Origin of the sequence: Streptomyces sp. NPDC047000 (genome assembly GCF_040644295.1) — a bacterium.
GTDB lineage: Bacteria > Actinomycetota > Actinomycetes > Streptomycetales > Streptomycetaceae > Streptomyces.
Window position 1 is genome coordinate 1 of the sequence record NZ_JBEYWE010000013.1, and the last position, 56101, is coordinate 56101.

A 56101-nucleotide genomic window follows, 5' to 3' on the forward strand; every position below is an offset into this window, starting at 1 on the left:
ACCGACGAGGAGGCGACCGCGCGGGCCGTCCGCGACGCCGCGGCGGACCTCGGCGGCCTGCACACCCTCGTCTACGCGGCCGGACCGCACGTCCCGATGAGACACCTCAGCCAGGTGACACCCGGTCAGTACCGGGCCCAACTGGAAGCCGACGCGGTGGCGTTCTTCAACCTCGTCCACCCCGCCCTGCCCCTGCTGCGGGAGAACCGGGGCAATGTGATCGCCGTGACGACCGTCGCCACCCGGCGCTTCCCGGTCCGCGACGGACTCTCCTCCGGCACCAAGGGAGCGGTCGAGGCGGTGGCACGAGCACTGGCCGCCGAGGAGGGACGGTACGGCGTCCGCGTGAACTGCGTCGCCCCCGGCATGCTCACGGACGGCATCGCGGGCCGCCTCATCAGCACCGGCGAACTGGACGAGGACGCCCTCGCCGTCACCCGGCGCAACATCCCGCTGCGCCGCTTCGGAAGCGCCCAGGACATCGCGGAGGCGGTCGCGTTCCTCGCCTCCGACCGCGCCGGGTTCATCACCGGACAGGCACTCGGGGTGGACGGCGGCTACAGCGTCTGAGCACAGGGCCGTCCTGAACGGGAGATCGTCGCCGGGAACCGGCGTCCAACCGACAATTAACGGAAAGCACACGGAACCGTGACCCGAAAGAGATGTTCGTTCGGGCGCGAACGGAGCATCCGATGAACTGACACAGTCCTTACACGACGAAGCGGAGACCACCATGGGCATCATCGCTTGGATCATCATCGGCCTGCTCGCCGGCGCCATCGCCAAGGCCCTGATGCCGGGCAAGGACCCCGGCGGCATCATCGTCACCATGCTCATCGGCATCGTCGGCGGTCTGCTCGGCGGCTGGCTCGGCAAGGTCATCTTCGGCGTCGACTCGATCGACGGCTTCTTCGACCTCTCCACCTGGATCGCCGCCATCGTCGGCTCGCTCATCCTGCTCGCCCTCTACCGGGTCTTCACGGGAAACCGGCACTCGCACCGTCACGCGTGACCCCCTGACGGCGTCCCACCGATCCCACCAGAGCGGCTCCGGCCCCCTCCGCGGGGCGGGAGCCGCTGGTGTGTGACGGCGAGCGGGCTCCCTGCCCCAGGGCGACCCGCCGCCCGGTGTCATCCCCCGCGCGGGCTACCCGTGCGGTCCGCACCGCGGCTGACGACGTCGGGTACCGGCCGCGGATAGCGTCGCGGCGGCGCCGGGGACCCGGCGGCGACACCTCGTCCCGGGGAGACCGGATGACCAGCAACACCCGTATACCGTCCGGCCGTTACGCCGCCTCTCCACCGTCCGGGCCGACCCCGGCGGAGCGGCGCGGGCCGGGGCGCCGGGCACGGCGGATCGGCGTCGTCGTCCTCACCGCCCTGCTGGGCATGTTCATCGCCCTGAACATCCATGAACTGGGCCACACCGCTGTCGCGTGGCTCGCCGGCGACCACGACGCCTCGTACCGACTGCACTGCGAACCGGCCGGGTTCGGCTGCAACCACTTCGATGCCACAGGAATGGGCAAGCCCGCGAAGGCCGCTGTCACGCTGGGCGGCGTCCTGGTCACGCAGATCGTCACCTGGTCACTGGTGCTGCTTCGCCGACGGGCCGGCCGGCGGTGGCGCCCGGTGCTGACTCCGCTGGTCGCCGTCTTCGCCGCCGACCCCCTGCTGCAGTTCGTGCAGGCCGCGTTCACCCCGCTGCCGGAGTACGACCTGACCAAGGTGGACTTCACCGCCTGCGCCACGCTCCTGGGCTGGTCACAGTCCCTCTCGCTCACCGTGTTCATCTGCGGCGCCCTCGCCTGTGCGGCCGTGTGGGTGCGCCTGAGCTACCGTGTCCGATCATGACTACCGGGCCGCAGTGGACAAGGCCGCTGCCGACCGGCCGGCAGCGGCGCCGGGACCTCGCGGCCGGCATCCTGCTGACGGCCGGCGTGGCCGTGAGCACCGTGCTGTCGCGCAGCGCCGGCGTCGACCCCGGCTCCCTGCGCCCCGGCCGGGGCGAGGAGTTGCTGTGGGCGCTCGCGGTGGGCTTACCGCTCTGCTTCCGGCGCCGCTTCCCGCTGACGGTGCTCACGATCTGCACGGCGGCGTTCATCGGCCTGCAACTGCGGTACGTCGGCGACTTCGCGGCGAGTTCGGTCTGCCTGTGCGTCGCCCTTTTCACCGCCGGCGCCTGGAGCCGTGACCGGCGCCGCGCGACCGCCGTACGGATCGTGGTCGTCGTCCTGCTGTCCGCCTGCCTCGCGTTCGCACTGAACGCGGACACCTGGCTGACGCTGAACGGTCTGGCACATGCGCGCGGCTCCGGCCCGCTGTCGGTGCCCACCGCCTTCACCCTCTACGCGGTCGGCACGAACCTCCTCTTCGTCGCGGGTGCCTGGCTCATCGGGAACACCGCCTGGCTGCAGACCCGCCGGCGGGCGGAGCTCGCCGAGCGGAACCGTGAACTGCAGACCGAGCGCGACGAGAACGCACACCACGCCGTCATCGCCGAGCGGCTGCGCATCGCCCGCGAACTCCATGACGTCGTCGCACACCATGTGAGTGTCATGGGTGTACAGGCGGGTGCCGCCCGGCTCGTGCTGACCCGCGACCCCGCGGCCGCCGAAGGCGCTCTGCTGTCCATCGAGTCCGCCGGCCGGGACGCGGTCGAGGAGATGCACCGTCTTCTCGGGGTCCTGCGTGACGGACGGCAGCCGGTGGAGGCGGTGACGGCCGCGGGCGTCGAGCAACTCCCCGCGCTGGTGGCGGGAGTCCGCGGCGCCCTCCGCACCACCTACACGGTGGACGGCGAACCGCGCGGACTTCCCCGGTCGCTGTCCATCTCGCTGTACCGGATCACGCAGGAGGCCCTGACCAACACGGTGCGGCACGCGGGCGCGTCGAGGGTGGACGTCACGCTGGCCTACCGCGCCGCGACGGTGGAGCTGACCGTGGCCGACGACGGACGTGCTGCCGTCGGCCGCGAGGCGGCGGTACTCTCCGCGCAGGGTGGGCAGGAGCCGCGGCGCACGGGAGACGGACGGACCCGCGGCGGTCTGGGGCACATCGGGATGCGCGAGCGGGTGGCGCTGCACGACGGCACGCTCCAGGTCGGTCCGGACGATCGCGGCTATGCCGTCCGGGCCCGGTTCCGCTCGTCATGACCAGGATCCTGCTGGCGGACGACCAGAAGCTCATCCGCGGGGGCATCCGGATGATCCTGCAGAGCGAGGACGACTTCGAGGTCGTCGGCGAGGCCTCGGACGGGGACCGGGCCGTCGATCTGGCCCGCTCGCTGCGACCCGACCTGGTGCTGATGGACGTCCAGATGCCAGGACTCGACGGCCTCGAGGCCACCCGGCAGATCGTGGCCGCGGGTGACTGCGCGGTGCTCGTCCTGACGACGTTCAACCGGGAGGACTACCTGTTCCGGGCCCTGCAGGCCGGCGCCGGCGGCTTCCTGCTCAAGAACGCCTCGCCGGAGGATCTGATCAGCGCGGTCCGGGTGGTCGCACGCGGCGACGCGCTGCTGGCACCGGAGCTGACCCGACGGCTGTTCGACCAGTTCGTGGCCCGGCCGGCCGCCGCGCAGCGGCCGGATCTGCTCGGCCGGCTGACCGAGCGGGAGGAGCAGATCCTGCGCCTGGTGGCCGGCGGAGCCAGCAACGCCGAGATCGCCGGCAAGCTGTTCGTCGGCGAGGCGACGGTGAAGACCCATGTGTCACGGGTGCTGAACAAGCTCGGGCTGCGGGACCGGGTGCAGGCTGTCGTGTACGCGTACGAGACAGGCGTCGTCGTACCCGGGGACAACCCTCCCTGAGCCTCGCCGTCCCGAGGCGGTGCGGCCGCCGGGGCCCGCCCCTCCCGCGGGACCGGCGTCCTGGCCTCCCGGTGGTCTGCGGGAGGTTCAGGGCACGAGGATGATCTTTCCGAGGGCCGGCCGGCCGGAGGATTCCGCCAGTTCCATGGCCTCGGCGACCTCGGTCAGCGGGAAGCGGGCGGCGATCATCGCGGTGAGCCGGCCGGTGCGCAGCAGGTCGAAGACCTCGGCGAGGTCGGTGCGCATCCGGGCCCGGAACGCCTCCCGCCTGGCCGAGCCGGGCTTGCCCGCTCCCGCCCAGACGTCGTAGAAACTCGCGTGCCTGCGCGTGGGCAGGTGGTTCCAGAACGTCAGCCTGGCCAGCAGCGGCAGGAAGTCGAGCAGCACGGGCCTGGTGTCGTCGAGTGCTGCCGCGATGCTGTAGGAGACCAGCGTGCCGGTGCGGTTGAGCAGTCGGTAGGAGAGGGTGACGCTCGCACCCCCGAGGTGGTCGAACACGGCGTCCACACCGGTGGGGGCCAACTCCCGCACGCGGGCGGCCAGGTCGGGGTCACGGTAGTCGACCGGCTCCACCTGCTGCGCGCGCAGCGCCTCGTGATGGCGCGGGTGGGCGGTGCCGATCACGCGGGCGCCTGCGTGCCGGGCGAGCTGGGCGAGGACGGTGCCCACTCCGCCGCTGACGCCCAGTACGAGGACGGTCTGCCCTGCCTGTACCTTCGCGCTGCGGTGGAGCATCTGGTACGCGGTCAGCCCGTTCACCACGAGTGTCTCCGCCTCGTCGGCACTGATCCCGTCGGGGACCTCCACCAGGTCGGCGGCGGGCAGCAGGGCGGCGGTGGTCCAGCCGCCGGTCCTGGTCAGCGCGGCGACCCGCCGGCCGAGCAGCGCGCGGTCCGCTCCGGGGCCGACGGCCTCGACGACGCCGACGAGGTCGTAGCCGGGCACGAACGGGAAGGCGGGCTGGCCGTAGTAGCGGCCCCGGCGCATCGCGCTCTCGGCGAAGGACAGGGCGGTCGACTCCACCCGCACCAGGGCCTGGCCGGCGGCGGGCGGCGGCAGTGCGCGCCGGACCAGCCGCAGGCCGGACGGTGCGACCTTGCCCGGCAGCAGCACTTCGGTGGCGGTCACGGTGGCCTCGCCGGTGGAGTTCGTCTCAGTCATGGCCAGGTGCCCCTCAGATCGGTGCGACTTGTCGTCACTCTGTTAATGGTCGTAACAATGCATGCACCTGTCGTTCAGTGTCAATGCTTAACTCGCACCGCAGGGAGGCACGTTGCATGGGAGCCGGACCGCGGAACGGATCAGGGCTGCGGCCTCGACCAGGTACAAGCAGGCGGCGCAGGGGCGGGCGAAGGGGTGCGTTACTGCCCGTAGCACGCGATCGGGACCGTCAGCATCCACATGGTTCGTTACAGTGTGACGGTGACCGACGAGACGCGAACCGTGAGCAGACGTGAGCGCCTGCGGGCCCAGACCCTCCGGGAGATCGAGGACGAGTCGTTCGCGATCATCGACGCGGAGGGCGCACAGGCGCTGTCGATCGCGGCGCTGGCCCGGCGGATGGCGATGTCCGCGCCGGCGGTCTACCGCTACTTCCCCTCACGGGACGCGCTGGTGGCGCACCTGGTGACACTGTCCTACCGGCAACTCGCGGCGGCGATGAGCCAGGCCACCCAGGGCAGCAGGAAGGCACCGCGCACCCGGGTGCGGCTGGTGGTCACCGCGTACCGCGACTGGGCGCTGCGGCACCGGCGGCGCTACGGGATGCTGTTCGGCGAGCGGGCCGGCGACCTGCCCGGCGAGGTCACCGCGCGGACTCCGCTGGACGAGGCGATGGCGCTGCTCGTGGACCTGCTGGTCGCCGTCGAGGGTACCGCGCCCGCCGACAGCACCAGCGGTGACCGCACGCTGGACGGGCAGTTGCGGCAGTGGGCCCGCTCGCAGGAGCGGCCGGACACCGGACCAGGAGTGGCCCGCGCCGCCGTGCTGATCTGGACGCGGGTCCACGGGATCGTGAGCCTCGAACTGACCGGCGTGTTCGACCATCAGACGGTCGAGGCCCAGCGGTTGATCGATCTGGAGATCGACAGCGCCCTGCGGTCCCTGAGGCCGCCCGGCAACTGAACGGGCCGGTGGGCCCCGGGCCGTCCGCCCCGGGCGGAGCCCCTCGTTGGTCTAGTCCAAAAATAGTGCGTGGTCTAGGCCAATCTATTGACGCGGTCCCGTCAGAGCGATCAAGCTGGATCCCTCCCCCCACTTCTCTGGAGGCACCAGTGAGACCTCTACGCGCATGCCTGGGTGCGGCGGTCGCCGTCACCCTCGCGGCCGCCGGAACAGCCGCGCTCGTCGCGGGTGACGCCTCGGGCGCCACCACCGCGCTGAGCAACCGGTGGTACGCGGCCGCCCCCTACCTGATGCCGCTCGACAACGACCCGCCGGACCCGGCCGCCATCATGGACGCCACCGGTCTCAAGGCCTTCCAGCTGGCGTTCGTCCTCGCCCCCAGCGGCGGCGGCTGTTCCCCCACCTGGGGCGGCACGGCGCCCGTCTCCTCCGACACCGCCGTCCAGTCGGTGATCAGCACGATCCGCGCCAAGGGCGGCGACGTCTCCGTCTCGATCGGCGGCTACGGCGGCACCAAGCTGGGCCAGACCTGCGCCGACGCCGCATCCACCGCGGCCGCGTACCAGCAGGTCATCACCAAGTACGGGCTGCACGCGATCGACTTCGACCTGGAGGAGCCGGAGTACGAGAACACCGCGGCGATCAAGAACGAGATCGGTGCCGCGAAGATCCTCCAGCAGAACAACCCGGGCCTCTACGTCTCGGTCACCACGGCCGGCACTGCGGACGGGACCGGCTGGTTCGGCAAGCAGATGCTGCTGGAGGCGAAGTCGCAGGGGTTCACGCCGAACAACTTCTCCATCATGCCGTTCGACGGCGGCTTCAACGGGGCCGCGTCACAGACCGGCGCGCTCACCAACTTCAACGCGATCCTGCAGTCCACGTTCGGCTGGGACCAGGCGACCGCCTACGCCCACGAGGGCTTCTCCGGGATGAACGGCCGCAGCGACACCGGCGAGTACTTCACCCAGGCCGACTTCCAGACCGTGCTCGACTATGCCACGGGCCACAACATGGACCGGTTCACCTTCTGGTCCCTGAACCGTGACCGCCAGTGCACTCCGGCCGACAACGGCGGGCGGACGTCCGGGACCTGCTCCAGCGTGACGCAGAACTCCTGGGACTACGCGAAGTACTCGGTGAAGTTCGCCGGAGCCACCCCGCCCTCCTCGACACCGACTCCCACCCCCACTCCGACCCCCACCCCCAGCGGTCCGGCCACCGGCTGCAAGACGGCGTGGAAGTCGGCCTCCGTCTATGTCGCGGGCGACGAGGTCTCCTACAACAGCCACAACTGGAAGGCCAAGTGGTGGACCCAGAACGAGGCGCCCGCCGCCACGGACTGGGGCCCCTGGCAGGACGAAGGCGCCTGCTGACGAACTGACGCGGCCGGTCCGGCGGGGGCAGCCCCGCCGGACCGGCCACCGCACCGACTGATCGCATTCATGTTCTAACAGGACGCGCCGAGGTGAAATCCCCGTTCAGCCGCAGGTCGAGGGGGCGGTATCCCCGATGATGGGACCACCCGGGGGAACAGATCAGGCGATCAGTGGGAGGCACCTACATGGTGGTGGAGATCGGCGCGCAGCACGGCGAGCGTGTCACGGGGCGGGTGTGGGTGGTGCGTCTGGATCCCTGCGGCCCGCCCTCCGCCGGAGCGGTGAGGCTCTCGTGTTCCCGCCCGGCGTGCGCCGATCAGCGCATTCCCGAGGGCACGGCCGCGGGGCGCAGGGCCGCGGTGGGGCACGTCAACTCGCATCTGGCGCACGTCGGTGCGGGCGGCGGACCGCACGGCGAGGCGTGGTGCGCCTGCCGTGCCGCCGACTGCGCATGGCACACCGCCGACCCCGGCGTCGGCCGGCGCGGCGGGGTCCACGCGGCGGCAGGAGCCGTGCGGTGCGGGGGCCCGGTGGTTCTGACGCTGTACGCGGACCGCGCGGGAAGACTGTGGCGGATCGCGGAGACGTGCGCGCGCTGCGCGGCGGCCACACCCGGCTGCCGCGTCCTGGCCACCGCGCCGCTCCCGGCTCGCGGCGGCCCGGCCGGGGCGGACCCGGCGAGGGAGCACCGGGCCGCGGAGCCCGCGGGCGGCCCGGTGGGGAACGGTATGGCGGCGGTGTTCTCCGATCATGCTCCCTCCGCTGCTGCCGCTGCCCCGGCGCCCCTGCCTCCCGAGTCCTCCCCCGAGCCGTCCCCCGGGCCGGCGGCACTGCCGCGCGCCCGGGCCGCCTCGCCGGGCAGGGCACCCCGGCGGGCGAGGCGGTGGGGAAAGATCGCCCAGCGGATCGTGCCGTACGACCTCGAACCCGACGTCCTGCGCCTGGAGCTCATCGAGCTCGGAGACGCCTTCCGCGCCTACCAGAAGCGCCCCGAACCCGACCTCACCCTCCTCGCCGGGCTCCACGAGCGCAAGGCGCGCGCGTTCGCGACGTGGGCCGACGTGAGCGGCGACGCCTCCCTGCGCGACGAGGCGCAGCGTGCCGAGCAGGCCGCGCAGACCACCCTCGAGATGCACGCCAACCGGGTCGGTCTGGGGGCCGGCGACGGAGTGGAGCGGCTGCTGACCCGTGGTCAGGCCGAGCACGCCCGCGCCGTGCTGGACCACGTCGCCGTCCACTCACCGCACCCCGAGGCGGAGGTGCGCCTCGCCGTCCTCATGCTCACCCTGCGGGCCGCACGCGCCGGCACCGGGAACGTCACCGGCCAGGACCTGACCGGCTGGCTCCAGGACGACGCCGAACCGGTGCTCCAGCGGCTGGCGGAGGCCGACTGGCTGCGGCTGCCCGGCACCACGTCCGACGCACTGGCCTCCCGGCCCGAGGATCCCACCGCCGTCACCGTCCCCACGCTGCTGCCCGACCGACCCCGCCCGTTCGGATTCGGCAAGACCACGCGCGCCAGGATCTCGGGCTGGGCCCAGAAGGTCGTGGGCGACCGGAAGCTCCGCAAGAAGAAGCTCGGTGCCGCGCCCCGGCTCCTGGCCCTGTACACCGCCGCCCACGCGCGCCTCGAGGGACACCTCGGACACCCCGGTGACGACGGGCTGTCCCTCGACCGGGCCGCCGCGTTCTGCGGTGTGACGCCCGGCCAGGTCGCCGAGCACGCCGAACTGCTGGTCGGCGCCGGGTGGCTGGCCGAAGCCGAGGCCGACGTCGCCGGGGGAAGACTGCGCGGGCAGCTCGCCGAGCGCGTCCTGCCACTGGGCGGGCTGCTGTGACGGGCGGGGCCGGGCCCGCCTCGCGGGTGCCGCTCCCGCGCGCCACCCGCGGCCCTCGTCCGTCCCGGCCGCACGCCTGCCGTACCGGGACGCTGCCGCTCCCGGTGATCCGGCGCATGCTCTCCGCTCGTCCCTCTGCGCTCTTCGCGCTTCCGCACGCCCCCCTGACAGGCTGGCGGGACCCGGCCGCGCGGCGGCAAGCTGGGACGGCAGCCGCACGGGCCCGGCGTGCCGTGGAGGTGTCTGCGGTGAACTGCAGGAACCAGGGGGAGACACCATATGCCGTGGGAAGAGCTCAGAGATGATCTGACCCGTCTGAAAGCGGGCGTCGCGGTCGAGGAGCCGTTGTGGCGGGTGACGGGCCCGAACGCCGTCGCTTTCCAGGCCCATCCGGCGTTCCTCGACTCGCTCCGCACCGCCGGCGACCTGGACAGCCTGCTGACGGACGACGCGGGCGCGATCAGGACGGCCAAGAGGCTGCGCATCACGCTCGACAGCGAGCTGGCCGGGGTGACGGACATCCGCACCGCGCTGCGACTCGACGCCCGGCGCTACACCGACACACCGGCGCAGATCGCACTGCTCGCCTACCACGGCACGGCCAGGAACCAGGGCATCGTGCTGGGAAGTCCCGGCATCCTCGCCGACGCCACGGGCTTCGCCGACCGGCACCAGCCCGCGAGCGTCCAGGAGTTCGTCCAGCTGCACGGGGTCTACATCGCCGCCGCACAGGCGCTGGGGCAGCCCTACGACCCCCAGCAGCATCCTCAGCGCATCGACGGTCTGCGCGGTCTGGCCGGCGCCACGCCCTCCGCGGCCTCGGCGCGTCCCCTCGCACTGGGCACGCGCTCCGACTGGCAGACACACCGGCCGGAGTTCGCCAAGACCGTGCAAAGTCGCGCACAGGACCTGAACTTCGTCGCGTCCCACGCCCTGATCAGCCACGTGTTCAAACACCTCGTTCTGGGATCCGCATCGCCCCCGAACGACGCGCAGGGTATGAACCTCCTGGTCGACGCCTACCTCGCGGAAGCCCGCGCCGTCCTCACCGCCGTCCCCGCCGACACGGTGACCAGCATGCTCGGCCAGACCGGCGCCACCCGCACCTACTACTTCCGCAAGCCGGACGGGGCGACATCCATGATCGCCGTCGATCCCTCGGGCAGCGCCTGGATCAGCACCTACTTCGCCCCGACCCGGGTCTGAACCCTGTACCGGACACCCCTCCGTCGACCACGACACGTCACCTGCGCTCGTCATCCGGACGAGAACCCGCTCCAGGGCTCCTTCGTCCTCGACCAGCTCACCGATCTCGTCGAGGAGGCCGTCCTCACCGGGTTCGGCCGGATCAACGAGACCGGTGGTGTGCTCGGCGCCACGGAAACCGGCTGTCGGCGCGGGCGCATCCAGGACGAGTCGATGCTGTACGAGCAGCGCAAGCACGAGGGCACGCTGCCCATCATCGGCGTGAACGCGTTCCGCCGCCCCGAGTCCGGCGCCCGGCCCACCGAACCCGGCCCCGCCCGCGTCACCTCCGCGGAGAAGCAGTCGCGGCTGCGGCGCGTCCGTGACTTCCGGGCCGCCCATCACGCGGAGAGCGAGAAGGCGCTCGCCCGGTTCAAGGAGGCGGCGGTCAGCGGCGACAACGTCTTCGAGGTCCTCATGGCCGCCGCCCGCGTGTGCTCACTTCAGCAGATCACCGAGTCGTTCCTCGAGGTCGGCGGCCGGTACCGGGGAAACGTGTGACCGGCGGCCGGGAACACGGGCGGCTCGGGTGCCCCCGGTGGCACGCGGCCGGGCCGACCCGACTTTTGGATTTCTGGTCCAAGGATGGACATTCCACCTAGGTTCCGGCTAGGTTCGGGAACGGGCGGCCCCACCGGACCGCGAACGCCCGGCCGTTCCCCGGCGCACCCCGCCGGACCCTCCGCGGGAGAGGACACATGGACCACCCGGCGCACACCCCGGACCAGGAACCGTTCACCGGCGGCTCACCGCCCGCGGCCGCGGATCCGGACGAGCACCTCGTCCGCGAGGCGGAGAAGATCGCCGTCGCCGTGGGCCGGATGTTCCCCGGACTGTGCGAGGTGGTCCTGCACGATCTGCGGGACCCGGAACACGCGGTCCGGGCCATCGAGAACAACCTCTCCGGACGCCGGACCGGGGACCCCGCGACCGAACTGGGGCTGGCCCGGATCGCCGACCCGCGGTATCCGGACGTCGTCCAGAACTATCCCAACCGGTTTCCCGACGGCCGGCCGGCCAAGAGCACCTCCATCGGCATCAGGAACGCGGCCGGTGACTACGTCGCCGCCCTGTGCCTGAACCTCGACGTCTCCATGCTCTCCCCGGTCGCCCTCGCCCTGGCCAACCTGGTCGCCACCGGCACCGAGCACCGCGACCGGCCTCTGGAGACACTGCGCGACCGGACCGCCCGCGAGCTGCGCCACGTCGTCGAGGCCCTGGCGGCCGAGCGCGCCGGCACCCCGCGGTCGCTGAACCGGAAGGACAAGAAGGAACTCGTGCGGCAACTGCACCACGACGGCTACTTCGACTCCCGGGACGCCGCGCAGACCATCGCCGACCTGCTCGGCGTGTCCAGGGCGACGGTCTACAACTACACCAAGTGAGGGCCCCCACACCCCCCGCCCCGCGCACCCTGCCGGCCGGTGACCGGCGGACCGGCACCACCGCAAGCTCCCGGCCGGATCTCCCACCGCCCCGAAGGGTTCCCCATGACCGCCGCACTGCCCGTGTCCTTCGACGAGGTCCGCGAGGCCGCCGCACGTCTGACCGGCGTCGCCCACCGCACCCCCGTCCTCACCTCACGCACCCTGAACGCCCTGACGGGCGCCGAGGTCTTCGTCAAGTGCGAGAACTTCCAGCGCGTCGGCGCCTTCAAGTTCCGCGGCGCCTACAACGCCGTGGCACGGCTGTCCGCCGGGCAGCGGGCCAGGGGCGTCGTGGCCTACTCCTCCGGCAACCACGCCCAGGCCACCGCCCTGGCCGCCCGTGAACTCGGCACCACCGCGGTCATCGTCATGCCCGCGGACGCGCCCCGCTCCAAGGCGGAGGCCACCGCCGGATACGGCGCGGAGATCGTCACCTACGACCGCTACACCCAGGACCGCGCCGCCCTCGCCGAGTCCCTCGCCGCCGAACGCGGCCTGGCCCTCGTCGCGCCCTACGACCATCCCGACGTCATCGCCGGACAGGGCACCGCCGCCCTCGAACTCCTCGAGGAGACGGGCGCGCTCGACGCGCTCGTCGTCCCCGTCGGCGGCGGCGGTCTCATCGCAGGCAGCGCCATCGCCGCCACCGCGCTCCACCCCGGCATACGGGTCGTCGGCGTCGAGCCCGAGGCGGGCGACGACACCAGGCGCTCGCTGGAGAGCGGCCGGCGGATCACCGTCCCCGTACCCCGTACGATCGCCGACGGCCAGGCCGTGGCCACCCCCGGCGCCCTCACCTTCCCCGTCAACCAGCGCCTGGTCGACGCCGTCACTCTCGTCAGCGACGACGAGATCGTCGAAGCCATGCGGTTCGCCTTCGAACGGCTGAAGATCGTCCTCGAACCGAGCGGCGCCACCGGCCTGGCCGCCCTGCTGAACGGGCGCCTCGGCGCCCCCGCACGACGGATCGGCGTCATCGCGTCCGGCGGGAACATCGACGCGCGGCGCTTCGCGGAACTCGTCGGCGCCTGAACGGCGGTGACCGACGGCGCACGGGCACCCGCCGCGATGCGTCCCGGTCCGTCCGCCCCCGGGCGGCGGACCGTCTACCGTACGGACATGCACCGCCACCCGTCGTGGTCATGTGAGGAGAAGTCCTGTGCCGTCGCCCTGTGACCCCCGGTACGCTCCCGTCGGCGACGTGGGCGCGGCCCTCATGATGGTCGACTCCCGGCTCAAGTCCGTCTACGACAGCAGCACCGGCACCGATCCCGACCCCGCGCGGCAGCAGATGGTCGACCAGTTCGCCGCGTCCCTCGGCCCCACGGGACTCGACGATCTACTGGACGGCACGTGCACGCTCATCTACACGCTCATGACGTGGCTGCGGGCGGCCTGCGAGGACCACGGCAAGGACGTCATCGAGTACTCGGTGCCGGCCCTCGTGGGCAGCATGCGCGTGATGCGCAAGACCTTCCGCCCCGAGGTCATCCCCACCATGGCCGGTCTGCTGGTCGCGGCGGGCACGGGCCTGAGCCCCAATCTGTGGCGGGCGCAGCACGGAGACTGGACCGAGGCCGAGATGAACCCTCTGGAGGCGACGGCCGTGCTGCTGGCGGAACACGTCAACCGGATCGCCGACGACCGCCTCTTCGCGACCCGTCTGATCACCGAGGCTCTGGCCGCGGCGGACCAGGACTGACCGGCGGCGTCCGGCCGGCCGTTCCGGCCACCCACTCCTCCACCCGTACGACGTCCGCCTGCTGCGGGAAGACCTTCTCCGTCAGGACGCGGTGGACCTCGGGATCGGAGTCCGTGCACGCGTCCGACAGGACCGTCAGGCGGTAGTCGAGGTCCGCCGCCTGGCGCACGGTGGACAGCACCACACCGCCGGTGGCGATGCCCGCGAGGACGAGGTGGCCGATGCCCCTCGCACGGAGCAGCATGTCCAGGTCGCTGCCGGAGAAGCCGCTGACACGGCGTTTGACGACGACGGGTTCCGCGGGCAGGGGCGCGACAGCGGCGTGGATCGCGTTGGCCTGTTCCTCTCCGGGCACGGCGGGCCGGTGGGCGAGGGCGCCGAACATCTTGTTCCGTGGGTGGATCTCGGCGCGTCCCGGCCGGAAGCCCACCACGACATGGATCACCGGCAGGTCCGCCGCTCTGGCCGCCCCGACGGCCGTCCTCAGCCGGTCCAGATACGCCGTGTCGGCGTACCGCTCGACGATGACGTTCTGGACGTCCATGACCAGCAGGGCACTGTCGCTCACTTCTCACCTTCCGCGTGGACCGTCTGCGTGGAACGTCAGCCGACAGCCATGTCAACAAGCGATTACCGCGGACCCTAGGATGCCGTCCGCCGCAAGTCAACAACCGATTACAAGCCCGGTGGGGCGTTAGGTTGGGACGATGGACGCGAAGACGGTGCGGGACGCGGGCGCGGGACCGCGCAGGGACGCCTCCGCCACCCGCGAGGCCCTGCTGACCGCCGCGCACAGCCGCTTCATCCGGCTGGGCTACGAGCGGACCACCCTGCGCGACGTGGCGAACGAGGCCGGGGTCAATGTCGCCCTCGTCAAGCGCTACTTCGGCTCGAAGGAAGGGCTGTTCAAGGCCGCGCTCACCGCCAACGACCGTTTTCTGGACGCGGACGGCGGCTTCCCGGCGGGTGCCGACCGGCTGGCCGAGGTCCTGGCCCGGCAGTTCTCGGCCGACGCCTGGCCGGAGTTCGGCGAGCACCCGGTGCTGATGCTGCTGCGGGATCCCCACGACACCGTGCTGGCCGGGATGCGACGGTCGGCCCTCGAAGCCTTCGCCCGCCGCATCGCCGAGTCCGCGGGCCCTCCCGCGACGGACACGTCGGACACGGCGGATGCGCCGGACACCGCAGATGCCGCAGATGCCGCGGACGCGGCGGAGCGGCAGCTGCGGTCCCAGCTGGTCGTCGCGCTGGGCGTCGGCATGGCGGTGCTGCGTTCCGCCGTCGCCGTCCAGCCGCTGAGTGACGCGGGCCCCCGGGAACTGGCACCGCTGCTCCGGTCGGCCCTGCGCGCTCTCCTGGAGGAGCCGGGCGACGGCGACCGGACGTGACAGGCACCGGGCAACCCCGCGCCGCTCTCCCGGCGAGCCGGTGCGCCCCGTCCTCCGGCCCGGCCCCACGGGCCGGGCCGGAGGACGGGGCCGGTGATCAGGCCTGCGCCGGTTCCTCCGGCGCCAGCAGGACGGCCGTACGGCTGGTGTGCGCCACGGCGTCGCTGACCCGCGGGTTGAACAGCGCCTCCAGCGTGCCGCGGTGATGGGGGCTCAGGACGATGAGGTCGGCGCCGAACTCGGCGGCCGTCTCGGAGATCGTGGCGGCTATCTGGGTCGTCAGGGCGCTGACCAGAGTCCCCTCGGTCTTGATCCCCTTGTCCCGCAGGGCGGTCACCGCCTCGTCGAGGACGGCCTGCGCCTGGGTCTCGTTCTCGAGCTGGACCACCGCGGCGATGTTCACCGCGGACGCGGCGACATGCAGGACGCGTACGTCCGCGCCCCCCACCTGGGCCATCTCACCGGCCAGCCGGACGGCGGAGTGCCGGGCGGGACTGGGATCGACGGCGACCAGAATGCGCTGGAACATGGATGCTTCTTCCCCTAGGAGACGGCCCGCAGGCCGTCATGCCGATCGGTGACGCCGGCAGGCGGCGTCGCGGAGATCAACAACGGGAACCGCCGATGCCTTCCCGGATCCGATGGGCGTTTTACGGACAGGTACCGGCGCCCCGCGCCGCCACGGCGGCCGGTGCGTGCCGACCGGCCCGGGCAACCCGGACCCCGAGGCCCGCGGGTCAGGGTCCGAGGGGCCCTCAGACTCAGGACCATCTCATGCGTAGGGCCGCGGAGGCCGCGCATAGCCTCGACAGCGTGCCAATGACAATTCCCGCCGCCATCAGCGAATCCGCAGATCTGGCCGTCAAGAAGTCCCGGCTGGTCCGTTCCCCGGCCCGTTACCTGGTCTCCGCGATGCTCGCCGGTGTCTACATCGGTCTCGGTGAGGTCCTGATGCTCAGCGTCGGGGGCCCGCTCGACGCGGCACATTCGGGTGCCGTCAAGCTCATCGAGGGCGCGGTGTTCCCCGTCGCCCTGCTCATGGTGCTCTTCGCCGGCGCCGATCTGTTCACCAGTCAGTGCATGACCATGACGTTCGGCGTGCTCAGCCGCCGGACCAACTGGATGGACCTGGCGCGGATCTGGGTGATGTCGCTGGTCGGCAACCTGATGGGCGCCGTGTTCTTCGCACTGGTCGTGGGCGCGGCCGGAACCCTCAAGACGGGTCCCGCGTCCACCCTGCTGGGCAGCCTGGTGGCCGCGAAGAACGCCGAGTCGGGCGGACAGCTCTTCTCGCGGGCCGTGCTCTGCAACATGCTGGTGTGCCTGGCCGTGTGGATGTACACCCGGGCGACCGGCGACGGGGCCAAGGCCGCCATGGTGTGGTGGCCGGTGTTCGCGTTCGTCTCCAGCGGCTTCGAGCACAGCGTCGCCAACATGGCGGTGTTCTCGCTCGGCATCGTCAACGGCCAGGCGTCGGTCGCCGACCTCGCCCGCAGCCTCGCCTTCACGGTCCCGGGCAACATCGTGGGCGGTGCGGTGCTGGTGGCCGCGGCGTACTGGTTCGCGAACGACGGCGCCCGTACGGTGCTGGGCAAGGCTCCCGCCGCGCCTTCCGTCCCCGACGGGGACACCACCGCCCCCCACACCCCGGCCAAGGTCTGACACCCCCGGTCCACGAACGGCGCCGGCGACACTCCTGTCGCCGGCGCCTCGGCGTTCCCGGTCCGCCGGGCCCGGCCGTGACGGTCGCGGCCGTGGCGGCCCCGCGCGTCGTGCCCGGGTGTGCGGGGAGGCCGTACCGTGCGACGCTGGCCGGCGGGGCGGGACGCGCGAGCCGGACGTACGGGAGGCGATGTGGGCCCCGGCAGGCAGACGACACCGCGGCACGGAGCGGAGCACCGGACGGGACAGGCACCGGGGCCGTCCCGCAGAACCGTCCTGGAGGCGTGCGCGGGCGCCGGGCTCGTCTCGGCGGCGGCCGGTGCCTGCGGCCCCCCGGATCCCGCCGCCCGTGACCGGCGCGCGGGCGTCGCAGCGTCCCGGCCCGAGGCGGAACGGGACCGCCCGGGGACACCCGGATGGCGCATCCGGTCGCAAGGTCCCCCGACGGCCGTCATGGGGTACACCGACCGGGTGAGCGTGGCGCCCGGCGAGGAGTGCGGTCTGTACGTCTCGACGACCGCCTCGTCGTTCCGGGTCTCGGCCTTCCGGGTCGGCTGGTACGGAGGGGCCGAGGCCCGGCTCGTGTGGTCGTCCGGGCGCACACCGGGCCGGGTCCAGCCGGAGCCGTACGTCCTGGCCACCACGCGCACGGTCCGCGCGGACTGGCGGCGCACCCTGCCGCTGGACACGGCGGGCTGGCCGGAGGGCGCTTACCTGCTGCGGCTCGACACGGAGGACGGCCACCAGCGCCATGCCCCGCTGATCGTGCGCTCCGCGCGGGGCACGGGGCGCACGGTGCTGATGCACGCGCCCGCCACCTGGCAGGCCTACAACCGGTGGGGCGGCCACAGCCTCTACGAGGGCCCCACGGGGGCGTACGCCGACAGGTCGCTCGCCGTGAGCTTCGACCGGCCCTACGACGCCGGCGGCGCGGAGAAGTTCCTGGTGTACGAGCGGGCGGCCGTCGTCCTCGCGGAACGGCTCGGCATCCCCCTCGCCTACACCACCGGGACGGACGTGCACCGCGACCCGTCGGTGCTGCGCGGGGCGGCCGCCATCGTCTGCCTCGGCCACGACGAGTACTGGACCCCCGAGCAGCGTGCGCATGTCACCCGGGCCCGGGACACCGGTACCAACGTGGCCTTCCTCGGCGCCAACACCTGCTTCCGCCGGATCCGCCTGGAAGGAGGGGGACAGGACGGGTCGGGTCCCGGGCGGACCGTGGTCTGCTACAAGTCCTCGTTCCGGGCCGACCCCTGCTACGCCACCCGGCCCTCCCTGGTGACGGCGGACTTCCGCAGCCCGCCCGCGGCCGACCCGGAGTCGTCGCTGACGGGTGTGCTCTACGAAGGTTTCCCCACGGACGCGCCCTACGTCGTCCACACCGCGGACCACTGGCTCCACGAGGGAACCGGCGTACGCCCCGGCGACGGATTCGGTCATCTGGTCGGTGTGGAGTACGACCGCGTCACCCCGGGCGCCCCGGTCCCCGGTCTTCTGGAGATAACGGCCCACTCCCCCGTGGTGTGCAACGGGCGCCGCAGCAGCAGCGATTCGGCGTACTACACCGTGGGGAGCGGCGCGGGGGTCTTCGCGACCGGCACCATGCGGTGGGTGGAGGCCCTGACGGCCGGGTCCCCCGGTGGTGGCCGTGACCACGGGATGGACGCCCGGACCCGGATGTTCGTCACCCGCACGACGGAGAACCTGCTGCGCGCCTTCGCGGCGGGTCCCGCCGCCCGTCACCGGCCCGCGCCCCGCCCCAATCTGACGGAGGTGTACAAGGGCACGGCGTGAAGGAGTCCAGCGCGTCACGGACGGCGGGCCGGGCGCGCCGCCCGCCGGGGTTCACGGGCCGCTGAGGGTCTTCCGAGGGTGGTTCCCCTGTGCCCCCGGGCCCGGGGGCGCCCTCTGGCGGACGCGCGTAGAACTCTGGCATCATCGCACGGCACCACCTGCACAGCCGCCCCGCCCGATGCACGGCCCTACGCAGGAGGCCCCCATGAAGGTCCGTTCCGCGCTGACCGCTCTCGCCCTGGTCGTGGCGCCCGGTGTCGCGGTCGTCGGCACCGCCACCGACGCCTTCGCCGTCACCAAGCTCAGTCAGGCCGCCGCCGCCCAGATGTTCGGCGACGCGGGCATCACCTGGTCCTCGTCCGGCAACTGCACCGACCGCAACAACGCGACCTGTACGTCCTTCGAGCAGCTCAACCTCGCCACCGCGCAGGGCGCCCAGACCCTCAAGCAGGCCAGCGGCTGCGCCCTGAACATCACCGGCGGCACCGAGACCGGGCACGCCTCCGGCACGTACTCCCACTGGAACGGCTACAAGCTCGACCTCAGCAAGTACACCTGCGTGGGGAACTACATCAAGAACACCTTCAGCTACTCCGGTCTGCGGGGCGACGGTTACCCGATGTGGACGTCGGGTGCCGGCAACGTCTACACCGACGAGGGAAGCCACTGGGACGTCCTGTACTACAACTGCGGCGGCTGCTGAGCCGCGGGCAGCCGCCGCCGGGGACGGAACTCAGTACCCCTTGTAGACGGGCTTCCGTTTCTGCGCGGCCGCGGTGTTCGTCTCCTGGAAGTCGGCGCTCAGCGCGCCCAGGGCGAGGTAGTCGCCCTCGACCTGGAAGTAGGTGTCCATCGAGTAGTCGTGCAGGCGGTTGGATATCTGCTTGATGTGGTTGACGCCCACCGGCGACTTCGCGGCGATCTTCGCGGCCAGGGCCAGGGCCTGTTCGTGGGCGGAGCCGTCCGGGACCACCTGGTAGACCATGCCGAGGCCGGCCGCCTCCTTCGCCGGGACCGGCTCGCCCTGCATGCAGATGGCCTTGGCGCGCATCGGGCCGACCAGCCGTTGCAGGGCCCACAGGCCGCCGGTGTCCGGGGTGAGGGCGTAGTCCACGAACAGTTCGTGGAAATAGGCCGATTCCGAGGCGATGACGATGTCGCTGGACAGCAGCAGGTTGCAGCCGCCGCCCAGGCACGCTCCCTCGGCCAGGCCGATGACCGGCACCGGGATCGTGTACATCTTCTTGATCAGGCCCGCGATCTCGAACATGACCTCGCGGGCGGCGGTCAGGTTCTTCGCCAGTTTGGTCCTGATGATGTCGAGGTCACCGGGGCCGAAGGACACCGGGCCGTTGCCCCGCAGGACGACGACGCGGATCTCGTCGTCCCAGTGGGCGTCGTCCAGCGCGGCACCGAACTCGTCGATCACCTGCTCGCACAGGCGGTTCATGTTCTGCGGGCAGTCGAAGGTGATCGTCGCGATGTGGCCGTCCTTCTCGGTGGTCACGACGTGGTCGTACTTCTTCTCGTACGGGTACACAGCAGCCGTCTTCCGTTGTGGTGGCCGGTGGAGCGGGTCAGCGTGCCACGCGGGCCGGCCGGGAGCCCGCGACGAGGGCGGCGGTCCGGCCGGTGACCGCGGGGTTGTACATCGGGTGGGTGAAGATGCAGAAGGTGCCCTTCTCCAGTTCGTCGACGACGACGGTCACCGCTTCGTCCACCGGCATGCCGACCGGTATCGACCGGGTGACGACGGCGAACCGGGAGCGGTGGTCGTCGGTCTTGTAGTACGGGTCGTCCGGGTCGTACCTACCGGGGTCACGGTGGCGCAGGCAGTTGTCCAGGTCGGTCCGCACCACGCCGGGGCACACCACGTGCGCCGTGACCTTGGAGCCGGCGGCCTGGAGCTGGAGGTCGAGCACCTCGGTCAGCGACAGGGCCGCGAACTTGCTGGCGACGTACGCCGGGGAGTTCTCCACCGCGAGGAGTCCGGCGATCGAGGCGGTGTCGACGATCCGGCACGGGGTGTTCTGCGCGATCATCCTGGGCACGAACGCCTTGATGCCGTGCACCAGCCCCTTGACGTTCACGTCGAGCAGCCAGTCCCAGTCCGCCAGGGGCTGCTCCCAGACCGTGCCCACCGAGATGACGCCGGCGTTGTTGAAGAACAGGTCGACCGCGCCGTAGACGTCGTAGGTCCGGCGGGCGAAGTCCTCCATGGCCTCGGCGTCGCGCACGTCGAACACCGCGGTGAGGACGTCCGTGCCGCCCGCGGTCAGTTCGGTGCGCAGGGCCTCGAGGTGGTCGGCGTCGATGTCGGCGAGGGCCAGCCCGGCTCCCGCGGCGGCGAACCGCCGGGCGAGTTCCCGGCCGATGCCGTTGGCCGCGCCGGTGACGGCGACGACTTTGCTGCCGTAGTCCTGCATGACGTTCTCCTTTGAACGTTGAGGGGCGACGCTTGAACGCTGGGGGCGGCGCCGGCCGGCCGTCAGGTGTGCTGACGCTTGACGAGGGCCGCGATGACGTCCATGAGGGCCTCCACCGAGGCGCCTCCGATCGCCATGACCTTGGCGTCGCGCCAGTACCGCTCGACGCCGGTGTCGACGACGGTGCCGAGGCCGCCGTACAGCTGGATGGCCTCGCGTGCGACGTACTCCGCGACCTCCGCGCCCTTGACCTTGAGCAGGCGTCCCTCGGCGAGGCACAGGCCGCCGCGGTCGCGCTCGGCGTAGGTGGAGTAGACGAGGGCGCGCAGCGACTCGATCTCGCCGTACATCCGGACCAGCTTGTGCCGGGTCACCTGGAACCGGTCGAAGAGCGACTGTCCCTGCTGTTCGCGCTGCAGGCTGTGGGCGAGCGCCATGGCGTACGCGCCCTCCGCGATGCCGAGGCTGACGGGGCCGCAGCTGAGGAACTCCGCGGTCGCGCTGACGAACATCGCCTGCAGACAGCCGCCGAGCGGACCGAGCAGGTTCTCCTTCGGGACACGGCAGCCGGTGAAGGAGAGGGATCCGGTCGCCGAGCCGTGCCAGCCCAGTTTGCGCTCGGGCCTGCCGACGCCGAGTCCCGGTGTGCCGGCCGGGACGAGGAAGGCGCTCAGGCCGGCCTTGGTGACCGGGTCGACGTGGTCGGCGGTGACCGCGACGACGACGTACACGTCGGCGACCCCGATGTTGGAGATGAGGACCTTGCCCCCGTTCAGGACCCACGCGTCGCCGTCGGGCACGGCGCGGGTGCTGAACTCGGCCTGGTTGTCCCCGCCGACGGCCTCGGTGGACCCGCAGGCCAGGATGATCTCCCCCGAGGCGGCGGGCAGGAGGTACTCCTTCTTCTGGGCGGGGGTGCCGAGCATGTCGATCAGGCCGCCGGCGAGCAGGCTGTGCGCTCCCATCGCCACGGTCAGCACGGGCAGGCTCCTGGCGATCTCCTCCAGTACCAGTGCCTGGGTCGTCTGGTCGGCGCCGAGACCGCCGTACTCCTCGGGCACGGTGATCCCCAGGAGGCCGAGTTCACCGGCACGCCGGAACAGGGTGAGCGGGAACTCACCGCTGCGGTCGGTCTCCAGGGCCGCCGGAGCCACCTCCTTCTCGGTGAACTCCCTGACGCTGGAGAGGATCGCCGCACGGTCCTCGGTGAGATACCACATCGTCATGCTCCTTGACTCGAGGGCTCGTCGGTTCGAGACCTCGTCGGCTCTTCGGGTGTGCCGGTCGGGGGGTGTGCGGGTCGAGGGGGTGCGGGCGTGGGGCCGGGGCCGCTACCCGTACCGGTAGGTGATGCCGTACGTGCCGCGCGGGTAGGTCCAGCGCACGATGCCGCCGGTCACGCAGACCACCCGGCAGGTGCCGCATTCGAGGCAGCCGGCGTGGTCGAACGTCATCTCGCCGCCGGGGCCGAGCGCGTAGAGCTGTGCGGGACACACGGACAGGCACGGCTTGCCGGTGCACGTCGCGCAGATCGCCGGGTCGACGACGATGTGCGCCTCCTCCTCGTCCACGTCGAAGGTGTCGCGGCCCAGCAGGGCGGCGGCGGTGAGGCGGTCTTCCGGGTTCACAGCGCCCTCACCCCCCTGACGCCGTCGCGCAGCACCGCGCGCAGCGGTACGTTCCGGCCGCGCATCGCGTCCCTGACCCGGTGACGCAGCCGGCGGGGCCGGCCGGCCGTCACGGTGAACAGCGACTCGGCGGCGTCGAGGGCGAGCGCGGGGTAGGCGTCGTAGAGGCGCTGGACGTCCAGCAGGCCGGTGCGGCCGTCGGCGGCCTTCATGGCGGACGTCAGACCCGAGCGGTCGAGGGCCGCGCGGTAGGCGGGCTCGAGTTCCCCGCCCGCCACGATCGCCTCGGCCGCAGCCGCACCGGAGACGAGCGCGAGGTCCATGCCCCGTACCGTGTGTCCGAGGTTCATCACGAACCCGGCGGCCTCGCCCGTCACCAGGAAGCCGTCCCTGGTCAGCCTGCCGGGGACCCCGCGCAGGCCGTCCTCACGCACCAGGTGCGCGGAGTACTCCACCGTGCTGCCGCCGTCGACGAGCGGCCGGATCGCCGGGTGTGCCTTGAGCTCCTGGAGCATCGTGTGGACCGTGCGGCCCGACGCGGCCACCTGCTCGGGCGAGACGACGATCCCCAGCGAGACGCTGTCGCGGTTGGTGTACAGGAACCCTCCCCCGTGCACGCCGTGGGTGCATCCGAGCATCAGGGTGGCGGCGCCGTCGCCGGGGGCCACCGCGAAGCGGTCCTCGATGACCGCGGCGTCGAGCGCGACGGTCTCCTTCACTCCCACGGCGACCGTGCGGGCGGACGGCGCGCCGACCGGACCGGCCTGCCTCCCGAGCAGGGAGTTGACTCCGTCGGCCGCGACGACGACCCCGGCGCGCATCTCCTCGCCGCCGGCGACGATGCCGGTGACCCGCCCGTCCTCCTCCAGCAGGGAGTCGACCCGGATGCCCGTGGCGAGGAGCACCCCGGCCTCCTCGGCCTTCCGGGCGAACCAGGCGTCGAATCCGGCCCGCAGGACGGTGACCGAGGCGGGCAGGGCGCCGTCGGGGGCGGGTGTGCCGGCGAGCGAGAGGGTCATCGACCGCCCGGCGTCCATCAGCACCATCTGCTCGCGCACGACACGCCGTTCCCACGGTGCCTCGCGGGTGAGACCGGCCTCGACCAGTTCGAGCGCGTAGGTGTAGAGACGGCCGCCGCTGACGTTCTTCGACCCCGGGGCAAAGCCGCGCTCGACGAGGACCACGCTCCGGCCGGCCCGTGCCAGCCGGTAGGCGCAGGCGGTTCCCGCCGGGCCCGCGCCGACGACGATGACGTCGACGGCGTCGTCGGCGCTCATGACCGCGGCCCGGTGCGGGAGCCGCGGGCGGCGCGGATCTCGGCGGTGAGCAGCGGCACGATCTCACGGAGGTCGCCGACCACCGCGTAGTCGCTCGCCCCGGACAGCGGCGCGTCGGGGTCGGTGTTGATCCCCACCACGACCTTGGCGTCGCGGATGCCGGCCGTGTGCTGGACCTGCCCGGAGACGCCGAGGCCGATATAGAGGTCGGGCCGTACCCGGGCCCCGGAGATGCCGATGTACCGTTCGGCGGCGAGCCACTCGCGGTCCTCCGCGACGGGGCGCGTGCACGCCAGCTCCGCGCCGAGGGCGTCGGCGAGGTCGGTGGCGAGGCCGAGGTCGGCGAGCGTGCCGGCGCCCATGCCGACGCAGACGATCCGGGCGGCGTCCGCCAGGTCGACGGCCTCCCGCTCACGGACGGCGCGGGAGACGACACGGACCCGGGTGTCGGTCTGCGCGGGGACGGTCTCGACGGGTACGGCGTCCGCGTCCCGGTCCGGTGCGGGGGCGGGGTCCACGTGGTGGCCCGGGGCCATCGTCACGACGGCCGGTCCTTGCCAGGTCTCGGTCTGGACGGCCGCCCCGGCCCAGGTGACGCGCTCGCCGGACCAGCCGCCGTCCGGCAGGGTGCGGAGGGCCGTGGCCTCGCTGACCAGGGCGAGCCCGAGGGCGGCCGCCACCCGGGCGGCGATCTCCCGGCCGCTCACCGTCGCACCGATCAGTACGACGTCCGGGTTCCGTTCGCCGGCCAGCCGGGCGAGGGCGGGGGCGTACGCCTCGGGCCGGACACCGCTTCCGGGCGGTGTGCCGGGCGGGCCGTCGAGCACCACGACGGAGGTCGCCCCGGCGGGCGGGGTCCCGGGCGGTGTGCCGGGGCAGACCAGGTGCACCCGGTCGGCGACGGCCGTCGCGGCCGTGACCAGCCCGGCCGCCAGGGACGCGTCCTCGGAGAAGACGTAGGCGCAGGTCATCGGAGCACTCCTTCCTCGGCGAGGGCGGTCAGCAGGGCGGCGACCTTCCGGTGCGCGTCGCCGTCGGCGACGAGGACGTGCCGGCGCCGGTCGGTCCGGCCCAGCAGCGAGGTCACAGAGGTGCGTGCGGTGGTCGCCGCGGGCGGCAGGCCGAGATCCGCGAGGGGCAGCTGTTCGGTGGGTTTGCGGCCCGCGGCGATCACCGACCTGAGGCCGGGGACGGGCGCCGGACCGATCTCCGGTACGACGGTCACGACGGCGGGCAGGTCGCACTCGACCGTCTCGGTCTCCCGTTCGAGGACCCGGGTGGCGCGCAGCCGCCGGCCGTCCACGGTAAGGCCGCCGACGTTCGTCACGACCGGCCAGCCGAGCAGCTCGGCGATCCGCGGGCCGGTCTCGTGGGCGTACGTGTCGGAGGCTCCCTCGGTGCACAGCACCAGCCCGACGTCGTCGAACCGGCGGATCCCGGCGGCCAGGGCGTGGGCGGTGACGTGGCCGTCGGCGCGGGCGGTGCCGTCGGCCAGCACGTGCAGGGCCCGGTCCGCGCCGCGGGAGAGGACGTCCTTGAGCGCGCCCGCGGAGTCCGGGCCGCCGAAGGTCAGACCGATGAGTTCCCCGCCCTGCTCCGCGGCCGCGACGCGGGCCGCCTCGACGGTGTTGCGGTCGTAGTCACAGATCTTCCGGCGTGCGTGACCGGCGTCGACGGCGAGCGTGACCGGATCGGTCCTCAGTTCGCCTTCGTCGGCGACCCACTTGACGCACACGACTGTTCTGCTCAACGCACTGTCCTCACCGCGGTCCTGGTCCGTCCGCCGCGGGCTGCGGCGGCGCCGGCCGACACCTCGAAGCCTGCTCGGCAGGAGGGTGCGGGAGGCGGCGGACCATGGTGGGATCCGGACCGGTCGTGGTCGGTTACGGACACGGCCCGGCGGCGCGCGCCTCGCGCCGCCGGTTCACCAGCGGTGCGAGGCGCGGAACGTGCCGGGCGACATGCCGGTCGCCCGGGCGAAGAAGCGGCAGAAGTTCGCGGCGTCCTCGAAGCCGAGGCGGTGGCCGACCGCGCAGACCGGCAGGTCGGTGTAGGCGAGCAGGCGGCGGCTCTCCAGTATCAGCCGGGCGTCGATGACCTGTTTGGGCGTCAGCCCGGTGGCCTCGGCACTCGCCCGCGCGACGGTCCTCGGGGAGTAGCCGAGGACAGCCGCGTACTCCTCGGCCGTGTGGATCGAGCGGAAGCACCGTTCGACCATCTCGACGAAGGCCCGTGCCACCGGGTGGGGCGGTAGGGGACGGGTCTCGTCGAGCGGCGGTACCTGCTCGACGCGTATCAGCAGCGCCAGCAGCAGATGCCGGAGCATCTGCTCGCCGGTGGTCAGACGGCTGCTCGTCGGTCCGGACACGTACCGCCGGTACTCGCCCTGGAGCACCGTGAGATGGGACCGTACGTCGCCCAGGTCTGCCGGGCCGAAGTGCCACGACGACGGTCCGGCCGGCGGCGGCGTCTCGCCGCTCAGGAAGTCGTCGGTGAAGCAGACGGCCGTCCCCTCGATCACGGGCGGGCGTTCGTGGACCTGGCCGGGGCGGATCCACAGCAGCGACCCGGGCCGGTGGTGATGGGGCGCCAGGTCCACCCGCTGGTCACCCGATCCGCCGGAGCACAGCAGCACGACGTGGAAGTCCGCGCGGAGCAGGGGACTTCCGCGCTCGCGGTCCATGCAGCCGCCCGTCGGCCGCAGTGCCGCGACGCACAGACCGAGACCGGCGCGCTCGGGATGGACGGCGTCGAGCCGGCCGATCGTCTGCCGCGTGTCGGACATGACCCGATCGTAGGCAGCCGGACGGCCCCGGGGGCAGGGACCGTTGGGCCCCGGCGGGGCGCACCGAAGGTCTCCCGGCAAGCCGGCTCCGGCGAGCAGCCGGTGGCCGGTCCGCCGCACCGGGGTACCCGTGTCCGCGACCCGGGTGAGGTGACCGGCACCGGGTGCCCGGGTCCGCCCGCTTTCCGGCTGACGGCCCAGGCCGCCTCTCCCGGAGGACGACAACCGGCGCCTGCCGGGAAAGGCTTCTTCCCCGGCAGGCGCCGACCACAGCTCTAGCTGTGGATCACGGTGCCGCTGCGGCCGGTCATGGCCAGCGGTGCCTTGTCCAGCGAGCAGATGACCGCACGGCGACCGGCGCCGCTGTCGGCGAACTCCACGGCGGCCTGCACCTTCGGCAGCATGGAACCGGCACCGAAGTGACCTTCGGCGATGTACCGCCGGGCCGTGTCCGCGTCCAGGTCGTCGAGGTCCTTCTGATCGGGCCGGCCCCAGTTGACCGCCACCTTGTCGACGGCCGTCAGGATGAACAGGCAGTCCGCCCCGACGGCCTCGGCGAGCCGTGCCGAGGCGAAGTCCTTGTCGACCACCGCCGGTACGCCCCGGTAGCCGCCGGCCCCGTCCCGGACCACCGGAATCCCGCCCCCGCCGCAGGCGATCACGATGAACTCGTGGTCGAGCAGGTTGAGGACGGAGTCCCGCTCGGGGATGCCGAGCGGCCGGGGAGAGGCCACCATGCGGCGCCAGCCGCGCCCGGCGTCCTCCGCCATGACGAGCGCGGGGTCCTTGGCCATGAGGTCCCGGGCCGTCTCCTCGTCGTAGAAGCCTCCGATCGGCTTGGTCGGGGTGGCGAACGCGGGGTCGTCCGCGGCGACCTCGACCTGTGTGACGACGGTGGCCACGTGCCAGGGCATGTGCTGCGCACGGAGTTCCCTGTCGATGCCCTGTTGGAGGTGATAGCCGATGTAGCCCTGGCTCATGGCCGTGCATTCCGGCAGGTCCATCGGCGTGACCCGTTCGGTGTGCCGGGACGCGGTGTCGAAGGCCAGGCTGATGGCCCCGACCTGGGGGCCGTTCCCGTGGGAGAGGATGATCTCGTGCCCCAGGGAGATCAGCCCGACGAGTGAGGGAGCCGACGCGGCGATCCGTTCCCGCTGTTCCTGCGGGTTGCTGCCGAGCGCGTTGCCGCCCAGCGCGATGACGATGCGTGACATACGGTGCTCTCAGAGGATCGTCGCGAGGTGTGCCTCGAGGCCGGCCTTCGCGGCGGCGGCCTTGATGGGGTTCGGGGTACGGGGGCGCAGGAAGTAGACGAGCAGGGCCCGCTGTGCGGTCAGCCGGTTGCCGGCCTCGTCGAAGGCGACGGAGTGCTCGGAGTCCAGTACCTCGTCGGTCACTTCCTCGCCACGGGTGGCAGGCAGGCAGTGCATGAACCTGGCGTGCGGCGCGGCCTTCGCCATCAGGTCCGCGTTCACCTGGTAGGTGGGCATGAAGACCGCGAGGCGCTCCTCCTCGGACAGTTCGGCCTCGTACAGGCCGTACCAGACATCGGTGTAGACGAAGTCGGCCCCGGCCATGGCCTTGTCGGCGTCGTCGGTGACCAGCAGACTTCCTCCGGACTCGGCGCAGTTGCGGTCGCCGATGGCCTGGAAGTGCTCGCTGAGCTGGAATCCTTCCGGCCCGAAGTGCACGAAGTCCATGCCCATCTTCGTGGTGATCATCATCAGGGAGGCGCACACCTGGGTGGCGTCCCCGACGAAGACCACCTTGCAGTCCTCCAGCCGCTTGCCGGCGGGCAGGTGCTCCACCATGGTGATCAGGTCGCCGATCTCCTGGGTGGGGTGGTTGTAGTCGGACATCCCGTTGAGCACCGGGACGGAGGCGCAGCGTGCGAGGTCCACGACGGTCTTGTGGCGCTCGACACGCGCCATGAGTACGTCCACGAGCTCGGACAGCACCCGGCCGGTGTCCTCGATGGTCTCGTGGCCGCCGAGCTGGATCTGGCCGGGGGCCAGGTACTGCGCGTGGCCGCCGAGCTGGGTCATCGCCGTCTCGAAGGAGACCCTGGTACGGGTGGAGGACTGCTCGAAGATCATGCCGAGCGTACGGTCCTTCAGCAGCGGCGGGTAGTAGCCGGCGTCGATGCAGCGCTTGAGCTCGATGCCCAGGTGGACGATGTCCAGGAGCTCGGCCTTGGTGAAGTCCTGGGTGTCGATGAAGTCCGTTGCGGTCATCGCGTGCTTCTTCTCTCTGTGCGTGGCTGGGCTCGCGGGGAGGCGGACAGGGTGGTTCGGTGACGCCCCTCGCGGATGCGGGCAGTGCGGAGCGGTCGAGCGCGCCAGGACGGGCCGGGGCCCGGGCGGTCGACGGACCGGTGGGAAGGAGAGGGAGGGCCGGAGCCCGGGCCGCGGGCGGGACGGAGGGCGCCCGCGGCCGGGTCGGCCAGGTGTGGCCGCGGGCTCTAACGGCCGGACGGCTGCTGCTGGGTGATGCAGTGGACGTTGCCGCCGCCGAGCAGGATCTCGCGGCCGGGCACGGTGACGACGCGGCGGGGGGCGAACAGCTCGGTGTAGGCGGCCACCGCGTCCTGGTCGTGCGGGTCGTCGAAGACCGGCAGGATCACGACGTCGTTGCCGATGTAGGAGTTCACGTACGAGCCGGCCAGCCGGTCGCCGGTCTGGCGGGGCAGGGTCCCTTCGATGGTGTCGACGCCGTTCGACTCCTCCTCGGTGATCAGGATGGGGCCGGGCTGGTGGATCCTGACGACCTCGAGCCTCCTGCCTCGCGCGTCGGTCTCCGCCAGCAGCACCTCCAGGGCGGCCTGCGACCGCTTGTACTGCGGGTCGTTCACGTCATCGGTCCAGGTCAGCATCACCTTGCCGGGTGCGGCGAAGCGGCAGAAGTTGTCCACGTGCCCGTTGGTCTCGTCCAGGTACACGCCGAAGGGCAGCCAGATCACCTTCTCGGCCCCCAGGTAGTCGCGCAGCCGCTGGCCGATCTCGTCCTTCGTCAGGCCGGGGTTCCTGCCCTCGGACAGCAGACATTCCTCGGTGACCAGGACCGTCCCCTCGCCGTCGACGTCGATCGACCCGCCCTCGAGGACGAAGTGCGCCTTGTAGCGGGGCAGTTCCTCGATCTCCAGGACTTTGCGGGCCACGGCGTCGTCGTTCGCCCAGGGAAAGTACAGTCCGTCGACCAGGCCGCCCCAGGCGTTGAAGTCCCAGTCCACACCGCGGACATCACCGGTGCCGTCGGTCACGAAGGTGGGGCCGGTGTCCCGCATCCAGGAGTCGTCGCTGGACATCTCCACCACCCGTACCCCGGCGGGAAGCCGACTGCGGGCGTTGTCGTACTGGGCGGCCGAGACCAGCACGGTCACCTTCTCGGTCTGCGCGACGGCGGTCGCGACCTCGGCGAACACCCGCTGTGCGGGCTTGCCGCCCAGCCGCCAGTTGTCGGGGCGTTCGGGCCACACCAGCCAGCAGCCGCTGTGGTGGGCCCACTCGGCGGGCATCCGGTAGCCGTCTGCGGCCGGGGTGGAGTCAAGCGTCGGTCCCATGGCGGATCAGCCTTTCTGAGCGGGAACGGTGTCGGAGAACTGGGCGGCGGTGCCGGGATCCTCACCGCGCTCGACGGCCCGCTGCCGGGTCCACTCGGGTGACTTCTTGCAGAAGATCTCCTGGATCACGAAGGTGACGGCCAGGCCGGCGACGATGGAGCCGGTGACTTCGGCGGAGAAGTCGAAGGGGTTGCACACGAAGAACAGGGCGGCGGCGATCAGCAGGAGGGCGGGAACCCATGTCACGAGCAGTTCCACGAGGGGCCCGCCGGGGACCCGGTAGGGGCGCGGGCGGTCGGGGTCGGTGCGGCGCAGCTTGCGGAACGCGAGCATCATGACGATGTACGGCAGCAGGAAGATCACCGAGGAGAAGGCGAACAGGTTCCAGAAGAGGTCGTCGACGGCGCCGTCGGTCAGCGAGAACAGCACGGCGTAGCCGAGGGTCACCACGGTGCCGACGACGGAGCAGAGCATGGCCGCGCCGACCGGCGTGCCGCGCTCGGGGTGGGTCCTGGCGAACACCTTGGGCAGGTCGCCCTGCTGAGCGGACTCGGACGCCGCGATGTTGGCGCCGATCGTCCAGGGGATGAGGCACGCGAAGAAGCAGTACAGCGAGCCGATGCCCAGGACGGTCACCAGGACACCACCGCCCGGTACGCCGTCCAGCCCGCGGGTGAGGGTGTCGATCAGGCCGGTCGTCTCGGAGATCTCGTCGGCGGGGAGCAGCAGTTGCATGCCCAGGGTGGCGATCAGGTAGAAGCCGCCGATCAGTGCGCCGGCGATGGCGATCGTCTTGGGCACGTCCCGCTTGGGGTTCGGCATCTGGGTCGACGCGGACGACATCAGCTCGAAGCCCAGGAAGTTGTAGATGATGACGGGCAGAGCGAGCGCGATGGCTGGAAATCCCTCATGGGGAAGGACGGTGCTCAGCGTCCAGTGGGTCGCCGACCCGTGCGCGGAGGCGTATGTCCCTCCCGCCACGGCCACGCAGACGATCACCAGGACGGTGATTCCCGCGCCGATGTTCGACACCCATGTGCCGATTTCCAGGCTGCGCGCATTGACCAGGTAGTTGAGCCAGATCAATGCCACGGTGATCGCGACCTGCACCCAGAACTCGAGTTTCCCGTCGAAGAATATCGAGGACAGTACGCCGGAGAACATCAGGTAGACGCTGGGGACCCACAGAGCGACGTTGGCCCAGTACCACCACGAGACGCGGCTCCCCCAGCGATTGCCGAACGCCCGCACCACCCAGGCGTAGATGCCGCCCGCGTCCGGGTAGGTGGAGCCCAGCTCGCTCGTGACCAGTCCGTACGGGAGGAAGAAGACCACGATCATGACGACGGTCCAGAAGATGGCGGAGGGCCCCACGGCCGCCGTGACCGTCAACTGGGAGAGCAGGAGCATGGCGCACACGGAGAAGAGCACCATGTCGAACATCCGGAAACCCGGATGCTGCGCGCCACCCTCTGCGGTGGGCGGCTTTTCGGATTGCGCGGTCATGGTTGCTCCTTTGCTCCGCATACCGCTGAATCGGCCTGCGTCTCTTCCCTCCGACGGACCGCCGGAAGGCCGGCCCGGGGAAAATCGCAGGCGGGTGGATCCGATTGGCCGAGACAGTGCCGTACGCGCAGCCAATTTTTCCCGCCGCGCACCGGAAGGAGATTCCGGTGTGCGGCCCGAGATTCACTATGTACAAATGTACGAGGTTCGGAATCGGCCACAAGGACCCTGGGGCTCACAAGCGCGGGACGTCAGGCCCCTTGCCGTCCGGGAGCCGGCTGCGGCGGCGACGGAAGTGCGGTGACGGACCATCGGCCGGGGAGAGGAGGCAGCGCTCGGATCGCACCGGTCCCGGTGGCGAGCAGCCTGATCACGGGCGGACGCGAACCGACCGGCAGTCGGCACCGCCGTCCTCGAGCACCTCGAGCCGCGCGTCCCGGCAGGGCGACCGCAGCGCCCGGGGCAGCCGTTGTCCGCTGTCAGCTGTCCGCGCACAGGCGAACGTCCGCCGGGCACGATGTCCCATCCGGCAGGCGGACCGGCGGGCGTGACGGAACAGCAGGAAGGGCCTCACAGCCGCCTGCCGGAGCGGGCCGGCCCCGTCCTCACTCCGACGGGGCGGAAGTCAGGACGCGCTCAGGCGGGTGATGACGATCCGGAGCCGGTCGGACAGCTTCTCCAGGCCGAGCGTCTGGTTGGAAGCCTCCTCCAGCATCAGTCCGTCGATCAGCGTGGCCACGATCTGTACGGCCGTCTCGCGGGGAATTGCCGGATCGGTGGGCGGCAGCACGCGGTCGGTCAGCACCGCGATCATGCGGGACCACGACTGGGTCAGGCCGCGGAACGCGGGGTTCCTGGTCGCTTCCAGGAACATCTCGAACAGCGCGAGATCGTACAGAGGGTCCGCGACGGTCTTGTCGAAGAACATCTCGGTCAGCACGTCGACAGACGTGTCGATCGTGAGGTCGCCGTCGAAGTCCTCCACGATGGCCGCCAGTCGCTCGGCCTCGATCTCGACGGCGTGCTCCATGGTCCGGCGCATCAGGTCGTCGCGGTCCTTGAAGTAGTACGTCGTCGACCCCAGCGGGACGCCCGCTATGTCGGCCACAGCCCGGTGGGTCAGCGCGCCCAGTCCACCGTTGCCGACCACCTGCACGGCCCCGTCGAGAATCTGCCGCATCCTGCGTTCGCCACTGGCCCGACGCCCACGCTCACTGCCGTGAGGTCGGGAGGAGCGCACACCCGCCGTCGACACCTTGACGTCGCCCCCTGCAATCACCGGTTCGGCACACCGCCGTACTCGTCGGTCAAGGAGTCTACTCGTGCAACCACGACGGCGACGCTCCGGTGCCCCCGGCAGCACAGGGGCATCGGATGTCCCTGTGGGGCTCGGCATACGGCCCCCGGCGTGCACGTCGGCCGAGAGCCGCGCCGACCGGCAACCGGGCATCGGGCTCCGCGGGCCCCCGGCGAACCGCCGGACGGGATCCGTACAGGTCGTCGAGTTCCCCGACGGCCGGCCGACCGGCCATGCCGGTCTACCTCTCCAGCACGTCGTCCGCCGGGCAGCGGCCCCGGCGGACGTAGCGGTCGGCGTATGCCTCGACGGCCTCCGTGACGTCCGTGCCCGCCCCGAGCCGGGGCAGGGCGTCCAGTGCCGCGGCGAAGCAGGTCACGGCGGCGCGCCGCAGCTCCGGGTCGGACAGCCCGCGGCGCGCGGCGTCGGTCCACAGCGGATTGTGCGGCGCCGGCCGCCCGGCGGCACGCGCGGCCAGGGGCGCCACGGCCCGGTGGGCGGCCGTGGCGGCCCGCGGGTCGTCGAACAGGGCCGTGGCGACCGCGAGCGGTACGACCCACCCGTCGTCCCCGGGCTGCGCGTCGATCATGCGGAGTTCCAGATGTCCCCGGGGCCGGACGGGCGGGAACAGTGTGGAGACGTGGTAGTCGAGGTCCGCGCGGGTCGGGGGACGCATGGTGTCCGAGCGGATCCAGTCGCGGAAGCTGAGTCTGTCCGGGACCTCCCAGGGGCCGTCGTCCTGCCGTACGCACATCACCGGGGCGTCGAGGACCCGCCGGGTCCAGGCGTGGCGCGGCTCGCCGGCCAGGGACGGTCCGCCGGAGCGCCCCGGGTCGAGTTCCGTCCACAGCAGCTGCCGCGTCGACCGCCAGCCGGTCACCCGGTCGCCGACCACGGGCGAGTTCGCGAACGCCGCGACCAGGACCGCGCCCAGCCGGTGGGCGAGCCGCCAGCGGTGCGCGAACCCCATGACGCCCGGCCCGTCGACTCCGGCGTCCAGGCAGACCTGGACGGAGGCGGACGAGCACATCAGGGTCCGCCCGGCCGGACCCGTGCGGCCGAGGCAGAGTTCCATGGCGTCGTACCGCGGCTCGCGGAGGAACCGGCGGGGCGGACGCACGGGGTCGACGCCCATGCCGACGAGTGCCAGGCCGTGCCCGTGCAGCACGGACCGCACCGCGGCGAGATCGGCGGAGACCTCCGCGACGCAGCGGGCCAGCGACGGGGCCGGCCGGGAGCTCAGCTCCAGCTGGCCGCCGGGTTCGACGCTCAGCACGGAGGTCAGCGGCAGGCCGCGCAGGACGGCGTAGACCTTTTCCAGCCGTTCCGGGGCGACGGGGTCGTGGGGGGCCCGCTCGTCGTGGACGAGCCATTCCACCTCCACCCCGACGGTCCGGGGCGGGCCGGTCCGGAAACAGCTGCCGTCGATCAGCGTCTCGGCGCCGGGCTCGGTGACGCGAGGTGAACCGTCGATGCCGCACTCCGGTGAAACCGACATCCGGGAGCCTCCTGGGTCGCCGCAGTGCCGACGGGATCCGCGATCCGGTACACGTACGGCAATGCCTGCCCCAAGGGTCGGCTGTCATGCGCTGTCGTGACAAGGGCGCCTTCCGCCCGGTCCGCGGCCCGGACCGGTCCGCCGCCCGGCCCGGACCGCCGGGTTCCGGCGCCAGGCAGGGTGCCCTGCGGCCCGGGCGGCCTTCCGCGCGCGGCGGGGGCCGCTCACCGTGCGGCGGGGGCTACTTCCCGTGCGGATCGGAGGGGTTGAGCGCCGCGACGACCTGGTCGTAGTCGCCGCGGGCCTCGCCGTAGCGCAGGAACTTCACCTGCTCGACCTGGATCTCCGTGGCGTCGGGCCGGGTCTCGAGCAGCTGGATCACCTCGGCGACGAACTCGTCGAGCGGCATGGCGTGCTCGTTGTCCTCGTGCCCGGGCAGGAGCGCGGTGCGCACGGCCGGCGGCTCCAGTTCGACGATCTTCACCGAGGTGCCGGCCAGTTGCAGCCGGACGGACTCGCTGAGCATGTGGACGGCCGCCTTCGTCGCGTTGTAGCTCGGGGTGATCGCGAGCGGCGCGAACGCCAGGCCGGAGGAGACGGTCATGACGGTGGCGTCCGGCCGGCCCTGCAGATGCTCGACGAACGCGGCGATGAGCCGGATCGGACCGAGCAGGTTCGTCGTCACCGTGGCTTCCGCGTCGGCGAGGAACGACGCGGGATCGCGCCAGTCCTCGGCGCGCATGATGCCGGCCATCGTCACCAGGACGTTGAGGTCGGGGTGGTCGGCCAGTACCTGCTTCGCGGCGGAGGCGATGCTCGCCGCGTCCGCGGTGTCGATCCGCACGGTGCCGATGCCCGGGTGGTCGGCCGCGATCCGTTCCAGCAGCTCGGTGCGCCGCCCGCCGACGACGACGGTGTTCCCCCTGGCCCGCAGCTCCAGGGCGAGGGCGAGACCGATGCCGCTGGTGGCGCCGGGGATGAAGACGGTGTTTCCGGAGATGTTCATGCACCGATCGTCGCGGGCCGGCCGGCCCGGGTGCAGAGACCGCTTGTCGGGGGATCGGCGATCCCTGGTTGACGCACCGGCGCCGGGTGACAATCGACCGCATGGACCGTGCAGCCCTGGCCGATTTCCTGCGCAGCCGCCGCGAGGCGCTCCAGCCCGCCGACGTCGGCCTTCCCGCCGGCGCGCGCCGACGGACCCGGGGGCTGCGGCGCGAAGAGGTGGCGTCCCTCGCCGTGATGTCGACCGACTACTACACCCGGCTGGAGCAGCAGCGGGGCCCGCAGCCGAGCGAGCACATGCTGGCGTCGCTCGCGCGGGCGCTGCGGCTGACGGGCGACGAGCGCGACTACCTGTACCGGGTCGCCGGGCACAACGCGCCGGCGTCGTCGGCAGCCGCTGCCCATGTCTCCCCCGCGCTGCTGCGGGTGCTCGACCGGCTCGACGACACACCGGCGCTCGTCCTGACGGAGCTGGGCGAGACGCTGGTGCAGAACAGGATGGCCGCCGCGCTGTTCGGGGACGCGTCGCGGCACACGGGCGCGGCCCGCAGCGCGATCTACCGCTGGTTCACCGATCCCGCGGAGCGGTTCACCTATCCGGAGGCCGACCGGGACCGGCAGAGCCGCGCCCAGGTGGCCGGGCTGCGGGCCGCCTACGGGCTGCGCGGCCCGCGGTCACGGGCCGGCGACCTCGTACGGACCCTGCGGAAGGCGAGCGCGGAGTTCGCCGAGCTGTGGGAGCGGCACGAGGTCGCACAGCGGTTCGAGGACCACAAGACGCTCATCCACCCCGAGATCGGTGCGATCGAACTGGACTGCCAGGCGCTGTTCACGGAGGACCGGTCCCAGACGCTGCTCGTGCTCACCGCTCCGCCGCGGACCGAGGGCCACGAGAAACTGCAGCTGCTGGCGGTGCTGGGGCTGAACCGCTTCAGCGACGCCGAGCGTTAGCCGGGCGCCGCGGGCCCGGCGCCGGCGCCGGGCCCGCACCAGCGTGCTCCCGCCCTTCGGGAAGGACGGGAGCACGAGCTGATCACCGGTGCGGGCGGATCACCAGCGATACCAGCGGCCTCGGCCGCCTCCGGCTGTCGTGGAGCGGGTGACGAAGCCCAGCAGCCACAGCACCAGGACGGCGATGGCCACCCACCACAGGATCTTGACGGCGAAACCGGCACCGAAAAGGACCAGGGCAAGAAGCAGAACAAGCAACAGGGGAACCATTTCATCTACCTCCTCGCCGCTCCGTGTGCCCCGCATCGTGTCCGGCATTCCTCGGGAGTTCTCTGTTTGTGAAGGGAGCGCCGGGGCACCCGCACATTGCCGTGACAGCGGCTCAGACATGTTCCAGACACGCTGAGGAGGCCATTTCATGAGTGCCGGCGAGAAGGCCAAGGCGAAGACCGAGCAGGCCAAGGGCAAGTCCAAGGAGGCCATGGGCCGGGCGGTCGGCAACGAGCGCATGACCGCCGAGGGGCAGGCCGAAAAGAGCAAGGGCGACGCGCGCCAGGCCAAGGAAAAGACGAAGGACGCTTTCAAGCGCTGACGTCGGCCGTGTTCCCCCGGAAAGGGGCCTTCCTCGGCAGGAAGGCCCCTTTCCGCTGTCCGTCCGGAGTTCTCCCCGGAATTTCCACCCCGCGGTTTCCACCGGCCGGTGCGGCACTCCCCCGGCGTTGTCGCAAGCCCCGCGGGGTCAGCGGGCGGCGAGGAGTTCGAGCGTGTCGACCACCCGGTTCGAGAAGCCCCACTCGTTGTCGTACCAGGCGACCACCTTGATGTGGCGGCCGTCCACCCGGGTCAGGGCGGAGTCGAAGACGGACGAGGCGGGGTTGCCGGTGATGTCGGACGACACGAGCGGGTCCTCCGAGTACTCCAGGATCCCGGCGAGGGGCCCCTCGGCCGCGGCACGGTAGGCCGCGAGCACCTCGTCGCGCGTCACGTCGCGGGCCACGCTCGTGTTGAGTTCGACGATCGAGCCCACCGGGACGGGCACCCGGATCGAGTCGCCGGACAACCTGCCCGCCAGGTTCGGCAGCACGAGGCCGATCGCCTTGGCGGCGCCCGTGGTGGTCGGCACGATGTTGACGGCGGCGGCGCGGGCGCGGCGGGCGTCACGGTGCGGGCCGTCCTGGAGGTTCTGTTCCTGGGTGTAGGCGTGCACGGTGGTCATGAAGCCGTGTTCGATACCGGCGAGGTCGTCGAGCACGGAGGCCAGCGGTGCGAGCGCGTTGGTCGTGCACGAGGCGTTCGACACGACGGTGTGCCGCTCCGGGTCGTAGGCCCCGGTGTTGACCCCGAACGCGAGCGTGACGTCGGCGCCGTCGGACGGCGCGCTGACGAGCACCTTGTCCGCGCCCGCGTCGAGGTGGGCGCGCGCCGCCTTGGCGGAGGTGAAGCGGCCCGTCGCCTCCAGGGCGGTCCCGACGCCGAGTTCGGCCCAGGGCAGCAGCGCGGGATCGCGTTCGGCGAGCACCTTGATGCGGCGGCCGTCCACGATCAGGTCGTCCCCGTCGACGCTCACCGGACGGCCGAGCCGGCCGGCCGTCGTGTCGTAGGCGAGCAGCCGGGCGAGCGCGGCGGGTTCGGTGAGGTCGTTCACGGCGACGACCTCGATGTCGCTGCCGCGTTCGAGCAGGGCGCGCAGCACATTGCGTCCGATGCGGCCGAATCCGTTGATGGCGATGCGAGTCATGTGTGGTGTCCCTTCCCTTCGTCGCACCACCAGGTTCCCGCCCGGCGGCGGGCGGTGACATCGGCCTGATCGCCACGGTTCGCAAGGATCGCGCCATGCCTCCCGGGCCGCCTCGCCCGCGGTCATTCGCCCCGTGCGAAGGTGTGCCGGTACTCGCTCGGGGTGGTGCCGAGGATCCGCTGGAAGTGCAGGCGCATGTTCGCGCCGGTGCCGAGACCGACGTCGGCCGCGATCTGCTCGACGCTGCGCTCCGAACGTTCCAGCAGCTCACGCGCCCTGTCCACACGGGCACGCATGACCCACTGCATCGGCGTGTACCCGGTGTCCTCGGCGAAGCGCCGGGAGAACGTACGGGGCGACACGGCGGCGTGCCGGGCCAGCGCGGTGAGGGTGAGCGGTTCCGGCAGCCGCCGCAGCGCCCACTCACGGGTGGCGGCGAACCGCTCGCCGAGCGGCTCCGGCACGCTGCGCGGCACGTACTGCGCCTGGCCGCCGCTGCGGTAGGGGGCCGCGACGAGCCGGCGGGCCGCGTGGTTCGACGCGGCGACACCGAGGTCGGCGCGCAGGATGTGCAGGCACAGGTCGATGCCGGAGGCCGCGCCGGCCGAGGTGAGGACCCGTCCCTCGTCGACGAACAGGACGTTCTGGTCGACGCGGACGCGGGGATGTCTCGCCGCGAGCGCCTGCGTGTAGTGCCAGTGCGTCGTGGCGCGCCTGCCGTCGAGCAGACCCGTGGCGGCGAGTGTGAAGGCTCCCGTCGAGATGGCCGCGAGCCGTGCGCCCCGGTCGTGGGCGGCGGTCAGTGCGTCGACGACGGCCCGCGGCGGGTCGTCGCGGCCGGGAAGCCGGCAGCCAGGGAGGAAGACGATGTCGGCCCAGGCGAGCGCGTCCAGCCCGTGTCCGACGTGGTACGACAGTCCGTCACCGCCGGTCACCGGCCCCGGCGCGGCGCCGCACACCCGTACCTCGTACGGCATGCTCGCCCGGGTCGAGAACACCTGGGCGGGGATACCGACGTCCAGGGGTTTCGCACCGTCGAGCACGAGGACGGCGACACGGCGCAGACGTGAGGACGGCACCGGGCCAGCGTACGCGGGACGGGTCCCGGGACGATCAGGCGGCCCGCCCCCGGCCGGCGGTCCGGCGGCCGGGGGCGGGCGGCGCCCGCGTCCGTCCTTCGTCCGTCTTTCGTCCGGTGGCGGCCTGTCACGCCCCCGCCCGCCGGTGCTACCACGTGGTCATGGTGAACAGACCTCAAGCGGATTGGGACGCAACGCAATTGGTCGCGGCCGAGTACTCCGGCCTGCGCAGCGAGATCCTCACACTCGTGGAGCTCCAGTTCAAGATCACCGCGTCGACCGTCATCTCCCTGGGCACCGTCCTGTCGGTGGGCGTCCAGATGAAGAACCCGGCCATCGTCCTCATCCACCCCGTGCTGTCCCTCGTCATGGGCATCAACTGGCTGCACCACACGTTCCGCATACACCGCATCGCGGACTACCTCCGCTCGCGGATCGAAGCACACGCCGGTCCCGGCTCGATCGGCTGGGAGACCTACGTCAGCGAGCACCCGTTACCCATCGGCCCGGCCTCGTACTGGGGGCTGCGGGCCGCGTTCGTCGCCAGTTCGCTGCTGGCCGTCGGCGTCGCCCTGGCCATGCGGCGCTTCGACAGCCTGACCGTGGTGCTGCTCTGCGTCGCCTGCCTGGCCACGGTCCTGACCTGCGTGATGTTCTACGCATGGCGTGAGCCCGCACCGGAGCTCCTGGTGCCGCGGCGGCCCGTGCGGACCCGCAGGTTCCGGCCGGCGCCACGTCCCTGAGACGTCCGCCGGCACCCCCGCTTCCGCAGAGCACCGCCCTGCTCCGCCCGGCACCGCCCGGCACCCGTTCGTCGTGCTCCGGCGAACGGGCGCCGGGCGCTGCCGCGCCGGTCGGGGTGCGGTGTTCAGGACCGGGCGGGACGGTTCGTGGCGGCGGAGGTGGCGGAGGACCGCACCGGGGCCAGTTCGTCGACCACGCCGGGGTTCTTCCTCAGCCAGGTACGCACCGCGTCCTGCTGCCGGCCCCTGGGCGCCTCGTTGATCTCGGCCTCGAGACCGGTGAGCTGCTTCTCGCTCATCCTGAAGTCCTTCAGCCATCCGGCGACGACCGGGTTCCGGTCGGCGAAGCCCTCGCGGGCGACGGTGTGCACGGCGTCGCCGGCGCCCCAGGCGTTCTTGGGGTCCTTGAGTTTCTTCAGGTGGTAGTCGTGGTACGCCCAGTGCGGCGACCACAGGGTGACGGCGACGGGTTCCTTCTTGCGGTACGCCCGCTCGAGCTCGGCCAGCATGGCGGGCGTGGAGCTGTCGACGACCTCGTACTCCGTGCCGAGGCCGTAGGCCGGGAGGACCTTGTCCTTCAGCAGGGACATCTCACCCGCGCTGGACTCGATGCCGGTGATCCTCCCGCCGAACTCGGCGGACCTGCCCTTGAGGTCGGCGAGGGAGTCGACGTCCTTCAGGTACGACGGCACGCTCAGTTCCAGCGAGGTACGGGCGTACCAGGAGCCGAGGTCGTCGAGCCGGCTGCCGTACTTCTTCCAGTACTGCTCGTGGGTGGTGGGCAGCCAGGCGTCGGTCTGGAAGTCGATGTCGCCCGCCGCGAGGGAGGTGTAGAGCGGTCCGGCCTCGAACTGCTCGGTGCGGACCTGGAAGCCGCGTTCCTCGAGGATCTCCTTCCACAGGAAGGTGGAGGCGACGCCTTCGTCCCAGGGGATGTAGCCGATGGTGATCTTCTCGCCCCGGCCGACGTCCTTGCCGTCGGCGACGGCGGTGGACGCGCCGCCGCCGAACACGCTGAGGCCGGCGCCGGTGAGGGCGAGCACGACGATGCCGATCACGGCGACCTGCGGGCGCGGCCGGTAGGACCAGACACGCAGCCCCTGTGCGGCCCGCGCCCTGGCGGCGGCGCGGCGGCCGAGCGGGGAGACCTGGTCGCCGAGGGAGCCCGTCATACGGTCGAGGTAGATCGCGAGGATGACGATGGCGACACCGGCCTCGGAGCCGAGGCCGACGTCGAGCCGGCCGATGGACTCGTTGACGTCGCCGCCGAGGCCGCCGGTGCCGACCATGCCGGCGATCGCGGCCATGGACAGGCCGAGCATGATGACCTGGTTGACGCCGGCCATCACGGTGGGCAGCGCGAGCGGCAGCTGCACCCTGAACAGCGTGTCGCGCGGCGTCGTGCCGAACGCCTCCGCCGCCTCGACCAGTTCCCCGTCGACCTGCCGGATGCCCAGCTCCGTCATGCGCACCCCGGGGGCGAGCGCGAAGATCAGGGTGGCGACGATGCCCGCGGAGGCGCCGGTGCCGAAGAACAGGATCGCCGGGATGAGGTAGATCATCGCGGGCAGCGTCTGCATGAAGTCCAGCACGGGCCGGACCACCGCGCTGACCCGGTCCGACCGTGCGGCCCAGATGCCCAGCGGTACCGAGACGGCCAGCGCGATCACCGTCGCGACGAGGACGAGGGACAGCGTCACCATCGCGTCGTCCCACAGTCCGAGGGAGTCGATGAAGGCGAATCCCGCGAAGGTGAGCACCCCGGCGAGCGTGCCGCGCAGCCAGAAGGCGAGCGCGGCGAGGACGCCGGCCAGGATCAGCGGCGGGGGAGCCTGCAGGACGGTGTCGATGCCGTCGTACATGCCCGTGAAGACCGTCTTGAAGAAGTCGAAGAGCCAGGAGGCGTGGCCGAGCAGCCAGTCGACCGCGCCGTTGACCCAGTCGCCGAGCGGGATCCTAGGCACGGGCCGCCACCGCCCTGCCGTCGCCGGCCGCCCGCGCGGCGGCAGCGGACCGGGAGGGGCCCTGCTCGTCGCCGATGAACTCCACGAGCCGCCGCCGGGGCACGACCCCGACGAGCTGCTCCTCCCCGTCGAGGACGGCGACGGGGTGCCGCAGGCGGGCGCTGATGGCGCACAGCTCGGTGAACGGCGTGTCGGGCGTCGCGGTCGCGCAGTCGCAGTCGGCCTCGTCGCCCTGCACCTCCGTGTCCATGACGGCGGACGCGGTCAGCACACGGGAGCGGTCGACGTCCTGGATGAAGGAGGCGACGTAGTCGTTCGCGGGGCGTACCAGGATGTCCTCGGCGGTGCCGGTCTGGACGATGCGTCCGTCCCGCATCACGGCGATCCGGTCGCCCAGCCGCATCGCCTCGTTGAGGTCGTGGGTGATGAAGACGATCGTCTTCCTCAGGGTCCGCTGCAGTTCGAGCAGTTGGTCCTGCATGTCACGGCGGATCAGCGGGTCCAGCGCGCTGAACGACTCGTCCATCAGCAGCAGATCGGCATCGGTGGCCAGTGCCCGGGCCAGGCCGACGCGCTGCTGCATGCCGCCGGACAGTTCGTCGGGCCAGGACTTCTCCCAGCCGGCCAGTCCGCACAGGGCCAGCGCCTCACCGGCACGGCGCTCGCGCTCGGCGCGGGGCACACCCTGTACGGCCAGGCCGTAGGCCGCGTTCTGCAGGACATCGCGGTGCGGGAAGAGCGCGAAGTGCTGGAAGACCATGCTGATCTTCTTCGCCCGTACCTCGCGAAGTTCGCGTCCGGAAAGCTTGGTCAGATTCTGGCCACCGAAGCGGACCTGCCCGGCGGTCGGCTCCAACAGGCCGTTCAGCATCCGCAGCAGCGTGGACTTGCCGGATCCGGACAGACCCATCACAACGAAGATCTGACCCGGCTCCACCGTGAACGACACGTCGACGACGGCTGCAGTGTTACCGTCCGCACGCAACTCGTCACGGCCGGCCCCGGCACGGAGCCGCTCCACCGCGCCGTCCGGCCGTCTGCCGAACACCTTGTACAGGTTCTCTGCCTCAAGCGTGGCTGACACGCGCACCTCTTGTCTCGGGGGCAAGGACAGGAACTGGCCGACCGCAAACATTTGGATATGCAATCAACCTCGTTCCGACGCGGCACCTGCCCTCACCGGTCCAGACCAAACAAGTCAGTGGCACACCTCACAACACGCCCTCTACGATGGGCCGATGGCGTCGATCAAGCAGGTCCAGATCACCTTCGACTGCGCGGAACCCGAGCGTGTCGCCCGTTTCTGGTGCGAGGTGCTGGGCTACGTCGTCCCGCCTCCGCCGAAGGGTTTCGCGACGTGGGGCGATTTCGACCGCTCGCTGCCGCCCGAGCGGCAGGGCGCGGCGTTCGCATGCATGGATCCGGCAGGGGTCGGCCCGCGGCTGTTCTTCCAGCGCGTTCCCGAGGGCAAGGTGGTCAAGAACCGGCTGCATCTCGATGTGCGCGTCGGCACCGGGCTCGTGGGCGAGGAACGCCTGGCCGCGCTGGAGGCCGAATGCGCACGGCTGGTCGCGCTCGGCGCGGTGCGCGGGCAGCTCCTGCTCGCCGACGGCTACAACGAGTCGTGCCAGAACATGCAGGACGTCGAGGGCAACGAGTTCTGTCTCGACTGAACGGCCGCGGACACGGCGCCCGTTCGGATCGGCCGCCCGCGGACCGGACGGTCCCGGCCGATGACGACGCCCCGGGCCGGGACCGCGGGGTGTCCGGGACGCGCTCGGGGCACCTCTCGCCCGGCGGGCGGACACCCCGACCGCGACACCGGCGGCCTTCAGGGCGCGGCGCGCCCACGGTCCGGAACACGGCAGGCCCGATGCGCGGGCGTCACGGGCGGGGCCCCGCGGGCACGGATCGGTAACGAAGGCCGGATCCCGGGTAATCACTTGGTCGCCGAGCGTAACATCGCTGGCCCGGGTCTTCAGGACCGAAGTCCCGGCCGGGGGCAGGGGGACGCCATGGCATTACTTTCCGGGGCTCGTCCGAGACAGGCCCGCGCCGTCACCGCGGCCGGCGTGTGCATGGGACTGGCTGCCGCGCTGGCCGGCGGATGCTCGGGGGGAAATGCCTCGGGCTCCGGGCGGACGGAGAGCTCGTCCCCGCCCGCGACGTCGGCGCCGACCGTGCCGTCGCCCTCGCCCTCGACCGGCAGCCCCACCACCGTCGAGCCCACCGCGGCCACGACGACCGCCGAGCCCCCGTCCTCACCGGACACGCCCGGTGTCCCCGCGAGCGGTCCGGCGGCGCTGTGGGGCAAGGAGTACAGCGGCACCGCCAGCCTCACGGTCGACGTGTACGACTACTGCACCGCCGACGGGTCACGGCGACTCGCGGACACCAAGAAGTACTCCATGACGGCCACACTGGATCTGAGCCGCCCGCGCAGCGGAGGTGGAGAGACCGAGGCCAATCCATTCTCCATGGTGCTGGCTGTGGGACAGCCCTCGGCGGCGGGCGCGGTGTCGTTCTGGTCGGCTGCCGTGACCACCGCCTCGGGACAGGACCTCGCGGGCAACCCCCGCGACCCGCACCTGCTGCTCACGTACTGGGCACTCACATGGGACGGCGGCGAGCTGAGCGGACGGCTCACCGACGCGCACACCGAGCAGGCCGTCGCCCTCAATCTGTTCAACTGGCCCAGCCCCGTCGTCCCCTGCCGGTCCGACCTCGGCGACCTGCCCGGCGGCTATCCCCACTCCGTGGCCGAGGGCACGACCCTGGACGGCGCCCTCGACGGCGGCAGCGCCGACCTGACGGCACAGGGCACCACCGGCGACGGACAGCTGGCGTTCCGGTTCGAGTTCACCGGGAACTCCTCGTGACGCCCTCGCGCAAGGACCCGGCGAAGGCGGCTCCCAGCGGGGACGGACCCTGCCGTGGACACGGAGACCGCCATGGACGATGACCTGCTCGGCCGGTGGGGCGTACAGGTGGCACGCTGGGCCGCCCGCGACGAAACCGCTCTCGCCGCGCAGACCACCCGGGCGTACGCGGCCGGCGGACGGGCGCGCCAGGACCTGTTCCGGACCGGAGGACTCGCTCCCGGCGGCTTCGGCGGCGGCCTGGCGGTCGTACTGCCCGCCCTGCTGGACGCGCTGGCCTACGCGGCCGACGCGGTGAAGGCCGCCCTGGGCAGCCAGCAGTTCGCCAACACCATCGCCGCGACGGCACTCCTGGTGGGCCTGCGCGCGCAGCGCGGCACCGGGCAGGAGCCGCCCGCCCCGGACCGGACCTCCGACGCAGCGGACGCCGGCGGGTGGTCCAGGGGTGCGTCCCCGCCGTCCGGCGAAGCCGTGAGGGCCGCGTTCGACATGTGCCGACGGCTGCGTGCCCGGGGGGTCGACGCCGCCTTGGCGGAGGAACTCGCGGCCGAGCTGACCGCCCGTCTCCTGAATTCCGGTCGGCGCGACGACATCGCGTCCTTCCTCGACGCCCTGGTGGCGAACGAGCCGCCCGTACCCGGCACGCCCACGGTCCTGCCGCGGCAAAGCCCGCTGCGCCGCCTGGCGGGTGCGGCCTCCGGACTGCTGCACCGCCGGGGCGCGGCCGGCACCGGACCGGCCGGGTCCGGCGGCGCCCGGGACGAGACGGACGACGTATGAATCCCGCCGTCCCCGCACCTGCGGGACGGCGGGCACCGCGTACCGGTGACCGGTCCACGCGAGGCTGGGGACCGCCGCCATGGCTCTGGCTCATGCTGGGGCTGCTCGCGGCACAGGCCGGGGCACCGATCGGCCGGCTGGCGTGGACGCTGTCCCTGCGGGACCGCGGGCACGGCCGCAGCCCTGGTCTGCTGACCGTCACGGCCCTCACCCTCGTGCAACTGCTCCCCCTGGCCGTCCTGCTGGCGGGCGCGCTCGCGCTCGCAGCGGTCCGGCTGCGCGCATGGTGGGTCGAGCGGCACTACGGGCTCCGGCCCGCCGACCCCTCGCCGCCCGGCGCCCCGACCGACTGCGACGACATCCAGCGGTTCCTGACCGAGCAGGCTCCGGGTACCCAGCTGCGGATCGGTCTGCGCCAGGACCTGCTCGCCCGCGTCTACCCCGGCGGACTCCGCACCGCGCGGGTCGGTGTCTTCAGTCCGCTGGTCGGCCTCTGGGCCAGAGACCGGGAGGCGGCCGAAGCGGTCCTGCGGCACGAGATCGGGCATCTCAGGAACGGGGAGCAGCATGTCGCCGGGCTCGGCAGCCCGTTCACCGGTCTGGTCAGGGCATGGCCTTACGCCTTCGCGGTGTGCGGTCTGCTGCCGGTGGCCCTGCTGGCCGTCTCCGGGGACCCCACCGCGCCCCTGATGTCCGCCCAGATCGTCCTGGTGCTGCTGAGCGTGCCCAAGGTCGTACTGGTGGTGACCGGGGCACTGTGGTCGGCGGAGCTGGCCGCGGACCGGTACGCGGCCGGGACAGCGGCGTCCGAGGCGCAGATCCGGGCACTGAACGAGCTGGACCGGACCGCGCACAGCGCTCTCGTCCGGCTCTACCACCCGCCCGTCCGTGTGCGGCTGTGGTTCGTCGCGCGTGCCGGACAACCGACGGCGCAGCTTCTGCTGGTCCTCCTGTGGCCCGCGGTGGTGCTGGCCGTGGATCTGCTCGGCCTCCTCGGCGGCGCTCTGGCCTACCGGCTGCTCGGCGGTCCGTGGGCGGACGACCCCGCCCTGCGGGCCCTGGCGCTCACCCGGGAGCAGCTGGTCCGGGGACCCACCTGGTGGGCGGTCCTCGGCACACTGGCCCTCTGGCCGCTGATCACCCGCCCGTGGAACCGCCTGTGGAGGTGCAGGGGTCCGGCGGGCGGTCCCGTCTCCCCGGCCGTGTACGCCTCTGCCGCCCTCTTCCCCGTGCTGGTGCTGCTGCTCGGTCTCATCCCGGCGGGCCCCCGGCCCGGCGACCTCCCCACGGTCTCTCGTCCGGCCGAGGCACCGACCGCGGCGGGCGGCCCTGTGCCGACGCCCTGCCCCCGGCGTTCGAGACCCGCACCGCCCGCACGGCCCGCGGGCCTGCCGTCCTTCGGGGTCCCGCAGGCGGCCGGGCCGACGGAGGCCGGGCGCGCCCGCTCCTTCCGGACGCTCGGCGTTCTCTCCGTACGGCCCCTGCTCGGGTCGGCGGGTCAGGCACAGGACGTGGCGGACCGGCTCGCCGGGGCCCGCTGGACCCTGGACGCCCGGGGGAACCTCACCACCGACGACGCCGGTGTCCCGCTGCTGCGCACCACCGCGGTACGCGGGGGCACACGGTTCCTGCACGGCGACCTCACCCGCACCACGGACGTCAGCGTCACCACGACGTGGACGGACGCCCGGCTGCGCAGCGCGGCGGGAAGCACGGTGCGCCTCGATGTGATCAACGCCTCCACCGGTGTCACGCACGCGGTGGTCGCGTGCCGTGCCTTCGATTCCACCGTCACCGCCGCCGTCCGGCTGACGCTGCGGCTCGTGCAACGGTAAGACCCCGGCCGAGGAGCGGCGCAGCCGTCGCCCCTCACGGTCCGGTGGGCGCATCGACGGGCATACTCGCTGGTAATGAGCGTGCCCCGTCGCCCTGAGCGGCCGCTCACCCTCCCGGTTCACGTCAGAATAGGCCAGACGTACGCACGTACGCTCGTACGAACGAACGAAAGCGAAACCGCACCATGGATCTTGGCGTCCGCTGGAAACTGCACGGCGACGGACGCACCCCCGCGCCCGGCGCGGTGGTACGCCCCGACGAGCGGCTCTCCTGGCCCCGCACCGCCGGGCTCGGCGCACAGCACGTGGTGGCGATGTTCGGGGCGAGTTTCGTCGCACCGGTCCTGATGGGCCTGGACCCGAACCTGGCGATCATGATGTCGGGCGTCTCGACGGTCATCTTCCTGCTCGCGACCCGTGGCCGGGTGCCCAGCTATCTCGGTTGCTCGCTCTCCTTCGTGGGCGTCGCGGCGGTCATCCGCGCACAGGGCGGCACGAGCGCCACGGTCACCGGCGCGATCCTCGTCGTCGGTGTCGCGCTGTTCCTGGTGGGTGTGGCCGTGCAGCGGTTCGGCGCCCGGATCATCCATGCCGCGATGCCTCCCATCGTCACGGGTGCGGTCGTGATGCTGATCGGCTTCAACCTGGCCCCGGTCACCGCCAGCACCTACTGGCCGCAGGACCAGTGGACGGCCCTGCTGGTCATGCTGTTCACCGGTCTCGCGGTGGTGGGTCTGCGCGGGTTCTGGTCACGCATCGCGATCTTCCTCGGGCTGCTGTTCGGCTACGGCCTCTCCTGGATGTCCGACCTGGTCCTCGGCAAGATCCATTCGGCGGACGGCAGCGGCAAGGTCACCGACCACTGGCGGCTGGACCTCTCCGGTGTCGGCCACGCCGACTGGATCGGGCTGCCGTCCTTCCACGGCCCGTCCTTCCAGTGGTCCGCGATCCTGGTCGCGCTGCCCGTCGTGATCGCCCTCGTCGCGGAGAACGCCGGACACGTCAAGGCGGTCGGCGAGATGACCGGCGACCCCGTGGACGAGAAGCTCGGCACGGCGATCGCCGCCGACGGCATCGGCTCGATCCTCTCCACGGCCGTGGGCGGGCCGCCCAACACGACCTACTCCGAGAACATCGGCGTGATGGCCGCGACCCGTGTCTACTCCACCGCCGCCTACTGGGCCGCCGCCGGCTTCGCGCTGCTCTTCGGCCTGTGCCCCAAGTTCGGCGCCGTCGTGGCGGCCGTGCCCGGCGGTGTCCTCGGCGGCATCACGGTCATCCTCTACGGCATGATCGGGCTGCTCGGCGCCCAGATCTGGACCAACTCCGGGGTCGACCTGCGCAACCCCCTCAACCTGGTCCCGGCCGCCGCCGGCATCATCATCGGCGTCGGCAACGTCACCATGAAGATCACCGACACCTTCTCCCTCAGCGGCATCGCGCTCGGCACCCTCGTCGTCATCACCGGCTACCACGCCCTGCGCGCCCTGGCTCCCGCGCACCTCAAGCAGCAGGAACCCCTGCTGGACGAGGGCACGAGCTCCTACGACGAGAGCGCCCGGCCCGCGGACTCGTAGTCCGGAGGCGATCCGCGGCGGGCCCCGGTGAGCCTCGGGGCGGGCCTCCGGGGGACAGACCGCTGTCCCCCGGGGCACCGAGGTGCCCTCGGGGGCCGCCCGCCGTACCGCCCGTCCGCAGTCCCCGGCAGAGCGGTCACCCGTCATGGTTGGCTGGGCGCCATGATCTCCATGGCTACGGCGCCGGTCGTCCTGACCTTCCTTGACAGCAGTCGGCGCTCCGGCGCGGCCCGTTCCCGGCTTCTCGCCGGTCGGGGCGGCACGGCGTGAGCGGGCCCCGGGACTCCTCGCGCTCCGAGGCGTCCGCCGAACCGGCGGTGCCGCGTCTCGACCCCGAACTGGGTGCCGCCCTGGCGAGCCTGGGCGACCTGTCGAAGAGACGGCTCGTTCCGGGGAACCTCGCCGCACAGCGGGAGCGGGACGCCGCGAGCCGCCCCCGGCCCACCGCGGCCCTGCTGCGTGCCGACGGCCGTTTCGCCGTCGAGGAACTGAGTGTGCCCGGCCTCGACGGCGGTCCGGACGTCACGCTGGTGCACGCGCGGCCCGCCGACGCCACCGGGCCTCTTCCGGTGCTGTACTACATGCACGGCGGCGGCATGATCATGGGCAACGCCTGGTCCGTGCTGCCGAAGATCCTCCGCGACTGGTCCGCGCCGCTCGGCCTGGCCGTGGTGTCCGTGGAGTACCGGCTCGCCCCTGACGCGGTCTATCCGAAGCCCCTGGAGGACTGCCGTGCGGGACTGCTGTGGACCACCGGCCACGCGGACGAGCTCGGCATCGACGGCGAACGTGTGATCATCGGGGGCAAGAGCGCCGGCGGCGGACTCGCGGCGGCTCTGACCCTGCTCGGCCGGGACCGGGGCGACGGACCCCCGCCCATCGGACAGCTCCTGCTGTGCCCGATGCTCGACGACCGTCTCGACACCCTCTCCGCCCACCAGCTGGCCGGCACCGGCATCTGGGACAGAACCTCCACCGCCCTGGCCTGGCAGGCCTACCTCGGCGACCTGTACGGCACCCCGGACCTGCCGCCCTACGCCGCGGCGGCTCGCGCCGACGATCTGAGCGGGCTGCCGCCGACCTATATCGACGCAGGCTCCGCGGAGATGTTCCGCGACGAGAACGTGGCCTACGCGCGGGCGATCTGGGGCGCCGGCGGCGACGCCGAACTGCACGTCTGGCCCGGCGCCTTCCACGGCTTCGACTCCGTCGCTCCCGCCGCGGCCCTCAGCCGGCAGGCCCGCGAGACCCGCACCCGGTGGCTCAGCCGCGTGCTCGAGCGCTCCCGCCGGAACTGACACCGGATTCTCGTGGAGCACGCCCGGCACGGCTACGGGCCACGGGGGTGCCGACCGTGCGAGCGAACCCCGCTCGGGGGCCCGGGTCCGTGACCGGGCCCCGCCGGTGCGGGTTCGGCGCCTCGCGCCAGGGGCGCAGCCCGAGGGCGGCGGCTGATCTCCGTGGCGCGGGCACCATGGCGGATCTCCGTGGCGCGTGGGCCGCGGCGGATCCCCCTGGCGCGGGAACCACGGCGGACCGTTCGTCCTGTCACCCGCCGGTCCGTCCGTCCTGTCACCCGCCGGACCGTCCGGCACAGGAAACCCGGTGGAGGGGTGCCCGCCCTCTGACTAGGGTCGCGGGATGAGTACTCGCACCTTCCGTATCACCGTCCGCGGCGTCTTCGACGGGCTCGACGACGACCAGCGGGCCGGGCTGCTGGCGCGCGCCGCCGAGCACGACGTCCTGCGGGCCGCTTTCACGCCCGGGGGACACCTCAGCTACGACCTCGCGGCGCGCTCCGCCTTCACCTTCCGTTTCCTGGACTCCGGGGAGGAGGAAGAGGACATCCTGGAAGCGTCCGCACGCGCCGAGGAGGCGGCGAAGGCGTGGCTGGCCGAACGCGGCTACGGCTTCAAGAACCTGCGGTCCCAGGCCGAGGATCTCTCCCAGGCACCTCTCGGCAAACGGCAGCGGCGCGCGGCGGCCCAGCGGAACCCCTGACCCGCACGACATCGGTGAATCGTTTCATGTCGTGACTCCGGCGTCCCGTGACCCCGAGAGCCCCAGACTCCCAGACCGGGCAGGTGCCGAACAATCCGTCATCCGGTCACTTCGCTGAGCGGTTGTTCCCCCTCCCTTGGGCCGGTCGTCCCATTGTCCGGGGCAATCCCTGCAATTAGTCTCAATCTTGAAACGATTCACGATCACGGATCTCACCGCAGAGGATCTCCCTCATGACCATCACCACGCCCCGTCCCGAACTCGACGAGCTGTTGACCGGCATGGGGGCCGGCGGCTCCAGAATCTGCGAGATCGACGCGAGTGAAGCCGGTGCCGGCAACATCTCCGTCTACGTGGACTGGGAACTCGACGTGAGCGGCAGCCTCACCGAGACCAGCCGGATAGAGCTGCCGGTGCCCGTTCCCGCCCTGGCCGGCGGCACGCTGCTGGTCACCGGTTCCGGGCGCCGGCTCAGGCAGATCGAGGCGAACCCGCTCGCCGCGGTGGGCGCCGTCCTCGTGCACCCCGGCGGCCGCACCGGCACGCTCCACACCTCGCCCCAGCGTCTCTTCACGAACCTGACCAGCGAACTCAACTCCCACCTGGCCGTGCACCAGGACCAGGTCTTCCGGCGCGGCGTCACCTTCCAGGCCGTCGTGCACGCCCAGCCCATGAACCTCACCTACCTCAGCCACATCCCGTCGTACCGCAGCACCCCCGCGCTCAACGCCCGCCTGCTGCGCTGGGAGCCGGAGACCGTCGTGAGCCTCGCCGCGGGTGTCGGCGTGCTGGACTTCGAGGTGCCGGGTTCCGCCGAGATGATGGCCGCCAACGTGGAAGGCCTGCGCACGCACGAGATCGTGCTGTGGAGCAAGCACGGCGTCATGGCACGCTCCGACCTGTCGGTCACGCGCGCGGTCGACCGGATCGAGTACGCCGAGACGGCCGCCAAGTACGAATACATGGACCTGGTCGCCGGCAGCCGCGCCGAGGGCCTGACCCGCGACGAGATCAAGCGGGTCGCCCACGAGTTCGGCATCGATTCGCCCTGGATCTGATCCGAGAACCCCGGTGCGGGCCACGGAGCGACGTCTCCGCGGCCCGCACCACCGTGTCCGCCGGCCGGTGCCCGTCTCCGTGTCCACCCCGCCGGCCCCGCATCCCCGGCCCGCATCCCCCGGCCCGGATCCGCCGTACCTGCATCCGCCGGCCGTCCGGTTCGGGAAGTGGAGGTGTCGTCAGCGTCCCGGAACCGGTTCCGGGGTGCGGGAGGAGGCCCCTGTGGTTGCAGTCGAGCGTGTCGTGACACTGGACCACCCACTGGAGGACGTCGTGCGGTATCTCGCCGACTTCTCGAACGCGCGGGAATGGGACCCGGGTACGGTCACCTGCGAACGGCTCGGTGACGGGCCGGTGGCACCGGGGACCGAGTGGCGCAACGTGTCGGAGTTCCTCGGCCGCCGTACGGAGCTGCGCTACCGTCTCGTCCGCCGCGAGGCCGACCGCCTGACCTTCGTGGGCCGCAACGGGACGGCCACTTCCACCGACGACATGCGCTTCGAGGCGCAGCCGGGCGGTACGCGGTTGCTCTACCGCGCGGACGTCGACTTCCACGGCCTGGCACGGCTGGCCGCTCCCCTGCTCCAGCGCGCGTTCGAGCGGCTCGGCGACCAGGTGGCCGAGCAGCTTCCCCGGGCGGTCGACCGGGCCCTGGGCCGGCTGCCGTCGAACGACGACCTCCTCGGCTGACGCTCCCGGACCGTCGCGAACGACCACCACGTCCATCGGTCGAACGGACCTCGGCCGCCGACGGTTGAGGGCAGGGGCGCTGCCCTCGGGCAGTCGGCGGTGCGCTCGGCCGTCCCCCATATGAGCCACCCGCATGCGCGCTCCGCCGGGTGACGTCCCTGCGCGCCGGATCCCCGGTCTTCCGAAGCGGCCGCATCGGCGGCCGACGGTCATGCCCCGCCAGGGCGTCATCACCCGGTTCGGGCCGACCCGGTTCCGGGTGAGCGGCACCAATGGCACGCACGTACGGGTCTGCATGTACGGGTCTGCATGTACGGGTCCGGGCGAGGGCGTATTCGCACTTCAGAACCCCGGATCGCACAGGTACCCCCGAGGGCGTTGTGGCCGACCCTCACGCCGGGCGGCCACGTACGGCAGGCGCGGCGCAGACGCGTGCCGGGCCCGGAAGAAGAGTGCAGAGTACATCGAAGATCACGATCGGGTGACATCACCCGACTTGGGGCAACCGCACATTTCCTTCACTTGTCATCTACACGAAAGTCATAGGCACGTCCCAGGGAAGACCATGAGCAACCAGTACCCCCAGCAGCCCCAGCCCGGCTGGAACGGACCGCAGCAGCCCGGGCAGCCTCAGCCCTGGGGCGGCCCTCAGCCGGGTTGGGGCATGCCGCCGCAGCCGCCGAAGAAGGGCCGAGCCGGGAAGATCATCGGCTTCGGGTGCCTCGGCATCGTGGCGCTGTTCGTGCTGATCGGCATCATCGCGGCCGTCGCGGGCGGCGGCGGTTCCGAGTCCAAGTCCGGCAAGTCCACCGGGGCCGGTAAGGCGAAGACCTCCTCGTCCGCACCCAAGAGCGAGAAGTCAGCCGGTTCTTCCGCTCCGAAGGCGAAGAAGTCCGCCGCCACCGAGAAGAGCAACAACGACGGCAAGAAGAAGACCGTCACCTTCAAGGTGTGGGGAACCGCGCCCGCCGGGGCGCTCGGCCCGCTGGACATCACGTACGGCTCGGACTCCGACAACCGCAACGGCAAGTTCGCGAACGGCAAGTTCGAAGCCACCCTGCCGCTCGATGACGAGGCGATGTACTACGTGGTGACGGCGCAGCTCCAGGGCTCCGGGAACATCAACTGCTCGGTCACCGTCGACGGCAAGACGAAGAAGGGCCACGCGTCCGGCGGCTACAACATCTGCGACGCGCAGCTGAGCTCCGGCCTTCTCGGCGGCTGGGACTGACCGCTGCCCGGCTCGTACCCTGGCTCCGCCGCCGTCCCGTCGCGCGGCGGAGCCAGGGCGTTCAGGAGCGCCGCCCGGGAAATCGGCGGCCCTGAACTCTCCGCCGGATATCCGCCGACGCCTCACTCCCCCGCCACGCCGTGCTCGATGGCATGAGCGATGTCGAGCAGACCGGGCGGCACTTCGGCTTCCCGGGCACGGCCTCCCCGATACGGTTTCTCCGGTACGGGCCTCCCGCGGCGCCGGACGGCGGCTAGCCGAGTGCGGCCAGGGCGGCGCGGAGTTCGGCGAACGTCCGGTGCGTGAGCTCGGTGAGCGAGGCGCCGCCGCCGGAGGATTCGGACCACTCGCCGTAGGCCTGGTAGAAGGCGCGGACGCCCAGGTCGGCCGCGAGGCTCGCGTCCGGTTCGGGCACACCGCGCTTCCCGAGCCCCTCGGCCACGGCCGCGGCCAGTCCGATGCGCTTGAGGGCGGCGCGCTCCTGGAGCTCCCTGTGGGCCGCGATGACGGGGCGCAGCCTTGCGCCGAACTCACGGCGGTCTTCCGTGAAGGTGTCCGTCAGCGCGTCGAGGGCCGAGCCGACCGCGTCCAGCGGGGTGGCCCCGGCGGGTACCCCGGCCAGCGCGTCGGCGAGCAGCCCGGCGTGCACCTCCTGGCCCGCGAAGAGCACTTCGCGCTTGTCGGGGAAGTGCCGGAAGAACGTGGTCCTGGTCAGTCCGGCCCGGTCGGCTATCTGGCTGACCGTGGTGGCGTCGTAACCCTGTTCCACGAACAGGTCGAGCGCGGCGTCCACCAGTCGTATCGCCGTGTTCGGTTCCCATCGAGCCATGCGCACATCATAGGCGACCCGACCCGGTGATGTGACTCAGTACCGTCACTTGCGCTAGAGTGACGGTACTGAGTCACATCACTCCGCCCGTGCGGAGCCTGACCTCCCAGGGAGTCACCCATGCGTGTATTCGTCACCGGCGCCAGCGGCCACATCGGGTCGGCCCTGGTGTCCGAACTCGTCGGGGCCGGACACGAGGTGGTCGGCCTGGCCCGGTCCGAGGCCTCGGCCGCCGCCGTGCGGGATCTCGGCGCCGAGGTGCTCCGGGGCAGCCTCGACGACCTGGACGTGCTCCGCTCGGCCGCCGGGGACGCGGACGCGGTCGTCCATCTCGCGTTCGACCACACCTCCATAGCCGCCGGGACGTTCGCCGAGGCGGCCGCCGCCGATCTGACCGTGGTGCGGACGTTCGGCGAGGCACTGGCCGGGACGGGCAAGGCCCTCGTCGGCGTCGGCGTGGGCCGTACCGGCGACCCGGCGCGGGACGCCGCCGCCGACGCCAACCCGCGCTCCGCCGTCTGGCGCGCGCTCGCCGGGTTCACGGAGCACGGCGTACGGACGGTGCTGGTCGGCGTCCCGCCGGTCACCCACAGCTCGCGGGACGTGTCGGGCTTCGTCCCGATCCTGATCCGGATCGCCCGGGCCACGGGAGTCTCCGGCTACGTCGGCGAGGGTGCCAACCGCTGGCCCGCCGGCCACACCCTGGACGTCGCGCACGTCTTCCGGCTGGCGCTGGAGAAGGCCCCGGCCGGTTCCCAGCTCTTCGCCGCGGCCGAGGAGGGTGTCCCGGTGCGGGAGATCGCCGAGGCCATCGGCCGGCATCTCGGCGTCCCGGCCATGAGCGTCCCCGCGGAGCGGGCCGCCGGGCACTTCACCGGCTTCCCGTTCATCGGGATGGACGTCACGATGCCCGGCGCGGCCACCCGGGAACTGCTGGGCTGGGAACCCGTCCGTCCGGGACTGATCGCCGACCTCGACGAGGGGCACTACTTCGCCGCCCGGTGACCTCGCCGGGTGGTCCCACCGGGCCCGCGGGGTGTGAACCCGGCCCCGGGCCGGAGGAATCCGGTTGCGCCGGGGGCGGTGGAGGGGGCGAGGATGCCTCCATGGACAGGGAAGCGGCGGCCGGCGGGCCGGACGAGGTGCAGCAGGCGATCGCCGGTGAACTGCGGCTCATGGACCCGCGGGTCCGGGCGTCGCGGGAGCTGGCCGGGCGGCTCCTGGACCCGGAGTTCACGGAGGTCGGTGCCTCGGGAAGGCGGTGGACCCGCGACGCGATGCTCGCCGAACTGGCCGCGCATCCGGGGAGTTCGGCGGACGGTCCCCGCTACGAGCCCTCGGGGATCACCGGCGCGCGGCTGGCCCCCGGGCTGGTGCACCTGACCTTCGAG

Annotated in this window: 54 protein-coding genes and 2 pseudogenes (1 of these 56 cut by a window edge); 32 read left to right on the plus strand and 24 right to left on the minus strand. The window is 72.1% G+C overall.

The features are described from left to right. The 5 genes from ABZ862_RS21080 to ABZ862_RS21100 all read left to right on the plus strand — a co-directional run. Positions 1 to 570 (plus strand): SDR family oxidoreductase (locus ABZ862_RS21080; RefSeq protein ID WP_360960223.1); only part of this gene is annotated, 570 nt, incomplete at its 5' end. A gap of 163 nt (positions 571 to 733) precedes the next feature. Then, positions 734 to 1012, plus strand: coding sequence for a GlsB/YeaQ/YmgE family stress response membrane protein (locus ABZ862_RS21085; RefSeq protein WP_360960225.1), 279 nt, complete (start codon positions 734 to 736; stop codon positions 1010 to 1012). Between the two features lie 242 nt (positions 1013 to 1254). Next, positions 1255 to 1854, plus strand: a complete 600-nt coding sequence (locus tag ABZ862_RS21090; RefSeq protein WP_360960227.1) for a hypothetical protein — start codon at positions 1255 to 1257, stop codon at positions 1852 to 1854. Then, positions 1851 to 3155, plus strand: a complete 1305-nt coding sequence (locus ABZ862_RS21095; RefSeq protein ID WP_360960228.1) for a histidine kinase — start codon at positions 1851 to 1853, stop codon at positions 3153 to 3155. The genes ABZ862_RS21090 and ABZ862_RS21095 overlap by 4 nt, the downstream gene beginning before the upstream one ends. After that, complete coding sequence (locus tag ABZ862_RS21100; RefSeq protein ID WP_360960230.1) at positions 3152 to 3811, plus strand: response regulator transcription factor; 660 nt, start codon at positions 3152 to 3154, stop codon at positions 3809 to 3811. The genes ABZ862_RS21095 and ABZ862_RS21100 overlap by 4 nt, the downstream gene beginning before the upstream one ends. 87 nt (positions 3812 to 3898) lie before the next feature. On the opposite strand, the gene ABZ862_RS21105 is transcribed toward ABZ862_RS21100, so the two are convergent. Beyond that, on the minus strand, positions 3899 to 4972 hold the full coding sequence (locus tag ABZ862_RS21105) for a medium chain dehydrogenase/reductase family protein (protein WP_360960232.1): 1074 nt from the start codon (positions 4970 to 4972) through the stop codon (positions 3899 to 3901). Positions 4973 to 5233: 261 nt separating this feature from the next. Here ABZ862_RS21105 and ABZ862_RS21110 point away from each other — a divergent pair, with 261 nt between their 5' ends. The 8 genes and pseudogenes from ABZ862_RS21110 to ABZ862_RS21145 all read left to right on the plus strand — a co-directional run bounded on the left by ABZ862_RS21110 (position 5234) and on the right by ABZ862_RS21145 (position 13526). Beyond that, positions 5234 to 5935 carry a TetR/AcrR family transcriptional regulator gene (locus ABZ862_RS21110; protein ID WP_360960234.1) on the plus strand — a complete coding sequence of 234 codons (702 nt, stop codon included), beginning with the start codon at positions 5234 to 5236 and terminating at the stop codon, positions 5933 to 5935. A 149-nt stretch (positions 5936 to 6084) separates the two neighbouring features. Next, positions 6085 to 7311 (plus strand): carbohydrate-binding protein, encoded by a 1227-nt coding sequence (locus ABZ862_RS21115; protein ID WP_360960235.1) that lies wholly within the window; start codon positions 6085 to 6087, stop codon positions 7309 to 7311. Between the two features lie 188 nt (positions 7312 to 7499). Then, positions 7500 to 9152, plus strand: a complete 1653-nt coding sequence (locus ABZ862_RS21120) for a hypothetical protein (RefSeq protein ID WP_360960237.1) — start codon at positions 7500 to 7502, stop codon at positions 9150 to 9152. A 279-nt stretch (positions 9153 to 9431) separates the two neighbouring features. Further along, positions 9432 to 10358 carry a hypothetical protein gene (locus ABZ862_RS21125; RefSeq protein ID WP_360960239.1) on the plus strand — a complete coding sequence of 309 codons (927 nt, stop codon included), beginning with the start codon at positions 9432 to 9434 and terminating at the stop codon, positions 10356 to 10358. 57 nt (positions 10359 to 10415) lie between these two features. Beyond that, positions 10416 to 10898, plus strand: a pseudogene (locus ABZ862_RS21130) (methylmalonyl-CoA mutase family protein); the annotation flags it as partial. Positions 10899 to 11095: 197 nt separating this feature from the next. Then, a complete protein-coding gene (locus ABZ862_RS21135) occupies positions 11096 to 11782 on the plus strand; it encodes a PAS domain-containing protein (RefSeq protein WP_360960241.1) in 687 nt (228 codons plus the stop codon). Positions 11783 to 11887: 105 nt separating this feature from the next. Next, the gene (locus ABZ862_RS21140) at positions 11888 to 12856 is read left to right on the plus strand and encodes a threo-3-hydroxy-L-aspartate ammonia-lyase (RefSeq protein WP_360960243.1); all 969 of its coding nucleotides are present in this window, start codon (positions 11888 to 11890) and stop codon (positions 12854 to 12856) included. A 127-nt stretch (positions 12857 to 12983) separates the two neighbouring features. Continuing rightward, positions 12984 to 13526 (plus strand): hypothetical protein, encoded by a 543-nt coding sequence (locus ABZ862_RS21145; RefSeq protein WP_360960245.1) that lies wholly within the window; start codon positions 12984 to 12986, stop codon positions 13524 to 13526. On the opposite strand, the gene ABZ862_RS21150 is transcribed toward ABZ862_RS21145, so the two are convergent. Next, positions 13492 to 14094 carry an isochorismatase family cysteine hydrolase gene (locus ABZ862_RS21150; RefSeq protein WP_360960247.1) on the minus strand — a complete coding sequence of 201 codons (603 nt, stop codon included), beginning with the start codon at positions 14092 to 14094 and terminating at the stop codon, positions 13492 to 13494. The two genes, ABZ862_RS21145 and ABZ862_RS21150, sit on opposite strands and share 35 nt — an antisense overlap. Before the next feature lie 139 nt (positions 14095 to 14233). On the opposite strand from ABZ862_RS21150, the gene ABZ862_RS21155 reads away from it, so the two are divergent. Then, on the plus strand, positions 14234 to 14914 hold the full coding sequence (locus ABZ862_RS21155) for a TetR family transcriptional regulator (RefSeq protein ID WP_360960249.1): 681 nt from the start codon (positions 14234 to 14236) through the stop codon (positions 14912 to 14914). 97 nt (positions 14915 to 15011) lie between these two features. Here ABZ862_RS21155 and ABZ862_RS21160 read toward each other — a convergent pair whose 3' ends face one another. Further along, positions 15012 to 15443, minus strand: coding sequence for a universal stress protein (locus tag ABZ862_RS21160; protein ID WP_360960251.1), 432 nt, complete (start codon positions 15441 to 15443; stop codon positions 15012 to 15014). 290 nt (positions 15444 to 15733) lie between these two features. Between ABZ862_RS21160 and ABZ862_RS21165 the strand changes: the two genes are divergently transcribed. From ABZ862_RS21165 to ABZ862_RS21175, 3 genes are all read left to right on the plus strand, one after another. After that, positions 15734 to 16576 (plus strand): formate/nitrite transporter family protein, encoded by an 843-nt coding sequence (locus ABZ862_RS21165; RefSeq protein ID WP_360960561.1) that lies wholly within the window; start codon positions 15734 to 15736, stop codon positions 16574 to 16576. Between the two features lie 423 nt (positions 16577 to 16999). Further along, on the plus strand, positions 17000 to 18373 hold the full coding sequence (locus tag ABZ862_RS21170) for a N,N-dimethylformamidase beta subunit family domain-containing protein (protein ID WP_360960563.1): 1374 nt from the start codon (positions 17000 to 17002) through the stop codon (positions 18371 to 18373). A 205-nt stretch (positions 18374 to 18578) separates the two neighbouring features. Further along, positions 18579 to 19076: a hypothetical protein gene (locus ABZ862_RS21175; protein ID WP_360960253.1), complete on the plus strand. Its 498-nt coding sequence runs from the start codon at positions 18579 to 18581 to the stop codon at positions 19074 to 19076. 30 nt (positions 19077 to 19106) lie between these two features. On the opposite strand, the gene ABZ862_RS21180 is transcribed toward ABZ862_RS21175, so the two are convergent. From ABZ862_RS21180 to ABZ862_RS21250, 15 genes are all read right to left on the minus strand, one after another. Then, positions 19107 to 19913 (minus strand): enoyl-CoA hydratase/isomerase family protein, encoded by an 807-nt coding sequence (locus ABZ862_RS21180; protein WP_360960255.1) that lies wholly within the window; start codon positions 19911 to 19913, stop codon positions 19107 to 19109. 37 nt (positions 19914 to 19950) lie between these two features. Beyond that, a complete protein-coding gene (locus ABZ862_RS21185) occupies positions 19951 to 20799 on the minus strand; it encodes an SDR family NAD(P)-dependent oxidoreductase (RefSeq protein ID WP_360960257.1) in 849 nt (282 codons plus the stop codon). A gap of 62 nt (positions 20800 to 20861) precedes the next feature. Next, the gene (locus tag ABZ862_RS21190; protein WP_360960259.1) at positions 20862 to 22025 is read right to left on the minus strand and encodes an acyl-CoA dehydrogenase family protein; all 1164 of its coding nucleotides are present in this window, start codon (positions 22023 to 22025) and stop codon (positions 20862 to 20864) included. A 105-nt stretch (positions 22026 to 22130) separates the two neighbouring features. After that, the gene (locus ABZ862_RS21195; protein WP_360960261.1) at positions 22131 to 22427 is read right to left on the minus strand and encodes a ferredoxin; all 297 of its coding nucleotides are present in this window, start codon (positions 22425 to 22427) and stop codon (positions 22131 to 22133) included. Further along, entirely contained in the window at positions 22424 to 23704 is a 1281-nt protein-coding gene (locus ABZ862_RS21200) for an FAD-dependent oxidoreductase (RefSeq protein WP_360960263.1), read from the minus strand. Before ABZ862_RS21200 ends, ABZ862_RS21195 begins: the two co-directional genes overlap by 4 nt. Further along, positions 23701 to 24675, minus strand: a complete 975-nt coding sequence (locus tag ABZ862_RS21205) for an electron transfer flavoprotein subunit alpha/FixB family protein (protein ID WP_360960264.1) — start codon at positions 24673 to 24675, stop codon at positions 23701 to 23703. The genes ABZ862_RS21200 and ABZ862_RS21205 overlap by 4 nt, the downstream gene beginning before the upstream one ends. Next, the gene (locus tag ABZ862_RS21210; protein ID WP_360960266.1) at positions 24672 to 25454 is read right to left on the minus strand and encodes an electron transfer flavoprotein subunit beta/FixA family protein; all 783 of its coding nucleotides are present in this window, start codon (positions 25452 to 25454) and stop codon (positions 24672 to 24674) included. The genes ABZ862_RS21205 and ABZ862_RS21210 overlap by 4 nt, the downstream gene beginning before the upstream one ends. A 174-nt stretch (positions 25455 to 25628) precedes the next feature. Then, the gene (locus ABZ862_RS21215; RefSeq protein ID WP_360960267.1) at positions 25629 to 26489 is read right to left on the minus strand and encodes an AraC family transcriptional regulator; all 861 of its coding nucleotides are present in this window, start codon (positions 26487 to 26489) and stop codon (positions 25629 to 25631) included. 275 nt (positions 26490 to 26764) lie between these two features. After that, positions 26765 to 27703: a carbamate kinase gene (gene arcC / locus ABZ862_RS21220; protein WP_360960269.1), complete on the minus strand. Its 939-nt coding sequence runs from the start codon at positions 27701 to 27703 to the stop codon at positions 26765 to 26767. 9 nt (positions 27704 to 27712) lie between these two features. Further along, complete coding sequence (gene ptcA, locus ABZ862_RS21225) at positions 27713 to 28723, minus strand: putrescine carbamoyltransferase (RefSeq protein ID WP_360960270.1); 1011 nt, start codon at positions 28721 to 28723, stop codon at positions 27713 to 27715. A 227-nt stretch (positions 28724 to 28950) separates the two neighbouring features. Further along, positions 28951 to 30048 carry an agmatine deiminase gene (gene aguA / locus ABZ862_RS21230; RefSeq protein WP_360960271.1) on the minus strand — a complete coding sequence of 366 codons (1098 nt, stop codon included), beginning with the start codon at positions 30046 to 30048 and terminating at the stop codon, positions 28951 to 28953. Between the two features lie 6 nt (positions 30049 to 30054). Next, positions 30055 to 31554, minus strand: a complete 1500-nt coding sequence (locus ABZ862_RS21235) for an APC family permease (protein ID WP_360960273.1) — start codon at positions 31552 to 31554, stop codon at positions 30055 to 30057. A 625-nt stretch (positions 31555 to 32179) separates the two neighbouring features. Continuing rightward, positions 32180 to 32734, minus strand: a complete 555-nt coding sequence (locus ABZ862_RS21240; protein WP_360960275.1) for a TetR family transcriptional regulator — start codon at positions 32732 to 32734, stop codon at positions 32180 to 32182. A 358-nt stretch (positions 32735 to 33092) separates the two neighbouring features. Beyond that, complete coding sequence (egtA, locus tag ABZ862_RS21245; RefSeq protein ID WP_360960277.1) at positions 33093 to 34349, minus strand: ergothioneine biosynthesis glutamate--cysteine ligase EgtA; 1257 nt, start codon at positions 34347 to 34349, stop codon at positions 33093 to 33095. A gap of 241 nt (positions 34350 to 34590) precedes the next feature. After that, positions 34591 to 35355, minus strand: a complete 765-nt coding sequence (locus ABZ862_RS21250; RefSeq protein WP_360960278.1) for an SDR family NAD(P)-dependent oxidoreductase — start codon at positions 35353 to 35355, stop codon at positions 34591 to 34593. Positions 35356 to 35456: 101 nt separating this feature from the next. Here ABZ862_RS21250 and ABZ862_RS21255 point away from each other — a divergent pair, with 101 nt between their 5' ends. Further along, positions 35457 to 36305 carry a helix-turn-helix transcriptional regulator gene (locus ABZ862_RS21255; protein WP_360960279.1) on the plus strand — a complete coding sequence of 283 codons (849 nt, stop codon included), beginning with the start codon at positions 35457 to 35459 and terminating at the stop codon, positions 36303 to 36305. A 99-nt stretch (positions 36306 to 36404) separates the two neighbouring features. Here ABZ862_RS21255 and ABZ862_RS21260 read toward each other — a convergent pair whose 3' ends face one another. Then, a complete protein-coding gene (locus ABZ862_RS21260) occupies positions 36405 to 36575 on the minus strand; it encodes a hydrophobic protein (protein WP_360960281.1) in 171 nt (56 codons plus the stop codon). Between the two features lie 148 nt (positions 36576 to 36723). Between ABZ862_RS21260 and ABZ862_RS21265 the strand changes: the two genes are divergently transcribed. After that, the gene (locus ABZ862_RS21265; protein ID WP_360960283.1) at positions 36724 to 36897 is read left to right on the plus strand and encodes a CsbD family protein; all 174 of its coding nucleotides are present in this window, start codon (positions 36724 to 36726) and stop codon (positions 36895 to 36897) included. Positions 36898 to 37044: 147 nt separating this feature from the next. Here the strand turns inward: ABZ862_RS21265 and gap are convergent, their stop codons facing one another. Then, complete coding sequence (gene gap / locus ABZ862_RS21270) at positions 37045 to 38043, minus strand: type I glyceraldehyde-3-phosphate dehydrogenase (RefSeq protein WP_360960285.1); 999 nt, start codon at positions 38041 to 38043, stop codon at positions 37045 to 37047. Between the two features lie 122 nt (positions 38044 to 38165). Continuing rightward, positions 38166 to 39122 (minus strand): helix-turn-helix domain-containing protein, encoded by a 957-nt coding sequence (locus ABZ862_RS21275; RefSeq protein ID WP_360960287.1) that lies wholly within the window; start codon positions 39120 to 39122, stop codon positions 38166 to 38168. 200 nt (positions 39123 to 39322) lie between these two features. Here ABZ862_RS21275 and ABZ862_RS21280 point away from each other — a divergent pair, with 200 nt between their 5' ends. Beyond that, positions 39323 to 39865: a hypothetical protein gene (locus tag ABZ862_RS21280; protein ID WP_360960289.1), complete on the plus strand. Its 543-nt coding sequence runs from the start codon at positions 39323 to 39325 to the stop codon at positions 39863 to 39865. Positions 39866 to 40038: 173 nt separating this feature from the next. Here the strand turns inward: ABZ862_RS21280 and ABZ862_RS21285 are convergent. Beyond that, a pseudogene (locus tag ABZ862_RS21285) lies at positions 40039 to 41829 on the minus strand (ABC transporter permease/substrate binding protein); the annotation flags it as partial. After that, positions 41822 to 42913, minus strand: coding sequence for a glycine betaine/L-proline ABC transporter ATP-binding protein (locus ABZ862_RS21290; protein ID WP_360960291.1), 1092 nt, complete (start codon positions 42911 to 42913; stop codon positions 41822 to 41824). The gene ABZ862_RS21290 and the pseudogene ABZ862_RS21285, both read right to left, overlap by 8 nt. A 154-nt stretch (positions 42914 to 43067) precedes the next feature. Between ABZ862_RS21290 and ABZ862_RS21295 the strand changes: the two genes are divergently transcribed. The 10 genes from ABZ862_RS21295 to ABZ862_RS21340 all read left to right on the plus strand — a co-directional run bounded on the left by ABZ862_RS21295 (position 43068) and on the right by ABZ862_RS21340 (position 53881). After that, entirely contained in the window at positions 43068 to 43502 is a 435-nt protein-coding gene (locus tag ABZ862_RS21295) for a VOC family protein (RefSeq protein ID WP_360960292.1), read from the plus strand. A gap of 507 nt (positions 43503 to 44009) precedes the next feature. Next, complete coding sequence (locus ABZ862_RS21300) at positions 44010 to 44708, plus strand: hypothetical protein (protein ID WP_360960294.1); 699 nt, start codon at positions 44010 to 44012, stop codon at positions 44706 to 44708. Between the two features lie 72 nt (positions 44709 to 44780). Beyond that, positions 44781 to 45488 (plus strand): hypothetical protein, encoded by a 708-nt coding sequence (locus tag ABZ862_RS21305; RefSeq protein ID WP_360960296.1) that lies wholly within the window; start codon positions 44781 to 44783, stop codon positions 45486 to 45488. A gap of 92 nt (positions 45489 to 45580) precedes the next feature. Then, positions 45581 to 47323, plus strand: coding sequence for a M48 family metalloprotease (locus ABZ862_RS21310; RefSeq protein WP_360960298.1), 1743 nt, complete (start codon positions 45581 to 45583; stop codon positions 47321 to 47323). 185 nt (positions 47324 to 47508) lie between these two features. Then, a complete protein-coding gene (locus tag ABZ862_RS21315; RefSeq protein WP_360960300.1) occupies positions 47509 to 48900 on the plus strand; it encodes a solute carrier family 23 protein in 1392 nt (463 codons plus the stop codon). Positions 48901 to 49217: 317 nt separating this feature from the next. Continuing rightward, positions 49218 to 50198, plus strand: a complete 981-nt coding sequence (locus ABZ862_RS21320; RefSeq protein WP_360960565.1) for an alpha/beta hydrolase — start codon at positions 49218 to 49220, stop codon at positions 50196 to 50198. A 343-nt stretch (positions 50199 to 50541) separates the two neighbouring features. Next, positions 50542 to 50901: a DUF6204 family protein gene (locus ABZ862_RS21325; RefSeq protein WP_360960301.1), complete on the plus strand. Its 360-nt coding sequence runs from the start codon at positions 50542 to 50544 to the stop codon at positions 50899 to 50901. Positions 50902 to 51134: 233 nt separating this feature from the next. After that, positions 51135 to 51959 (plus strand): class II aldolase/adducin family protein, encoded by an 825-nt coding sequence (locus tag ABZ862_RS21330; RefSeq protein WP_360960303.1) that lies wholly within the window; start codon positions 51135 to 51137, stop codon positions 51957 to 51959. Positions 51960 to 52182: 223 nt separating this feature from the next. Further along, on the plus strand, positions 52183 to 52650 hold the full coding sequence (locus ABZ862_RS21335) for an SRPBCC family protein (RefSeq protein ID WP_360960305.1): 468 nt from the start codon (positions 52183 to 52185) through the stop codon (positions 52648 to 52650). Positions 52651 to 53215: 565 nt separating this feature from the next. Then, positions 53216 to 53881, plus strand: a complete 666-nt coding sequence (locus ABZ862_RS21340) for a hypothetical protein (RefSeq protein WP_360960307.1) — start codon at positions 53216 to 53218, stop codon at positions 53879 to 53881. Between the two features lie 253 nt (positions 53882 to 54134). Here ABZ862_RS21340 and ABZ862_RS21345 read toward each other — a convergent pair whose 3' ends face one another. After that, positions 54135 to 54710: a helix-turn-helix domain-containing protein gene (locus tag ABZ862_RS21345; RefSeq protein ID WP_360960309.1), complete on the minus strand. Its 576-nt coding sequence runs from the start codon at positions 54708 to 54710 to the stop codon at positions 54135 to 54137. A gap of 120 nt (positions 54711 to 54830) precedes the next feature. On the opposite strand from ABZ862_RS21345, the gene ABZ862_RS21350 reads away from it, so the two are divergent. Next, a complete protein-coding gene (locus tag ABZ862_RS21350) occupies positions 54831 to 55715 on the plus strand; it encodes an SDR family oxidoreductase (RefSeq protein WP_360960311.1) in 885 nt (294 codons plus the stop codon). A 101-nt stretch (positions 55716 to 55816) separates the two neighbouring features. Beyond that, on the plus strand, positions 55817 to 56101 hold the 5' portion of the coding sequence (locus ABZ862_RS21355) for a nuclear transport factor 2 family protein (RefSeq protein WP_360960313.1). Its footprint extends 117 nt past the window's final position; the window shows 285 of its 402 coding nt (coding positions 1–285); the start codon lies at positions 55817 to 55819; the stop codon falls past the right edge of the window.

Coding starts and splice junctions, on each gene's coding strand:
- ABZ862_RS21330 (WP_360960303.1), top strand. CDS start 51,135: ATGACCATCACCACGCCCCGTCCCGAACTCGACGAGCTGTTGACCGGC.
- ABZ862_RS21240 (WP_360960275.1), bottom strand. CDS start 32,734: ATGCGGCAGATTCTCGACGGGGCCGTGCAGGTGGTCGGCAACGGTGGA.
- ABZ862_RS21265 (WP_360960283.1), top strand. CDS start 36,724: ATGAGTGCCGGCGAGAAGGCCAAGGCGAAGACCGAGCAGGCCAAGGGC.
- ABZ862_RS21315 (WP_360960300.1), top strand. CDS start 47,509: ATGGATCTTGGCGTCCGCTGGAAACTGCACGGCGACGGACGCACCCCC.
- ABZ862_RS21135 (WP_360960241.1), top strand. CDS start 11,096: ATGGACCACCCGGCGCACACCCCGGACCAGGAACCGTTCACCGGCGGC.
- ABZ862_RS21235 (WP_360960273.1), bottom strand. CDS start 31,554: ATGACCGCGCAATCCGAAAAGCCGCCCACCGCAGAGGGTGGCGCGCAG.
- arcC (WP_360960269.1), bottom strand. CDS start 27,703: ATGTCACGCATCGTCATCGCGCTGGGCGGCAACGCGCTCGGCAGCAAC.
- gap (WP_360960285.1), bottom strand. CDS start 38,043: ATGACTCGCATCGCCATCAACGGATTCGGCCGCATCGGACGCAATGTG.
- ptcA (WP_360960270.1), bottom strand. CDS start 28,723: ATGACCGCAACGGACTTCATCGACACCCAGGACTTCACCAAGGCCGAG.
- ABZ862_RS21350 (WP_360960311.1), top strand. CDS start 54,831: ATGCGTGTATTCGTCACCGGCGCCAGCGGCCACATCGGGTCGGCCCTG.
- ABZ862_RS21090 (WP_360960227.1), top strand. CDS start 1,255: ATGACCAGCAACACCCGTATACCGTCCGGCCGTTACGCCGCCTCTCCA.
- ABZ862_RS21305 (WP_360960296.1), top strand. CDS start 44,781: ATGGACGATGACCTGCTCGGCCGGTGGGGCGTACAGGTGGCACGCTGG.
- ABZ862_RS21200 (WP_360960263.1), bottom strand. CDS start 23,704: ATGAGCGCCGACGACGCCGTCGACGTCATCGTCGTCGGCGCGGGCCCG.
- ABZ862_RS21250 (WP_360960278.1), bottom strand. CDS start 35,355: ATGAACATCTCCGGAAACACCGTCTTCATCCCCGGCGCCACCAGCGGC.
- egtA (WP_360960277.1), bottom strand. CDS start 34,349: ATGTCGGTTTCACCGGAGTGCGGCATCGACGGTTCACCTCGCGTCACC.
- ABZ862_RS21340 (WP_360960307.1), top strand. CDS start 53,216: ATGAGCAACCAGTACCCCCAGCAGCCCCAGCCCGGCTGGAACGGACCG.
- ABZ862_RS21175 (WP_360960253.1), top strand. CDS start 18,579: ATGAAGGTCCGTTCCGCGCTGACCGCTCTCGCCCTGGTCGTGGCGCCC.
- ABZ862_RS21140 (WP_360960243.1), top strand. CDS start 11,888: ATGACCGCCGCACTGCCCGTGTCCTTCGACGAGGTCCGCGAGGCCGCC.
- ABZ862_RS21105 (WP_360960232.1), bottom strand. CDS start 4,972: ATGACTGAGACGAACTCCACCGGCGAGGCCACCGTGACCGCCACCGAA.
- ABZ862_RS21160 (WP_360960251.1), bottom strand. CDS start 15,443: ATGTTCCAGCGCATTCTGGTCGCCGTCGATCCCAGTCCCGCCCGGCAC.
- ABZ862_RS21085 (WP_360960225.1), top strand. CDS start 734: ATGGGCATCATCGCTTGGATCATCATCGGCCTGCTCGCCGGCGCCATC.
- ABZ862_RS21310 (WP_360960298.1), top strand. CDS start 45,581: ATGCTGGGGCTGCTCGCGGCACAGGCCGGGGCACCGATCGGCCGGCTG.
- ABZ862_RS21190 (WP_360960259.1), bottom strand. CDS start 22,025: ATGACGATGTGGTATCTCACCGAGGACCGTGCGGCGATCCTCTCCAGC.
- ABZ862_RS21120 (WP_360960237.1), top strand. CDS start 7,500: ATGGTGGTGGAGATCGGCGCGCAGCACGGCGAGCGTGTCACGGGGCGG.
- ABZ862_RS21185 (WP_360960257.1), bottom strand. CDS start 20,799: ATGCAGGACTACGGCAGCAAAGTCGTCGCCGTCACCGGCGCGGCCAAC.
- ABZ862_RS21215 (WP_360960267.1), bottom strand. CDS start 26,489: ATGTCCGACACGCGGCAGACGATCGGCCGGCTCGACGCCGTCCATCCC.
- ABZ862_RS21095 (WP_360960228.1), top strand. CDS start 1,851: ATGACTACCGGGCCGCAGTGGACAAGGCCGCTGCCGACCGGCCGGCAG.
- ABZ862_RS21100 (WP_360960230.1), top strand. CDS start 3,152: ATGACCAGGATCCTGCTGGCGGACGACCAGAAGCTCATCCGCGGGGGC.
- aguA (WP_360960271.1), bottom strand. CDS start 30,048: ATGGGACCGACGCTTGACTCCACCCCGGCCGCAGACGGCTACCGGATG.
- ABZ862_RS21165 (WP_360960561.1), top strand. CDS start 15,734: ATGACAATTCCCGCCGCCATCAGCGAATCCGCAGATCTGGCCGTCAAG.
- ABZ862_RS21155 (WP_360960249.1), top strand. CDS start 14,234: ATGGACGCGAAGACGGTGCGGGACGCGGGCGCGGGACCGCGCAGGGAC.
- ABZ862_RS21345 (WP_360960309.1), bottom strand. CDS start 54,710: ATGGCTCGATGGGAACCGAACACGGCGATACGACTGGTGGACGCCGCG.
- ABZ862_RS21255 (WP_360960279.1), top strand. CDS start 35,457: ATGGACCGTGCAGCCCTGGCCGATTTCCTGCGCAGCCGCCGCGAGGCG.
- ABZ862_RS21125 (WP_360960239.1), top strand. CDS start 9,432: ATGCCGTGGGAAGAGCTCAGAGATGATCTGACCCGTCTGAAAGCGGGC.
- ABZ862_RS21325 (WP_360960301.1), top strand. CDS start 50,542: ATGAGTACTCGCACCTTCCGTATCACCGTCCGCGGCGTCTTCGACGGG.
- ABZ862_RS21260 (WP_360960281.1), bottom strand. CDS start 36,575: ATGGTTCCCCTGTTGCTTGTTCTGCTTCTTGCCCTGGTCCTTTTCGGT.
- ABZ862_RS21205 (WP_360960264.1), bottom strand. CDS start 24,675: ATGACCTGCGCCTACGTCTTCTCCGAGGACGCGTCCCTGGCGGCCGGG.
- ABZ862_RS21295 (WP_360960292.1), top strand. CDS start 43,068: ATGGCGTCGATCAAGCAGGTCCAGATCACCTTCGACTGCGCGGAACCC.